Origin of the sequence: Falsiroseomonas stagni DSM 19981, assembly GCF_900114315.1 — a bacterium.
Classification (GTDB): Bacteria; Pseudomonadota; Alphaproteobacteria; order Acetobacterales; family Acetobacteraceae; genus Falsiroseomonas; species Falsiroseomonas stagni.
On record NZ_FOSQ01000008.1, the window covers coordinates 1 to 55,097 of the forward strand.

The 55,097-nt window shown below is 71.7% G+C and carries 53 protein-coding genes (1 of these 53 running past the window's edge); 31 read left to right on the plus strand and 22 right to left on the minus strand.

What is annotated here, in order from left to right; genetic code table 11:
* Positions 1-127: 127 nt before the first annotated feature.
* The 3 genes from BM041_RS18935 to BM041_RS18945 all read left to right on the plus strand — a co-directional run bounded on the left by BM041_RS18935 (position 128) and on the right by BM041_RS18945 (position 1,778).
* On the plus strand, positions 128-349 hold the full coding sequence (locus tag BM041_RS18935; RefSeq protein WP_139226097.1) for a hypothetical protein: 222 nt from the start codon (positions 128-130) through the stop codon (positions 347-349).
* A gap of 72 nt (positions 350-421) precedes the next feature.
* Positions 422-1,315, plus strand: a complete 894-nt coding sequence (locus tag BM041_RS18940; RefSeq protein ID WP_175534020.1) for a DMT family transporter — start codon at positions 422-424, stop codon at positions 1,313-1,315.
* A gap of 61 nt (positions 1,316-1,376) precedes the next feature.
* On the plus strand, positions 1,377-1,778 hold the full coding sequence (locus BM041_RS18945) for a VOC family protein (RefSeq protein ID WP_092961469.1): 402 nt from the start codon (positions 1,377-1,379) through the stop codon (positions 1,776-1,778).
* A gap of 7 nt (positions 1,779-1,785) precedes the next feature.
* Here BM041_RS18945 and BM041_RS31880 read toward each other — a convergent pair whose 3' ends face one another.
* Entirely contained in the window at positions 1,786-2,571 is a 786-nt protein-coding gene (locus BM041_RS31880; protein WP_281244639.1) for an SDR family NAD(P)-dependent oxidoreductase, read from the minus strand.
* A 35-nt stretch (positions 2,572-2,606) separates the two neighbouring features.
* Here BM041_RS31880 and BM041_RS18955 point away from each other — a divergent pair, with 35 nt between their 5' ends.
* The 5 genes from BM041_RS18955 (at position 2,607) to BM041_RS18975 (ending at position 7,636) form a co-directional block, all read left to right on the plus strand.
* Positions 2,607-3,512 (plus strand): YicC/YloC family endoribonuclease, encoded by a 906-nt coding sequence (locus BM041_RS18955; RefSeq protein ID WP_245762159.1) that lies wholly within the window; start codon positions 2,607-2,609, stop codon positions 3,510-3,512.
* A 137-nt stretch (positions 3,513-3,649) separates the two neighbouring features.
* Complete coding sequence (gmk, locus tag BM041_RS18960) at positions 3,650-4,279, plus strand: guanylate kinase (protein WP_092961471.1); 630 nt, start codon at positions 3,650-3,652, stop codon at positions 4,277-4,279.
* 6 nt (positions 4,280-4,285) lie between these two features.
* Positions 4,286-5,218: an AEC family transporter gene (locus BM041_RS18965; protein WP_092961472.1), complete on the plus strand. Its 933-nt coding sequence runs from the start codon at positions 4,286-4,288 to the stop codon at positions 5,216-5,218.
* Positions 5,215-6,606: an amidohydrolase family protein gene (locus BM041_RS18970; RefSeq protein ID WP_092961473.1), complete on the plus strand. Its 1,392-nt coding sequence runs from the start codon at positions 5,215-5,217 to the stop codon at positions 6,604-6,606. The genes BM041_RS18965 and BM041_RS18970 overlap by 4 nt, the downstream gene beginning before the upstream one ends.
* Positions 6,607-6,649: 43 nt before the next feature.
* The gene (locus tag BM041_RS18975) at positions 6,650-7,636 is read left to right on the plus strand and encodes a Bug family tripartite tricarboxylate transporter substrate binding protein (RefSeq protein ID WP_092961474.1); all 987 of its coding nucleotides are present in this window, start codon (positions 6,650-6,652) and stop codon (positions 7,634-7,636) included.
* 60 nt (positions 7,637-7,696) lie between these two features.
* Here BM041_RS18975 and BM041_RS18980 read toward each other — a convergent pair whose 3' ends face one another.
* Entirely contained in the window at positions 7,697-8,680 is a 984-nt protein-coding gene (locus BM041_RS18980; protein ID WP_092961475.1) for a Bug family tripartite tricarboxylate transporter substrate binding protein, read from the minus strand.
* A gap of 154 nt (positions 8,681-8,834) precedes the next feature.
* On the opposite strand from BM041_RS18980, the gene BM041_RS18985 reads away from it, so the two are divergent.
* Together BM041_RS18985 and BM041_RS18990 are read left to right on the plus strand one after the other, a co-directional pair.
* The gene (locus BM041_RS18985; protein ID WP_092961476.1) at positions 8,835-9,581 is read left to right on the plus strand and encodes a maleate cis-trans isomerase family protein; all 747 of its coding nucleotides are present in this window, start codon (positions 8,835-8,837) and stop codon (positions 9,579-9,581) included.
* Between the two features lie 55 nt (positions 9,582-9,636).
* Positions 9,637-9,909, plus strand: coding sequence for a hypothetical protein (locus tag BM041_RS18990; RefSeq protein ID WP_092961477.1), 273 nt, complete (start codon positions 9,637-9,639; stop codon positions 9,907-9,909).
* Positions 9,910-9,912: 3 nt separating this feature from the next.
* Here the strand turns inward: BM041_RS18990 and BM041_RS18995 are convergent, their stop codons facing one another.
* The 5 genes from BM041_RS18995 to BM041_RS19015 all read right to left on the minus strand — a co-directional run bounded on the left by BM041_RS18995 (position 9,913) and on the right by BM041_RS19015 (position 15,890).
* Complete coding sequence (locus tag BM041_RS18995) at positions 9,913-10,692, minus strand: SDR family NAD(P)-dependent oxidoreductase (protein ID WP_092961478.1); 780 nt, start codon at positions 10,690-10,692, stop codon at positions 9,913-9,915.
* A gap of 60 nt (positions 10,693-10,752) precedes the next feature.
* Entirely contained in the window at positions 10,753-12,582 is a 1,830-nt protein-coding gene (htpG, locus tag BM041_RS19000) for a molecular chaperone HtpG (RefSeq protein ID WP_092961479.1), read from the minus strand.
* 202 nt (positions 12,583-12,784) lie between these two features.
* Positions 12,785-14,071, minus strand: a complete 1,287-nt coding sequence (locus BM041_RS19005; protein ID WP_092961480.1) for a bifunctional enoyl-CoA hydratase/phosphate acetyltransferase — start codon at positions 14,069-14,071, stop codon at positions 12,785-12,787.
* Positions 14,068-15,054, minus strand: coding sequence for an NAD(P)H-dependent glycerol-3-phosphate dehydrogenase (locus tag BM041_RS19010; protein WP_092961481.1), 987 nt, complete (start codon positions 15,052-15,054; stop codon positions 14,068-14,070). The genes BM041_RS19005 and BM041_RS19010 overlap by 4 nt, the downstream gene beginning before the upstream one ends.
* 8 nt (positions 15,055-15,062) lie before the next feature.
* Positions 15,063-15,890 (minus strand): 23S rRNA (adenine(2030)-N(6))-methyltransferase RlmJ, encoded by an 828-nt coding sequence (locus BM041_RS19015; protein ID WP_092961482.1) that lies wholly within the window; start codon positions 15,888-15,890, stop codon positions 15,063-15,065.
* A gap of 118 nt (positions 15,891-16,008) precedes the next feature.
* Here BM041_RS19015 and BM041_RS19020 point away from each other — a divergent pair, with 118 nt between their 5' ends.
* Positions 16,009-16,281, plus strand: a complete 273-nt coding sequence (locus BM041_RS19020) for a hypothetical protein (protein WP_092961483.1) — start codon at positions 16,009-16,011, stop codon at positions 16,279-16,281.
* A 5-nt stretch (positions 16,282-16,286) separates the two neighbouring features.
* Complete coding sequence (locus BM041_RS19025) at positions 16,287-16,697, plus strand: type II toxin-antitoxin system VapC family toxin (RefSeq protein ID WP_281244643.1); 411 nt, start codon at positions 16,287-16,289, stop codon at positions 16,695-16,697.
* Between the two features lie 161 nt (positions 16,698-16,858).
* On the opposite strand, the gene BM041_RS19030 is transcribed toward BM041_RS19025, so the two are convergent.
* Together BM041_RS19030 and tsaD are read right to left on the minus strand one after the other, a co-directional pair.
* Positions 16,859-17,068: a YMGG-like glycine zipper-containing protein gene (locus BM041_RS19030; protein WP_175534021.1), complete on the minus strand. Its 210-nt coding sequence runs from the start codon at positions 17,066-17,068 to the stop codon at positions 16,859-16,861.
* Between the two features lie 62 nt (positions 17,069-17,130).
* Positions 17,131-18,195, minus strand: a complete 1,065-nt coding sequence (tsaD, locus tag BM041_RS19035; RefSeq protein WP_092961685.1) for a tRNA (adenosine(37)-N6)-threonylcarbamoyltransferase complex transferase subunit TsaD — start codon at positions 18,193-18,195, stop codon at positions 17,131-17,133.
* A gap of 58 nt (positions 18,196-18,253) precedes the next feature.
* On the opposite strand from tsaD, the gene hemC reads away from it, so the two are divergent.
* The 7 genes from hemC (at position 18,254) to BM041_RS19070 (ending at position 26,816) form a co-directional block, all read left to right on the plus strand.
* Entirely contained in the window at positions 18,254-19,276 is a 1,023-nt protein-coding gene (gene hemC / locus BM041_RS19040; protein ID WP_092961485.1) for a hydroxymethylbilane synthase, read from the plus strand.
* A 5-nt stretch (positions 19,277-19,281) separates the two neighbouring features.
* Positions 19,282-20,019, plus strand: a complete 738-nt coding sequence (locus BM041_RS19045; RefSeq protein ID WP_245762160.1) for a uroporphyrinogen-III synthase — start codon at positions 19,282-19,284, stop codon at positions 20,017-20,019.
* On the plus strand, positions 20,016-21,347 hold the full coding sequence (locus BM041_RS19050; RefSeq protein ID WP_092961487.1) for a hypothetical protein: 1,332 nt from the start codon (positions 20,016-20,018) through the stop codon (positions 21,345-21,347). Before BM041_RS19045 ends, BM041_RS19050 begins: the two co-directional genes overlap by 4 nt.
* Positions 21,348-21,357: 10 nt before the next feature.
* Positions 21,358-22,620, plus strand: coding sequence for a heme biosynthesis HemY N-terminal domain-containing protein (locus tag BM041_RS19055; RefSeq protein WP_092961488.1), 1,263 nt, complete (start codon positions 21,358-21,360; stop codon positions 22,618-22,620).
* Between the two features lie 162 nt (positions 22,621-22,782).
* Positions 22,783-23,745 carry an agmatinase gene (gene speB, locus BM041_RS19060; RefSeq protein ID WP_092961489.1) on the plus strand — a complete coding sequence of 321 codons (963 nt, stop codon included), beginning with the start codon at positions 22,783-22,785 and terminating at the stop codon, positions 23,743-23,745.
* A gap of 54 nt (positions 23,746-23,799) precedes the next feature.
* Positions 23,800-24,735, plus strand: coding sequence for a Bug family tripartite tricarboxylate transporter substrate binding protein (locus tag BM041_RS19065; RefSeq protein WP_092961490.1), 936 nt, complete (start codon positions 23,800-23,802; stop codon positions 24,733-24,735).
* 92 nt (positions 24,736-24,827) lie between these two features.
* Positions 24,828-26,816 (plus strand): methyl-accepting chemotaxis protein, encoded by a 1,989-nt coding sequence (locus BM041_RS19070; protein WP_092961491.1) that lies wholly within the window; start codon positions 24,828-24,830, stop codon positions 26,814-26,816.
* A gap of 40 nt (positions 26,817-26,856) precedes the next feature.
* Here the strand turns inward: BM041_RS19070 and BM041_RS19075 are convergent, their stop codons facing one another.
* On the minus strand, positions 26,857-27,612 hold the full coding sequence (locus BM041_RS19075; protein WP_092961492.1) for an HpcH/HpaI aldolase family protein: 756 nt from the start codon (positions 27,610-27,612) through the stop codon (positions 26,857-26,859).
* A 168-nt stretch (positions 27,613-27,780) separates the two neighbouring features.
* On the opposite strand from BM041_RS19075, the gene BM041_RS19080 reads away from it, so the two are divergent.
* The 4 genes from BM041_RS19080 to BM041_RS19090 all read left to right on the plus strand — a co-directional run bounded on the left by BM041_RS19080 (position 27,781) and on the right by BM041_RS19090 (position 31,562).
* On the plus strand, positions 27,781-29,175 hold the full coding sequence (locus tag BM041_RS19080; RefSeq protein ID WP_092961493.1) for an FAD-binding oxidoreductase: 1,395 nt from the start codon (positions 27,781-27,783) through the stop codon (positions 29,173-29,175).
* 60 nt (positions 29,176-29,235) lie between these two features.
* Positions 29,236-30,441 (plus strand): MFS transporter, encoded by a 1,206-nt coding sequence (locus tag BM041_RS19085; protein WP_092961494.1) that lies wholly within the window; start codon positions 29,236-29,238, stop codon positions 30,439-30,441.
* Between the two features lie 70 nt (positions 30,442-30,511).
* Positions 30,512-30,667, plus strand: coding sequence for a hypothetical protein (locus BM041_RS30685; protein ID WP_175534022.1), 156 nt, complete (start codon positions 30,512-30,514; stop codon positions 30,665-30,667).
* Positions 30,668-30,725: 58 nt separating this feature from the next.
* Entirely contained in the window at positions 30,726-31,562 is an 837-nt protein-coding gene (locus tag BM041_RS19090) for a universal stress protein (protein ID WP_092961495.1), read from the plus strand.
* Positions 31,563-31,647: 85 nt separating this feature from the next.
* Here the strand turns inward: BM041_RS19090 and BM041_RS19095 are convergent, their stop codons facing one another.
* The gene (locus BM041_RS19095) at positions 31,648-32,913 is read right to left on the minus strand and encodes a DUF4274 domain-containing protein (protein WP_092961496.1); all 1,266 of its coding nucleotides are present in this window, start codon (positions 32,911-32,913) and stop codon (positions 31,648-31,650) included.
* 207 nt (positions 32,914-33,120) lie between these two features.
* A complete protein-coding gene (gene pdxR / locus BM041_RS19100) occupies positions 33,121-34,548 on the minus strand; it encodes a MocR-like pyridoxine biosynthesis transcription factor PdxR (RefSeq protein WP_092961497.1) in 1,428 nt (475 codons plus the stop codon).
* Positions 34,549-34,632: 84 nt separating this feature from the next.
* Here pdxR and BM041_RS19105 point away from each other — a divergent pair, with 84 nt between their 5' ends.
* Both BM041_RS19105 and BM041_RS19110 read left to right on the plus strand, forming a co-directional pair.
* A complete protein-coding gene (locus BM041_RS19105) occupies positions 34,633-35,268 on the plus strand; it encodes an FMN-binding negative transcriptional regulator (protein WP_092961498.1) in 636 nt (211 codons plus the stop codon).
* A complete protein-coding gene (locus BM041_RS19110) occupies positions 35,265-35,888 on the plus strand; it encodes a LysE family translocator (RefSeq protein WP_092961499.1) in 624 nt (207 codons plus the stop codon). Before BM041_RS19105 ends, BM041_RS19110 begins: the two co-directional genes overlap by 4 nt.
* Before the next feature lie 148 nt (positions 35,889-36,036).
* Here the strand turns inward: BM041_RS19110 and BM041_RS19115 are convergent, their stop codons facing one another.
* Positions 36,037-37,227 (minus strand): CaiB/BaiF CoA transferase family protein, encoded by a 1,191-nt coding sequence (locus tag BM041_RS19115; protein ID WP_092961500.1) that lies wholly within the window; start codon positions 37,225-37,227, stop codon positions 36,037-36,039.
* Positions 37,228-37,409: 182 nt separating this feature from the next.
* Here BM041_RS19115 and BM041_RS19120 point away from each other — a divergent pair, with 182 nt between their 5' ends.
* A complete protein-coding gene (locus tag BM041_RS19120; protein WP_175534023.1) occupies positions 37,410-38,273 on the plus strand; it encodes a Bug family tripartite tricarboxylate transporter substrate binding protein in 864 nt (287 codons plus the stop codon).
* A gap of 37 nt (positions 38,274-38,310) precedes the next feature.
* Here the strand turns inward: BM041_RS19120 and BM041_RS19125 are convergent, their stop codons facing one another.
* The gene (locus BM041_RS19125) at positions 38,311-39,204 is read right to left on the minus strand and encodes an SMP-30/gluconolactonase/LRE family protein (RefSeq protein ID WP_092961502.1); all 894 of its coding nucleotides are present in this window, start codon (positions 39,202-39,204) and stop codon (positions 38,311-38,313) included.
* Positions 39,205-39,265: 61 nt separating this feature from the next.
* Here BM041_RS19125 and leuC point away from each other — a divergent pair, with 61 nt between their 5' ends.
* The 4 genes from leuC (at position 39,266) to BM041_RS19145 (ending at position 45,634) form a co-directional block, all read left to right on the plus strand.
* Positions 39,266-40,639: a 3-isopropylmalate dehydratase large subunit gene (gene leuC, locus BM041_RS19130; RefSeq protein ID WP_092961503.1), complete on the plus strand. Its 1,374-nt coding sequence runs from the start codon at positions 39,266-39,268 to the stop codon at positions 40,637-40,639.
* Between the two features lie 3 nt (positions 40,640-40,642).
* Entirely contained in the window at positions 40,643-41,248 is a 606-nt protein-coding gene (leuD, locus tag BM041_RS19135) for a 3-isopropylmalate dehydratase small subunit (RefSeq protein WP_092961504.1), read from the plus strand.
* Between the two features lie 69 nt (positions 41,249-41,317).
* Positions 41,318-42,490 carry an efflux RND transporter periplasmic adaptor subunit gene (locus BM041_RS19140; protein ID WP_175534024.1) on the plus strand — a complete coding sequence of 391 codons (1,173 nt, stop codon included), beginning with the start codon at positions 41,318-41,320 and terminating at the stop codon, positions 42,488-42,490.
* 6 nt (positions 42,491-42,496) lie between these two features.
* On the plus strand, positions 42,497-45,634 hold the full coding sequence (locus tag BM041_RS19145; RefSeq protein WP_092961506.1) for an efflux RND transporter permease subunit: 3,138 nt from the start codon (positions 42,497-42,499) through the stop codon (positions 45,632-45,634).
* Between the two features lie 24 nt (positions 45,635-45,658).
* Here the strand turns inward: BM041_RS19145 and BM041_RS19150 are convergent, their stop codons facing one another.
* The 3 genes from BM041_RS19150 to BM041_RS19160 are packed head-to-tail and all read right to left on the minus strand — an operon-like array spanning position 45,659 to position 47,675.
* Positions 45,659-46,432: a class I SAM-dependent methyltransferase gene (locus BM041_RS19150; RefSeq protein WP_092961507.1), complete on the minus strand. Its 774-nt coding sequence runs from the start codon at positions 46,430-46,432 to the stop codon at positions 45,659-45,661.
* The gene (locus tag BM041_RS19155) at positions 46,429-47,007 is read right to left on the minus strand and encodes a TIGR04282 family arsenosugar biosynthesis glycosyltransferase (RefSeq protein WP_092961508.1); all 579 of its coding nucleotides are present in this window, start codon (positions 47,005-47,007) and stop codon (positions 46,429-46,431) included. The genes BM041_RS19150 and BM041_RS19155 overlap by 4 nt, the downstream gene beginning before the upstream one ends.
* The gene (locus tag BM041_RS19160; protein ID WP_092961509.1) at positions 47,004-47,675 is read right to left on the minus strand and encodes a TIGR04283 family arsenosugar biosynthesis glycosyltransferase; all 672 of its coding nucleotides are present in this window, start codon (positions 47,673-47,675) and stop codon (positions 47,004-47,006) included. Before BM041_RS19160 ends, BM041_RS19155 begins: the two co-directional genes overlap by 4 nt.
* Before the next feature lie 97 nt (positions 47,676-47,772).
* Here BM041_RS19160 and BM041_RS19165 point away from each other — a divergent pair, with 97 nt between their 5' ends.
* Positions 47,773-48,885, plus strand: a complete 1,113-nt coding sequence (locus tag BM041_RS19165) for a PA0069 family radical SAM protein (protein ID WP_245762161.1) — start codon at positions 47,773-47,775, stop codon at positions 48,883-48,885.
* 3 nt (positions 48,886-48,888) lie between these two features.
* Here the strand turns inward: BM041_RS19165 and BM041_RS19170 are convergent, their stop codons facing one another.
* The 5 genes in view from BM041_RS19170 to BM041_RS19190 are tightly spaced (each overlapping or abutting the next) and all read right to left on the minus strand, a layout consistent with a single transcriptional unit that may run on beyond the window.
* The gene (locus BM041_RS19170; protein WP_092961511.1) at positions 48,889-50,550 is read right to left on the minus strand and encodes a thiamine pyrophosphate-dependent enzyme; all 1,662 of its coding nucleotides are present in this window, start codon (positions 50,548-50,550) and stop codon (positions 48,889-48,891) included.
* The gene (locus BM041_RS19175; protein ID WP_092961512.1) at positions 50,550-51,506 is read right to left on the minus strand and encodes a branched-chain amino acid transaminase; all 957 of its coding nucleotides are present in this window, start codon (positions 51,504-51,506) and stop codon (positions 50,550-50,552) included. The genes BM041_RS19170 and BM041_RS19175 overlap by 1 nt, the downstream gene beginning before the upstream one ends.
* The gene (locus BM041_RS19180) at positions 51,503-53,578 is read right to left on the minus strand and encodes a hydantoinase/oxoprolinase family protein (RefSeq protein WP_092961513.1); all 2,076 of its coding nucleotides are present in this window, start codon (positions 53,576-53,578) and stop codon (positions 51,503-51,505) included. Before BM041_RS19180 ends, BM041_RS19175 begins: the two co-directional genes overlap by 4 nt.
* Positions 53,575-54,543, minus strand: a complete 969-nt coding sequence (locus BM041_RS19185; protein WP_092961514.1) for a Bug family tripartite tricarboxylate transporter substrate binding protein — start codon at positions 54,541-54,543, stop codon at positions 53,575-53,577. Before BM041_RS19185 ends, BM041_RS19180 begins: the two co-directional genes overlap by 4 nt.
* Positions 54,540-55,097 carry the 3' portion of a hydantoinase B/oxoprolinase family protein gene (locus BM041_RS19190; RefSeq protein ID WP_092961515.1) on the minus strand. 1,095 nt of this gene lie beyond the right edge of the window, so the window shows 558 of its 1,653 coding nt (coding positions 1,096-1,653); its start codon lies off the right edge, out of view — the gene reads right to left on this strand; its stop codon occupies positions 54,540-54,542. Before BM041_RS19190 ends, BM041_RS19185 begins: the two co-directional genes overlap by 4 nt.

Below are 55,097 nucleotides of genomic sequence, written 5' to 3' on the forward strand. Positions count from 1 at the left end.
CTCGCCTTCAAGCGATTGAAATCCCTGCTGCACATCGACCGATTGCCCACCCGCACCGAGCGTGGATCGCAGAGTTGGCTCTACGCCCACCTCGTCCTGGCCCTGCTCTGCGACGACCTCAGCCAGGATGTCCTGGAATCTTCCCCCTGAGGCGTTGCTCGACGACGCCTACACGCCCTCGCTCTGGGCCGTGCAGAAGATCGCGCTGATCGTCCTGCTCGGCACCGTCATCGGCACCGTCACCATCGCCGACATCCTGCATGCCAGCCCCAAGGCCCATCGCAGCCTCGCCAATGCGCCACGACGCCGAAAACCACACGTCAGCTACCCAGTCAGAAACCTATTTTAGCGCGTATGGGGGTCTCCCCCCCAGATCTTCCAGAGGGGGCGGATGGGGTATGGGGAAGGCAGCGCCTTCCCCATGACACCCCTCACCGGCCCCGCCCTGTGGTGGCGCCTCCTCGTCATCGGCGGCCTCTGGGGTTCCTCCTTCCCCCTGCTCCGCCTCGTAGCCATGGAGATGTCGCCCTTCGCCCTCGCCGCCTGCCGCGGCGGTTTCGCCGCACTCGGCGTGCTCGCCTTCCTGGCCGTGACGGGGCAGTTGCGCGGCGGCGGCTGGGGCGTCTGGCGCGCGGCGCTCGTCCTCGGCACCTGCAATGGCTGGGTGCCCAATCTGCTGACGGCGCTGGCGCTGGACAGCATCGAGGCCGCGCCCGCCGCCCTCATCCATGCCGCGACGCCCTTGCAGGTGGCGCTGATGGCGGCCGTGCTGCTGCCGGGGGACCGGCCGGGCTGGCGCGGCCTCGCGGGGCTGCTGGTCGGCTTCGTCGGCATCGCCGTCCTCCTCGGCCCGGCGGCGATCAACGGCAATGCCTCCTTCACCGGGGGGCTGCTGATCCTGCTCTCCGGCGCCTCCTATGCTGCCGGCACGCTCTATGCCCGCATGGCCCGGCCCGGCGCCTCCGGCCAGTTGGTCCTGGGGCAGCAGGTGGTGTCGGGGCTGGTGGCGGCGCTGCTCTCCATCCCCTTCAGCGGCACCGGCGCCTATGACCAGCCGGCCTGGGTCTTCGGCGTGCTGGCCGTGCTCGGCATCCTCGCCTCCGCCATCCCGCTGACCATGTTCCTCCGGTTGCTGACGAAGGCCCGCGTCACGGATGCCGCCATGGTCGGCTACATCCAGCCGCCCTTCGCGGCCGGGGTCGGCGCCCTGCTGCTCGGCGAATGGCCGGCGCTGGGCGTGGTGGCGGGCGGCCTCATCGTCCTGGCCGGCGTCTGGCTCGCCACCTCCCGCCCCGCCGCCAGGGCCCCCGCCTGACGCTTTACGCGCCCACCCTCGCCATGCGCTGATGCCTCCAACCAACCAGGGGAGGCGCGGCATGCCCATCGGCGGGATCGAGCACATCAACATCTGGGCCGTCGACCTCGACGCCACCATCGCCTTCTACCGGAACGTGCTGGGGCTGGAGCAGGGCGACCGCCCGCCCTTCGATTTCCCAGGCGCCTGGCTCTATGCCGGCGGCGTGCCAGTCATCCACCTTGTCGGCCCCCGCGCCGCCGACGCCAACCGCCCGCCCCGCCGCGCCCAGCCCACCGGCCAGATCGACCACGTGGCCTTGGCCGCCACCGGCCTGCCCGACATGCGCGCGCGCCTGAAGGCCCATGGCCTGGCCTTCCGCGAACAGGTGGTGCCGCGCGATGGCGTAACGCAGCTGTTCGTCACGGACCCCAACGGCGTGGTGCTGGAACTGAATTTTCCGGCCAGCGAGACGGGGGGCTGAGCGTCCCCTACCCCTCCCGCGGCTTCGCCGGCACCACCGACATCATCGCGTTCCGCCACGAAGGCGGCAGCGCCCCCACCACCCGCGCCACCGCATACAAGCGCCGCGGATAGGCCACCCGCACCCGCCCCGCCGCGATCCCCGCCAGCGTCCGCGCCGCCGCCCGTTCGGGCGTCATCAGCAGCGGCATCGGGAAGGGGTTCCGCGCCGTCATCGCCGTGCGGATATAGCCCGGGCAGACCGCATGCAGCCGGATCCCCCGCGCCTTCTCGCTGGCATCCAGCGCCTCCGCCCATCGCTGCACCGCCGATTTGCTGGCGCAATAGGCCGGCGCCCCCGGCGCCGCGACGAAGGCGGCGATGGAGGCGATGACGGCGATCCGCCCCCGCACGCCGCCCTCTCCCGGCGCCTGGGCGGCCATCAGCTCCATCGCCGGCAGCGCCGTATTCAGCACGCCGCCGAGGTTGGTGGCGAAGATCCGCTGCACCTGGTCCGCCGGCTCCGTCTGCCCGCCCGTGCCGCCCGAAACCCCCGCATTGGCGACCACCAGATCGAGCCTACCCGCCCCCGCCACCCAATCCGCCATGCCCGCCTGGTCCGTCACATCCAGCACCGCCGGGCTGACGGCGGCGCCCCGCGCCACGCAGGCCGCCGCCACCTGGTCCAGCCGCGCCGCGTCCCGCCCGGACAGATGCAGGGTCACCCCCGGCGCCGCGCAGGCCTCCGCCAGCGCCCTGCCGAGGCCGCCGGTCGCGCCGGTGATCATCACGTCACGCCACGGATATGCCGCCACCTTGCCCTCCTCCGCCGCACGGGGGAAAAACCCCCATGAGCAAGCTCGCTTCGATGACCGGCTTCGCCCGAGAGGGCGGCACCCTGCCGGACGGCACCTCCTTCGTCTGGGAACTCCGCAGCGTCAACGGCCGGGGGCTGGACCTTCGGCTGCGCCTGCCGAACGGCCTGGATGCGCTGGAACCCGCGCTGCGGGAGGCGCTTTCCAAGCGCCTGAAGCGCGGCAATGTCTCCGCGACGCTCACCGTGAAGCGGGAGGAACGCGCCCCCCGCCTGACCCCCGACCCCGCCGCCCTCGAGCAGGCCATCGCCCTGGTGCTGTCCGTCGCCGCCCGCATCCCCGGCGCCGCGGCGCCGAGCCCCGAAGCCGTGCTCACCCTGCCCGGCGTGCTGCGCGCCGAGATCGTGGAGCCCGACGAGGCCGCCGAGGAAACCCGCCGCGCCGCGCTGGCCACCGCCTTCGCGACGACGCTCGATGGCCTCGTCGCCTCCCGCGCCCGCGAAGGCGCGCAACTCGCCACCATCCTGGCGACGCTGCTCGATGAGATCGCGTCGCTGCGCGAAGCCGCCGCCATCGAGGCCGCCGGCCAGCCCGCCGCCCAGCGCGCCCGCCTGATGGAGAATCTCGCCAACCTCCTCGGGGATGGCGACCTCCGCGCGCGCGTGCCGGAGGAACGGCTCGCCCAGGAAGTGGCGATGCTGGCGCAGCGATCCGATGTGCGGGAGGAGCTTGATCGCCTCTCCGCCCATATCAACGAGGCGCGGAGCCTGCTGAAATCCGGCGACGCCGTCGGCCGCAAGCTGGAATTCCTGACGCAGGAATTCGTGCGGGAGGCCAATACGCTGTGCAGCAAATCCGCCAGCACCGGCCTGACGCGCATCGGCCTCGACCTCAAGGCCGCGATCGAGCGGCTGCGCGAACAGGCGGCCAACGTCGAATGAACCCTGGTCCTTGCGGATCGAAGCCGATCCGCCCTCAGACGCCGGCGCTTCGCTTGGCTTCGCCGGACTGCCGGCGGCGGCCATTCGGCCGCTCGCCCGCCTGCGGCGGGCGCAGGTCGCCCTGAATGGAATCGGTCATGACCCTCCCCGCCCGCCGCGGCATCTGCCTGGTCCTCGCCGCCGCCCCGGGAGGCGGCAAGACCAGCGTGTCGCGAAAAATCCTGGAGACGGAGCCCGACCTCTCCCTCTCCGTCAGCGCCACCACCCGCGCCCCCCGCCCGGCCGAGACCGACGGCGTCCACTACTTCTTCAAGACGCCCGAGGCATTTGAAGAAATGGTCCAGCGCGATGAGCTGCTGGAACATGCCGGCTTCCTCGGCCGCCGCTACGGCACGCCGCGCGGCCCGGTGGAGGCCGCGCTGGCGCAGGGCCGCGACGTGCTCTTCGACATCGAATGGCAGGGCCACCGCCAGCTGAAATCGAAGCTGCCGGAGGACGTGGTGGGCATCTTCCTGCTGCCTCCCTCCATGGAGGAACTGGAACGCCGCCTCCGCGGCCGGCAGCAGGAGAACGAGGCCGAGATCGTCAAGCGCCTGGCCATCGCGCGGGAGGAGATGACCCACTGGTCCGATTTCGACCATGTGCTGGTCAATCGCGATTTCGATGCCTGCGTCGCGGAAGTCCGCGCCATCCTCCATGCCGCGCGCACCACCCGCGTCCGCCAGCCCTGGCTTCCCGGCTTCGTCGACACGCTGCTGGGCCGGTAGCGCCGCATGGGAGGCGTTGTCGAAGTCGTCCTCCCGGTCTTCGCCCTCATCGGCCTCGGCTTCATCGCCGGCCGCCGCGCCCTGCTGCCGCGCGCGGCCTTCGATGGCATGTCCGCCTTCGTCTTCGGCCTGGCCGCGCCCTCGCTCATCTTCCTCGGCGGCACCAGGCCGCATGACAGCGCCGGCGGCGCCGCGGCCGCGCTGCTGGCGGGCGGCGTGCTGGTCTTCTTCGCCGCCACCTGGGCGGGGCGGCGATTCTTCCGCATGGGGCTGTCGGAAGCCGCCCTCTTCGCGCTGGCCTGCGTCTTCGGCAATTCGCTGATGATGGGCGTGCCGATCATCGTCGCCGCCTATGGCCAGGCGGGCGTGCCGCCCATGCTCGGCATCCTCGCCTTCCAGACCATGGTGCTGCTCGGCCTTGCCACCATCGTCACGGAGATGGGGCTGAACGAACAAGCCCCCTGGCGCCGCGTGCTGGTCACGACGGCACGCGGCGTGGCGCGCAACCCCGTGGTGATGGCGGTGGTCGCCGCGCTGGCCTGGACCATGCTCGGGCTCACCATGCCGGGGCCGATGCAGCGCACGCTGGAATTGCTGGGCGCGTCCACCCCCGCCGTCGCGCTGTTCTGCCTGGGCGGCGGGCTTTCCGCCATCAGCGGCCGCGCCATGTGGCAGGAAACGCTGACCATCATCACGGTGAAGCTCGTGGCGCTGCCGGGCCTGGTCTGGCTGATCGCCATCGCCATGGGCATCACGCCGATCGAGACCGCGGTCGCGGTCACCATGTCCGCGCTGCCCACCGGCGCCAACGCCTTCATCTTCGCCCGCCGCTACACGATCGGCATGGACCGCTCCGGCGCCGCCGTCGTCATCACCACCGCGCTGTCGGTGCTGACGCTGTCCGCCCTCATCGGCCATTTCAGGGGAGTGCTCCCGTGACCCTCATCATCGAGCCCGGCTGGGTCTGGGATGCCGACAATGGCCTGCGCACCGGCCATCACGTTGTCGTGCAGGGCGGCGCCATCGCCGATGTCACGCCGCACGCGCCGACCATGGACGCCGAACGCATCACCGCCCCCGATTCCCTGCTGATGCCGGGCCTCATCAACCTGCACAACCACGCCATGTCAGGCCCACTCTTCCGCGGCCTGGCCGATGAACTCGCCCCGGGCGACCTGCCCGGCCACATCGTCTTCTCCCTGCTCATGCCGCTCGGTGATGTCGCGGCCGCGCTGATGACGGAGGAGGATATCGGCGATGCGGTGGAGATGGCGCTGCTGGAGGGGCTGCGCAGCGGCACCACCGGGCTGCTCGATGTCTATCGCGTGCAGCAATGGCCCTTCATCGAACGCGCGAAGCGGATCGGGCTGCGAAGCTGGTCCTGCCCCTATCTGTTCAGCGAGACGGTCGGCATGGGCGCGGATGGCAGGCCCATCTACACGCCGACCGACAATACGGGGTTCGAGGCCACGCTGAAGCTCTTCGAACGCTTCGACGAGGGCAGGCATGGCGTGACGCGCGTGGGCTTCGGCCCGCATGGCCCGGACAGCAACACGCCCGATCTGCTGAAGCGCGTCGATGCCAAGGCGCGGGAGCTCGACACCATCGTCTCCATCCACGCCGCGCAGAACCTGATCGAGATCGAACGCGTGAAGGCGGCCCATGGCGTGGGCTCCATCGAACACCTCAAGCGCCTCAACCTGCTCCGCCCCGGCGTGGTGCTCGCGCATGGCATGTTCGCGACCGATGAGGAGATGGCGATGATCGCGCGCGAAGGCGCGGCGCTGGCCTCCTGCCCCCTCGCCTTCGCGCGCTCCGGCCGGTTCGTGCCGCTGGCGCGGATGGAGGCTTCGGGCCTTCGCCTCGGCATCGGCACGGATGGCGTGACGCTCGACATGCTGCACGAACTCCGCAGCGCCGCCGTCTTCGCCAAGGTGCAGTCCGGCACGCCGCACGCCCTCTCCGCGCCCCGCATCCTGCGTGCCGCAACGCGCGATGCGGCGCTGGCGCTGGGGCGGGACGATCTCGGCCTGGTGGCGAAGGGGGCGCGGGCGGACCTCGTGATGTTCGACCTCGGCTCATCCCGCTACCAGCCGGTCTGGGACCCGCTGAAATCGCTCCTCACCAATGGCAGCGCGTCCGACCTGACGCTGGCGATGGTGGAGGGCCGCGTCCTGCTGCGCGACGGCCGCCCCACCACGGTGGACGCCGCATCCGTCACGAAGCGCGGCCGCGCCGCGATCGAGCGCGTGTGGCGGGAGGCCGCGCGACGCGGTGCGATTCCGGCATCGATCGCCGCGCGGGCCGCGATACCGTTGCAGGGGTAGCGCCGATATCCCTACCCTCCCCGCCACAACGGGAGACACCGCGATGACGCCTCGCCTGACGCGCCGGCTGCTGCTGGCCGCCACCACGCTGGCCGTGCCGGCCATCGCACACGCCCAGGCGCGCCGCCCGCTGCGCATCGTCATCCCCTTCCCGCCCGGCGGCGCGGTGGATGGGCTGGGCCGCGTGCTGGCGGACCGGCTGGCGCCGGTGCTGGAGCAATCGGTGGTGGTGGACAACCGCAGCGGCGGCGGCGGGCTGATCGGCGCGGACGCCGTCGCCAAGGCGCCGCCGGACGGCACCACCATCGGCGTGATCGGCGCCGCCACGCTCTGCGCCGCACCCTTCCTGCAGCAGACCATGCCCTTCGACGTGGCGCGCGACTTCCGCGCCATCAGCCAGATCAGCGACAGCGCCGTGCTGCTGGCCGTGAACAGCGAGGCCGCCACGCGGCGCGGCTGGACGGATTTGGGCAGCCTGCTGGCCTGGTGCCGCGCCAATCCCGGGCTCTTCAAGGTGGCCCATGCCGGCGCCGCCACCGTCAGCCACCTGACGCTGGCCGCGCTCTCCGCCCAATCCCGCGCGGAGTTCAACCAGATCCCCTATCGCGGCGGCGCGCAGATGACGGCCGATCTGCTGAACGGCACCATCGAGGGCAGCGCGGACCTGCCGACCGCCCTGGTGCCCCAGTTGGAATCGGGACGCATCCGCATCCTCGGCACATCCTCGGGCCAGCGCCTCGGCATGCTGCCGGCCATCCCCGCCTTCAGCGAGACGCCGGGCCTCCAGGGCTTCGACATCCGATCCTGGAACATGATCGTCACGGCGAGCGCGACGCCCGCGGCGGAAGTCGAGCGCATCGCCGCCGCCATCCGCCAGGTCGGCACGACGCAGTCCTTCAAGGACGCGCTGCGCCCGCTGGGCTACGACGCGGTGGTGAGCGAGAGCACCGCCGCCGCGGCCGCGCTGATCGCGTCGGAGACGCCGAAATGGCAGCGGCTGGTGGAGGTTTCGGGCGCACGGGTGAACTGAAGGGCTTCTCCCCTCACCCAACCCTCTCCCCGCTGGGGAGAGGGCTTTTCGAGTCCAAGATCAATCCGCTGTCGCCCCCACCGCCTGGATCACCGTCCGCCACCTCGCGCTCTCGGCGGCCATGAACTCGGCAAACTCCACCCGCCCCATACGCCGCGGCACCGATCCGCCCGCCATGATCCGGTCCCGCAGGCCCTGGTCCTCCATCGCCGCCAGCAATTCCGTCTCCAGCCTGGCCAGGATCGGCTCCGGCACACCCGTCGGCGTGCACAGCCCGAACCAGCCGGTGGAGACGATGTCCACGCCCTGCTGCTGCATCGTCGGCAGGTCCGGGAAGGCCGCGACGCGGTCCGCGCCACTCACGGCAATGGCCCGCATCCGGCCCGTCTGCGCCATCTGCGTCACGGCGGAGATGGACTGGAACAGCATGTCGATCCGGCCCTCGATCAGGTCCGTGTTCATCTGCCCGCTGTTCGTATAGGGCAGGTGCTGCATCGCCAGGCCCGTGATCACCTGGAACTGGCTGCCCGCCAGGTGCTGCGACGACCCCGCGCCCACCGATCCGAAATTGATCGGCCGGTTCTGCGCCCGCGCCCAGGCGATGAATTGCTGGAGGTTCTGCGCCGGCACCGAAGGCGGGATCACCACGATGTTCGGCACCAGCGCGATCATGCCGACCGCGGCGAAATCCTTCTCCGGGTCGAACTGCATGTTGCGATAGAGCCACTTGTTCGCGGCATTCGCGGCGATGGAGGCCAGCCCCACCGTGTAGCCATCCGGCGCGGCACGGGCGACCGCCGTCATGCCGATATTGGTCCCCGCGCCCGGCCGGTTGTCCACGACCACCGGCTGCCCGAGTCTCGCCTGCATGCGGTCCCCGACGAGCCTGGACAGCACATCCCCCGCGCCGCCCGCCGGGCCGGGGTTGATCCAGCGGATGGGGCGGTTCGGCCAATCGGCCTGCGCGCGCGCCACCCCCGGCAGCAGGGCCGCGCTACCGGCGGCCAACAGGGCGCCACGCCGCGTCAGCATGGGCTGGGACATCGTCTCTGTGCTCCTGGAACCTTGCCGCGGAGGGTGGGGTTGTATCCCACCCCTGTGCAAGACCGCCAGGACGGTAAATCATCACGCCGCCGGCCGGCCCCTGCCACGCACCGTGGCAGGCTGCCCGCCGGGTTAGCGGAATGGAGAGCCTCCGATGGGTGACGTGCTGGGCTGGCGCTGCAAGTTCGGGGTGATGGGCCCCTCCACCAATACGGTGGTGCAGCCGGATTACGACATGATGCGCCCCGCGGGCGTCACCAACCACTACAGCCGCATCTACACCCCCAATGCCGATGCCATCTCCAACGAGACCTTCCTCGCCGGCGCGCGCCTGATCGGCAACAACACGCTGGATGCCGTGAAATCCGTCATGACCTGCAAGCCGGACCATCTGGTCATGGGCATGTCGGCGGTCACCTTCTTCGACGGCGCCAAGGGCGCGGATGCCTTCGTGAAGCAGGTGGAGGATGTCTCCGGCCTGAAGATCAGCGTCGGCAGCCATTCCTGCACCGCCGCGATGAACGCCTATGGCGGCGTGAAGAACATCTCCATCATGTCTCCCTACTGGCCGGCCATGAACGAACAGGTGGCGCGCTACTTCACCGACATGGGCTTCACGGTGAAGAAGGACATCGCGATGCACTGCCCGTCCTGGACCGGCATCGCGGAAGTCACGCCGAAGCAGTGCGTGGACGCCATCAAGGCCATCGATGGCGATGATGTGGACGCCATCGTCCAGGTCGGCACCAACCTGTCGATGGTGAAGCTGGCCGTGATGGCGGAGATGTGGCTCGGCAAGCCCGTCATCGCCATCAACACCGCCACCTACTGGCACGCGCTCCGCACCATGGGCATCCAGGACAAGGTCGCGGGCTGCGGCCCGCTGCTCGAACGCTTCTGAAACCACCCGCCGCGCGCGGCGTTTCGTCCATGCATCCTTCCAGGAAGCGTGAGAGGTGGAACGCCGCCGCTTTCTCCTCGCCGGCCTCGCCGGCACCCTGGCTCGCCCCGCCGATGCCGCGCGCAGCACGCCCCCGCCGGAGATGACCCGGCCGGAGGAACTCCTGCTGGGCGATGTCGAGGCGACGGTGGAGGATATCCAGTACGGCCCGCCCGGCCGCGGGCGGGGTCGCCGCCACCGCTGCCGGATCGAGACCCGCCGCGTGCCCTTCCGGGACCGCCGGGGCCGCCTGCGCTACCGCATCCTGGAACGCGAGGTCTGCCGGTAGGCCCTACAGGTTCCGCCGCGCCGCCCGCAGCGTCGGCAGCCCGATGCCGGTGGATTGGAACCCGCCATCCACCGCCAGCACCTGGCCGGTGATATAGGACGCCTTGTCGCTCGCCAGGAAGAAGATGGCCTCCGCCAATTCCTCCTCCAGCCCGTAGCGGTTCAGCGGGATCGCATCATGGTAGTCGCGCCGGATTTCCGGCGTGTGCACCGCCTTGGCCATGGCGGTATCCACCGGCCCCGGCGCCACCGCATTCACCCGGATGCCGAGGCTGGCCAGTTCCGCCGCCTGCTGCTTCGTCAGATGCGCCAGCGCCGCCTTGCTGGTCCCATAGGCGACCCGCAGCGTGGAGGCCCGCAGGCCGGAGATGGAGGTGATGTTCACCACCGCGCCGCCGCCCCCTTCCGCCATGATCGGCGCCGCCGCCTGCACCATCAGGAACGGCCCCGTCAGGTTCACCGCGAGCACGCGGTTCCATTCCTCCAGCGTGGTGTCGAGGATCGGCTTGAACACCGCCGTGCCGGCATTGTTCACCAGCGCGTCGATGCGCCCGAAATGCCGCGCCGCGCCCTGCACGGAAGCCGTGACCGCCACGGGATCCGCGACATCACAGACCAGCGCCAGCGTGTCGTCCGGCGCGGCCAGCGCCGCCATGGCGGTATCCAGCAGCGCGGCATCGACATCGAGCAGCGCGACGCGCCAGCCCTCCGCCAGGAAGCGCTTCGCGGTGGCAAGGCCGATGCCCCGCCCCGCGCCCGTCACCAGCGCGACCGGTGATGCCATGGCGATGTTTCCTCCGTGTCCCCGCGCCATCGAACCATGGCGCGGGGGCGGCCGGAAGCCTTACAGGGCCAGCGCCGCCGCCACCCGCTTCGCGAAGCCCACGGGGTCCCGCGGCACGTCGCCATCCTGCAGCCGCGCCAGATCCAGCAGCAGCCCGGCTTCCTCCTTGAGGTCCGCCTCCCCCGCCGCCTTCTCCGCCAGCTTGCGGATCAGGGGATGGCGCGGGTTGATCTCCAGGATCGGCGCCCCCGCCCCCGCCGCGCGGCCCGCGCGCTTCAGCAGGCGCTGCATCTGCAGATCGGGCCCGTATTCCGGCGCGGCCAGCACCACGGCGCTGTCCACCAGGCGGTCGGTCGCGCGCACCTCGCTCACATCCTCGCCCAGTGCGTCCTTCACCAGCGGCAGCAGGCGGGACATATCCGCGGCCTCCGCCAGCTCCGCCGCATCCCCCGCCACCTTGGACAGGTCGATACTGCCCTGGGTGATGCTGCGCAGCTTCTTGTCCTCGAAGCTGTCGAGGCGTTCCGGCCAGAAGGCGTCGATATTCTCCGCCATCAGCAGCACCTCCACGCCCTTGGCGCGGAAGCCTTCCAACTGCGGGGAATTGGCGAGAGCGGCGGCGTCGTCACCCGCGAGGTAGTAGATCGCCTCCTGCCCCTCCTTCATCCGCGCGACGTAATCCGCCAGCGTGGTCCAGCCTTCCACGGCGGATGACTTGAAGCGCAGCAGCCCCGCGAGGTCCTTGCGGTGCTCCGCATCCTCCCAGACGCCTTCCTTCAGGACCGGGCCGAAATTCTCGTAGAACTTCGTGTATTCCCCGGCATCCTTGGCCCGCGTCTTGAGTTCCGAGATCACGCGGTTCGTCACCGCGCGGCGGATGCGCGCCAGGACCGGCGTCGCCTGCAGCATCTCCCGCGACACGTTCAGCGGCAGGTCTTCCGTGTCCACCACGCCATGCACGAAGCGCAGCCAGGGCGGCAGCAGCTCGGCCTCGTCCGTGATGAACATGCGGCGGACATGCAGCCGAACCTTGCTGTCGCGTTCCCCCTCCACGGCCTGGAAGGGCTTCATCCCGGGGATGAAGAGCAGCGCGGTGAAGTCGATCTGCCCTTCCGCCCGCCAATGCAGCGTCGCCCAGGGTTCGTCGAAGACATGGCCGAGGTGGCGGTAGAATTCCGTGTAGCGTTCCGGCGTGATTTCCGACTTCGGCTTGCGCCACAGCGCCGTGCCCTCGTTGGCCGGCTCATCCGTGCCGTCGCGGGCGACGGTGATGGGGATGGTGATGTGGTCGGCCCATTTGCGGATGATCGACTGCAGCCGGAAGGGCTCCAGGAACTCCGTCGCGTCTTCCTTCATGTGCAGCACGATGTCGGTGCCGGCTTCCGCGCGCTCCGCCGGCGCCAGCGTGTATTCGCCGCGGCCATCGGAAGCCCAGAGCCAGGCTTCCTCGCTGCCCGCGCGGCGCGACGTCACCTCCACCCGGTCCGCCACCATGAAGGCGGAATAGAAGCCGACGCCGAACTGGCCGATCAGGCTCGGCTTGTCCGCTGCCTGGCTTTCCGACAGCGACTTCGCGAAGGCCAGCGTGCCGGACCTGGCGATGGTACCGAGGTGCTGGGCCAGGTCCGCCTTGGACATGCCGATGCCGGTGTCGCTGATGGTCAGCCGCCGGCCTTCCTTGTCCGGCACCACGCGCAGGCTGGCATCGCCCGGCAGCATGAGGCTGGCATCCGACAGCGCCTCGAACCGCCGGCGGTCCACCGCATCGGCGGCATTGGCAACGAGTTCGCGGAGGAAGATCTCGCGCTCGGAATAGAGGGCATGGACGACGAGATCGAGAAGGCGCCCGACCTCGGCGCCGAATTCATGCCGTTCCACGGTCTCGCTCATGGTGATGTCCCCTGTGGTGAGAATTCTGGGCGGGCGGCGATATGCGGGGCCGCGGGCCTGGTTTCAACCGTGGGGGAACGCCGTTCCCCCACACCCCCATGCCAAGGGGCAGCGGCCCCTTGGAACCCTCCAATTGACGATGGTCCAGGAGGCTCTGCCTCCTGGCGGATGGGGTCCGGGGAAGGCAGCGCCTTCCCCGGAATCACCCCGCCACCAGCCTCAGCAACGCCGCCGATGCCAACCGGCTGTTCGCATCATCGCTCCGGCTCGTCAGCGCCATCGGCACCCGCAGCCCCAGCACGATCCCCGCACTCGCCGCGCCGCCGAGCAGGGCCAGCTGCTTCGCCAGCATGTTCCCCGATTCGATATCCGGGCAGACCAGCACATCCGCCCGCCCCGCCACCGCGCTGACGATCCCCTTCGCCTTCGCCGCGGCGACGGACACCGCATTGTCGAAGGCCAGCGGCCCATCCAGCAACGCGCCCGTGATCTGACCGCGATCCGCCATCTTGCAGAGCGCGGCGGCATGCAGCGTGGAGACCATCTTCGCCGTCACCGTCTCCACCGCCGAAAGAAGTGCCACGCGCGGCAACTCCACCCCCATCGCGGCGGCCAGCGCGATCGCGTTGCGGATGATGTCCGCCTTGGCGTCCAGGTCGGGATCGATGTTGATCGCGGCATCGGTGATGATCAGCGGCCGCGGATAGAGCGGCGCATCCATGACGAAGCAGTGGGAAACGCGGCGTTCGGTCCGCAGCCCGGCCTCCCGCGCCAGCGCCGCGCCCATCAATTCGTCGGTGTGCAGGCTGCCCTTCATCAGCGCGGCCGCCCGCCCCTCGCTCACCAGGCGCACCGCGACCTCCGCGCTCGCATGGCTGTGGGGCGTGGCGACGATCTCGAAGGCCGAGAGGTCCATCCCCTCCGCCGCCGCCCGGATGCGCGCCTCCGGCCCCACCAGGATCGGCGTGATCAGCCCGTGGCTCGCCGCCAGCAGCGCGCCACGCAGGCTTTCGGCGTCGCAGGGATGCGCGACCGCGGTCGGCACCGGCGGCCGCCCCGCGCAACGCGCCAGCAGCGCCGCCAGCATCCGGCGGGGCTGCGTGCCGAAGGGGCCAGTAAGGTCGCCGCGCCGCTCCGTGGGTTCCGACAGTTCCGCGAAGCCCGTCAGGATGGGCGATCCATCGGCATGGCGCACGGCGCAGTACAGATGGACGACGCCCGGATTGGACGGCGCCTCCACCTCCGCGGTGATCACCACCTCATCCCCTTCGGCCAGGGTGCCGGTGAAGGAAAAATCCTCTCGCAGCAGGCGGCAGCCCGGCCCTGGCAGGCGGGTCAGCAGCAGGCGCGTCATCAGCGTGGCGGCGGCGCGCACCGCCAGCGCCGGGTCGTCGGACCCGATCAGCGCCGCGACGGGCGCGAGTTCGGACGCCAGCACAAGGTGGGTGACGCTGTCGCGCGTGCCGGCGGGGAACAGGGTGGCGGTCATTCGTCTCTCCGGGGCCGGGCCAGCAGCCGCCCCATCGCTTCCGCCACCGTCAGCTTCCCCGCGAGAAGGTCCGCCACCGCCGCGCCGATCGGCAGTTCCACCCCCGCCGCCGCGGCGCGCGCGACCAGGGCTGGCGCCGTCGCCACCCCCTCCGCCACGCCCACCCGCGTCGCCAGCGCTGCCTCCAGCCCCACGCCGCGCCCGAGTTCCATGCCGAGGGAGGTGTTCCGGCTGCCCGGCCCCGTCGTCGTCAGCAGCAGATCGCCGAGGCCCGACAGCCCCGCCGCCGTCTCCGCCCGCCCGCCCAGTGCCACCGCCAGGCGCGACAATTCCGCGAGGCCCCGCGTGACCAGCGCCGCCCGCGCATTCTCCCCGAGCCCCGCGCCGATCACCGCGCCGGCGGCGATGGCGATCACGTTCTTGGCCGCGCCGCCGACCTGCACGCCCATCGGGTCATCCCCACCATACAGGCGGAAACCGGCGGTGCCGAGCCGCTCCGCCGCCAACGCCCGCAGCCCCACATCCCGGCTGGCGATGACGGCGGCGGCGGGCAGGCCCTTGGCGACCTCATGCGCGAAATTCGGCCCCGACAGCACGGCGGTGGTGGCGGCTGGGCGGAGCTTTTCCAGGATCTCCAGCGGCAGCAGCAGCGTCCCCCGCTCCACCCCCTTGGCGCAGACGACCAGCTTGGCGCCGGTATCCGGCAGGGCTTCAAGCGTCGCGCGCAGATGCTGCGCCGGCACCACGAGCAGCCACAGATCGGCCCCCGCCAGCGCCGCGGGATCGGCCGTCACCTGGATGGCGGGGTGCAGCGCCAGCCCCGGCAGGTAGCGCGCATTCTCCCGCCCCGCCTGGATCGCCGCCGCCCGCGCCGCATCCCGCGCCCAGAGCGTGACGTCATTCCCCGCCCGCGCCGCCTGCTGCGCCAGCGCCGTCCCCCAGGCGCCCGCGCCGAGCACCGCGATCCGGCCTGAGCCCTGCATGAAATCCCCTATTCCGGCGTCACGCGGGTGATCCCCGCACCGGCCCCATCCTCGCCGCGGGAAAGCCGGGGCAGCAAGCCGCGCAATATGACAGCGGCCTGCTCCTCGAAGCCGAAGGGTGCGTTGGCCACCAGAAGCCCGCAGCCATTGAGGCGCGTGGGGTCCAGCGGCTCCCGGATCACGATCTCGGCCGCGATGCAATCCGGCACGGCGGCGTCCTGAAGGGCGTGGTGGAAGGCGCGCACCGGCGCGCGGTGCTTCACCGGATACCAGGCGGCGATGATGCCCGCGCGGAAGCGGTGGCGCAGCCGGGCGATGGCGGCGGCCAGGCGGTCGAACTCGCCCTCCTGCTCGAAGGGCGGGTCGATCAGCACCAGGCCGCGGCGTTCCGGGAAGGGCGTCAGCGCCTCGATCGCCTCCCAGGCGTCGCGCCGGTGCACCGCCACCTGGGCGTCGCCCCGGTAGCGGGCGCGCAGCGTCGCGTGGTCCTCCGGGTGCAGTTCACACAGCACCAGCCGGTCCTCCGGCCGCAGCAGCGCCCGCGTGATGGCCGGCGATCCGGGATATCCGCCCGGATAGCCCAGCGCCTCGATCAACTGGAGATAATCGGCCAGCGCCGGGTCATCCGCCCCGGAGACCCGCCCGATCCCCTCCCGCCATTCCCCCGTGCGCTGCGGCTCCGGCGCGGAGAGGTCGTAGCTGCCGATCCCCGCATGGGTATCCAGCACGCGGAAGGGCTTGGGCTTGGCCAGCAGCCCGCGCAGCAGCGCCACCAGCAGCGCGTGCTTGGCGACGTCGCAGAAATTCCCGGCGTGGAAGGCGTGGCGGTAATTCACGCCGCGGGGCTAGCGCCGGGCCCAAGGGGGCGCAAGGCAGGGCGGCGCAACCCGCTGGACCCTTGCCGGCCGGCACCGTATCCGGATATGTTTCCGGAAATAAAGGAGGCCCTGTTCCATGGCGCCTGGCGCTCACCTGGCCGCCCACCGTCGCCGCCAGCGCAGCCGCGGCCTGCAGCGGCTGGAAGTGCAGGTCCGCGTCGAGGATGCCGCCCTGGTCCGGGCCATCGTCGCGGCGCTGGCCGATCCCGCCCAGGCCGAGGCGGTACGCGCCTCCCTGCACGATCGCTTCGCGCCCCGCCCCGGCCTCAAGGCGCTGCTCGAGGCCGCGCCGCTTGACGGCATCGACCTCGACCGCCCGCGCGACACGGGGCGGGAGACGGTGTTCTGACCTGGCTGGTCGACACCAACGTCATTTCCGAGATCCGCAAGGGCGCGCGCGGCCATCCCGGCGTCGCCGCCTGGTGGCAGGGCGTGCGGGAGGAAGACCTCTTCCTGAGCGTGCTGACACTCGGGGAAATCCGGCGCGGCATCGAGGGCGTGCGCCCGCGGGATCCCGCCAAGGCGGAGGCGCTGCAGCGCTGGCTGGCCGCCGTCACGGGCGGTTTCGCGGCGCGCATTCTGCCGGTGGATGCGCGCGTGGCGGATGAATGGGGCCGGATCAACGCCGGCCGCAGCGTGCCTGTCATCGACGGGTGGATCGCCGCCACGGCGATCGTCCACGGCCTGGTGCTGGTGACGCGAAATGTGGGGGATGTGGAGGGGCTGGGCGTCAGGACGCTCAACCCCTTCACCGCCGGGCGCTGAGACCAACGGCCCGATGGACTGACATGCGGCCGGCGCAGCCGGCCAAAGCCGCGAATGCGGCCCGCCGCCAGTGCGGCGAGCCAAGGCCGCGGAGCGGCCGCCCGGCGCTTGAGGGCACTAAAAAGATACCAACGAGTCGCTGCAAGCGGCCGTTGGTATGACTACCGCGCCGTCACGGCCCCGCCCACCGCGCCGAGCCCGCCGCCCACCAGGGCGCCCGTGCCCGCATTGCCGGACAGCGACCCCACCGCCGCGCCCGCGCCGGCGCCCAGCAGGCCGCCGCTCACCGCCCGGCTCCCGGGCGAGGATCCGCAGGCCGCGACGGCAAGCACCAGCGCGACAGCCATCATGAACCGGGGTGCGAAACGCATCGGCGTATCCTCCATACCTGTGCGGTGGTGGAACGCACGGCGCGCGATAAGGCTCCCTGGGCTCACACGGCGGTGACGGAAAGCTCCGCAAGCGGCCAGCGCGGCCGCGGCGCCTGGTCCAGTTCGTCGGTCAGGCCGAGGCGCAGCCGCTCGATCCCCGCCCAGGCGATCATCACGGCGTTGTCGGTGCAAAGCCGGATCGGCGGCGCCACCAGCGGCAGGCCGGCCTTCGCCGCCACCGCCGCCAGCGCGCTCCGGATGCCCTTGTTGGCCGCGACACCCCCCGCCACCACCAGCGCCGTCGCATCCGGCGCCATGGCCAGCGCATGCGCCGCCCGGTCCGCCAGCGTGGCGGCGACGGCGGCCTGGAACCCCGCCGCCACATCCGCCCGCCCCCGCTCGTCCAGCCCTTTCGCGACGATATTCGCCACCGCCGTCTTCAGCCCGCTGAAGGAGAAGTCGCAGCCCGGCCGTCCCATCAGCGGCCGCGGCAGCGCGAAGCGCGCGGGGTCACCCGAGGCCGCCAGCCGTTCCAGATGCGGCCCGCCCGGCCAGGGCAGCCCCAGCAGCTTGGCGGATTTGTCGAAGGCCTCGCCCACCGCGTCATCCAGCGTGGTGCCGAGCCTCACATGCCGGCCCACCCCCTCCACCCTGACGCATTGGCAATGCCCGCCCGACAGCAGCATCAGCAGGTAGGGGAATTCCAGCCCACCCGCATGCACCCCCGCCTTGAAGACACCGGGAAGGCGCGGCGTCAGCGCATGCCCCTCCAGGTGGTTGATGCCGAGGAAGGGCACCCCCGCCGCCAGCGCCATCCCCTTGCCGAGCGTGGCGCCCACGATCAGCCCGCCGATCAGCCCCGGCCCGGCCGTCGCCGCCACCGCCGCCAACCCGTCCGGCCCAATGCCCGCCTCCGCCATCACCCGCCGCACCAGCCCCGGCAGATGCGCCAGATGGGCGCGCGCCGCGATCTCCGGCACCACCCCGCCATAGGGGGTGTGGTCCTCCAGCTGGGAGAGCACGGCCTCCGCCAGGATCGTCCCATCCGCCCGCAGCAGCGCCGCCGCCGTCTCGTCGCAGGAGGATTCGAGGCCCAGCACCACGTCACTGTCCCGCAACGTCCGCATGGGTTTCGTCGCCTGCACCACTTCCGCCTTCCCCATACCGGGCCTATGTCCCGCCGCCATGTCGGTAGCCCATCCCTCGGCCGCATCCCAGCCCGGCCCGCCCCACCATGCCGCGGTCAAGCCGCATATGCGCTCGCTCCCGCTGCGCGTCGGCACGCGGGGCTCCCCGCTCGCGCTTTGGCAGACCCGCCACTTCCTCGACCTCATCACCCGCTTCTGCCCGGTGCTGCGGGATGCCAAGGCGTTCGAGGAACACGCCATCACCACCTCCGGCGACCGGATCCAGGACAAGCGCCTGGCCGATATCGGCGGCAAGGGCCTCTTCGCCAAGGAAATCCATGAGGCCCTGTCCGACGGAAGGATCGACTTCGCCGTCCACAGCCTGAAGGATCTGGAGACGGAGATGCCGCCCGGCATCGTCCTCGCCTGCACCCTGAAGCGGGAGGATGCGCGCGATGCCCTGATCCTCGGCCCGTCCTGCAATCCGCCCGATCCCTCCGACCCCTTCGCCTGCCTGCCCGCCGGCGCCGTCATCGGCACCGCCTCCGTCCGCCGCCAGTCCCAGATCCTGCATGCCCGCCCGGATTTGCGGGTGGAGATGATCCGCGGCAACGTCCAGACGCGCCTCGCCAAGGTCCGCGACCCCGGTGGCCCCACCGCCTCCCTCCTGGCGCTGGCCGGCCTCCGCCGCCTCGGCCTGGAAGTCGAGGCCGGCGTGGTGATCGACCCGGACGCCATGGTCCCCGCCGCCGGCCAGGGCATCGTCGGCGTCACCGTCCGTGCCGATGACGTCGAACTGCACGAACTCCTATCCGGCATCGAGGACCGGGAAGCGAAGGCCGTCTCCTCCGCCGAACGCGCCCTGCTCGCGGCGCTCGACGGGTCCTGCCGCACCCCCATCGGCGGCCATGCCCGCCTGCTGCCGGATGGCCGCCTGCACCTGACGGGCCTGGTCGCCCGCGCCGATGGGTCCTTCCTGCTGAAGCGCAGCCTGCACGGCGCGGCGGCCGATGCGGCGCGGATCGGGCGCGAACTGGGCGACAGCCTCCGCCGCGACAGCCCGGCCGACATCTTCGGGTGAACCCCGTGGCGCCGCGCCAGGTGCTGGTGACGCGGCCGGAGCCGGGGGGCGAGGAGACCGCCGCCCGCCTCCGCGCCCTCGGCCTCACGCCGGTGCTGGCCCCGGCGCTGGTGCTGCAGCCCCGCCCCTTCGCGGCCCCGCGCGCCCAGGCCATCCTCATCACCAGCCGCGCCGCCGCCCGGGCCCTGCGGCCCATGCCGCTTCCCCTTCTCGCCGTCGGCGAAGCCTCCGCCGCCGCCGCGCGGGATGCCGGTTTCGCGGATGTGACCGCCGCCGCCGGCACGGCCGCCGATCTCGCCCGGCTCGCGGCCGAACGCCTGCGCCCGCAGGCCGGCCCCCTGCTGCTCGCGGTCGGCGAAGGCTACGCCCTTGATCTGGCGGCGGACCTCCGCGCGCGCGGCTTCCGCATCCTCCGCCGCATCGCCTATCGCGCCGTGCCGGCCCTGACACTGCCGGAAGCCTGTCACGAAACCCTGTCCCGCGGAAAACCGGGGAAAATCCTGTTCCACTCGCCTCGCTCCGCCGCCTGTGCCATCACCCTGCTCCAAGCCGCCGGCCATGCGGCAACCCTGGCGGGGATGGAGGCGTTCGCGATCAGCCAGCGGGTGGCGGATGCCGCCGCGGCCGCGATCGCCCCCCTCACCTTCCGGGCGGTCCATGTCGCCGGCCGGCCCAGTGAAGACGCCTTGCTGGCGCTGCTGTCAGGCGGCGCCGCGGAACCAGCCCCGCCAGGAGCATCATGAGCGCCCCTCCCCCGCCCGCCTCCCTCCAGGACCGTCTTCGCCGCCTTCGGCTGGACCCCGCCGCCCTGCCCATCGCCGTGGCTGGCGTGGTGCTGGTCGGCGCCGTGGCCTGGCTGATCGCCCGCCCGCTGCCGGCCCCCACGCCCCCCGCCAACCCCCTGGCGGCGGAGGTCGCGGAACTCCGCGCCCAGTTGCAGCAGGTCGCCGGCCTCGACCGGCGCCTGGCGGCGCTGGAAGGCACCACCGCCCGCATCGCCGGCCTCGAGGCCCTGCCGCCGCGCATCGCCGCCCTGGAAGGCCTGACCCAGCGCGTCACGGGCCTCGAAGCCCGCCCGCCCGTCGATCTCGCGCCGCTGCGCGACCAGGCCGCGGAAGCCGAACGCCGCGCCGCCGCGCTGGAGGAGAAGCTGGCCGGCGTGGAACGCATCGCCCGCGACACCGCCGCCCGCCCCGCCATCGATCCCACCCAGCTCGCCGCCCGCGGCGCGGTGGAAGCGCTGAGCCAGCGCCTCGATCGCCTCTCCGACCGCACCGAAACCTCCATCCGCCAGGATGAGGCCCGCGCCGCCGCCGCCGCCACGCGGATCGAGGCGCTGGCGCGCGAAGCCGCAGCCCGCGACACCGCGCTGGAACAGGCCCAGGCCCAGGCCAGCCAGCGCATCGGCGCGACGGAAGCCGCGCTCGCCGGCCGCATCGCCGCGCTGGACCCGCGCCTCGCTGCCCTCGAACAGACCATCGCGACCCGCACCGCCACGCTGGAACAGGCGATCGCCGCCCGTGCCGCCGCCGCGGAAGCCCAGGCCGCCCGGCTCGTCGCTTTGGAAGGCGCGGCGCAGCGCCTTGCCGCCCTGGAAGGCCGGGCCGGCCGGATGGCCACCATCGATGCGCTGCGCGCCACGCTCGAAGCCGGCCGCCCCCTCGGCGGGGCGCTCGCCGGCCTGCGCGACGCGCCGGAGGCCCTGACCCGCTTCGCCACCGCGGCGCCACCCACCGAATCCGCGCTCCGCCTGGCCTTCGAGGACGCCGCCCGCGCCGGCCGCGCCGCCAGCGAACCGGCCCGCGAAGGGGCCGGCGTGCTGGACAGCGCCGTCAGCCGCCTCTCCGGCCTCGTCACCGTCCGCCGGGGGGAGGACGTCCTCTGGGGCGATGCCGCCGCGGCGGAGATCGAGCGCGCCCGCCGCGCGCTGGAGGCCGGCGACCTCGAAGGCACCATCCAGCGCCTCGCCCGCCTCTCCGCCCCGGCGAAGGAGGCGATGCGCGGCTGGATCAGCCAGGCCGAGGCGCTGGTCGCGGCGCGCGCCGCGCTCCGCACCCTGGCCGCCGGCTGAGGACGCCGCGATGCGCAGCGCCCTCCTCTACCTGGTCCTGCTCGCCGGCGGCACGGCCGGCATCCTCTGGCTCGCCCGTCTGGGTGGTGCGGTCGAAATCCGCGTGGCGGATGCGGAAATCCTGGTCAGCCTGCCGGTGGCGCTTCTGCTGCTGGCGGTGCTGTTCGCGGTCCTGCATTTGCTGCTGTCCCTCATCTCCTGGCTCCGCCGCCTGCCCGGCCGCCTCCGCGCCAACCGCGCGGCCAAGCACCGGGTGGATGGCGATGCCGCCCTGACCCGCGCCCTGATCGCACTCGCCGCCGGCACGCCCGACGTCGCGCGCATCGAGGTGAAGCGCGCCCGCAAGGGCCTGGGCGACACGCCCCAGACCCTGCTGCTGGCCGCCGAGGCCGAGCGCCTGGCAGGGCGGGAGGATGCGGCCGCCGAGGTCTTCCAGGCCCTCGCCGCCCGCCCCGATGCCCGCTTCCTGGGGCTTCGCGGCCTGCTCCGCCAGGCCATCCAGCGGGAGGATTGGCCGACCGCCCAGCGCCTGGCGCGCGAAGCGGAAGCCGCCCAGCCCGGCGCCGCCTGGCTGCGCCAGGAACGGGAGACGCTGGCGCTGCGCACCCGGGACTGGCGTGAAGCCCTGTCCCTGGCCGCGCCGGGGCCGACCCAGGCCGGGCTCGCGCTGGCCGCCGCCCAGCAGGAACCCGACCCCGCCCGCGCGATCGAGCTGGAACGCCAGGCCTTCCAGGCGGACCCCGCCTTCGCCCCGGCCGCGCTGGCCTTCGCCGCCCGGCTGCGCGCCGCCGGCAGCCCGCGCCGCGCGCGCGCCACGCTGGAACAGGCATGGGCCGCCCGGCCGCACCCCGACCTGGCGCGCGACTACCTGCTGGAGGAGACGGACCCGCTGCACCACGTTAAGGCGGTGGAGGTGCTGATCCACAACAACACCAAGCACCCCGAAAGCCACCTGCTGATGGGCCGCGCCGCGCTGGCCGCCGGGCTGACCGGCCGCGCGCGGACGGAACTCGACGCCCTCGTCGCCTCCGGCCGGGCCGACCGGCGCGCCTACCTGGCGCTGTGCGACCTGGAGGAGGTGGAGAAGGGCGAGCTGCCGGAAGGCCGCGCCGCCCAGGCGCGCTGGCTGCGGGCGGCCGCGACGGCGGCGCCGGAGCCGCGCTGGCGGTGCTCCTCCTGCGGGACGGACCATGCGGATTGGGCGCCGGCCTGCCCGGCGTGCAATTCGGTGGGCACGATCGGGTGGACGAGCCCGCAGCAGTTGCCGGTCTGAGTGGCCCGCAGGGGGGCGCCGCCCCCCTGCACCCCCCGCCAGGGTCCAGCCGGACCCTGGACGGGGGGCAATTGATGATGGTCCAGGGGGGTCTCCCCCCTGGCGGATGGGGTATGGGGAAGGCAGCGCCTTCCCCATCAAGCCCCCAGGACCATCCCATCCATGGATTTCCCCCAGCCCCTCGACGGCGCCATCACCCCGCGCTTCGCCGGCCCCGTCACCTTCATGCGCCTGCCGCAGATCGAGGACGCCACCCAGGTCGATATCGGCCTTCTCGGCGTGCCCTTCGACCTCGGCACCACCAACCGTTCGGGCCCCCGCCATGGCCCGCGGGAAATCCGCAACGTCTCCTCCATCATCCGCCGCGCCCATCCCGTGACGCGGGTGGAGCCCTGCCGCCTGGCCCGCGTGGCCGATGTCGGCGACACGCCGACCAACCCGGCGGACCTGATGCAGTCCCTGCGGATGATCGAGGATCGCGTGGCGGAAATCCGCGCGACCGGCGCCTGGACCCTGGCGCTGGGCGGCGACCACCTGATCTCCCTGCCCATCCTGCGCGGCATCCATCGCGCCAGGCCCGATCTCGGCCCCATCGGCATGGTGCATTTCGATGCCCATTCCGACACCAACGACACCTATTTCGGCGGCGCCCGCTTCACCCATGGCACGCCCTTCCGCCGCGCGATCGAGGAAGGGCTGCTCGACCCCGCCCGCATCGTGCAGATCGGCATCCGCGGTTCGCTGTTCGATGCGACGGACATGCACTGGGCGCGCGACCAGGGCGTGCGCATCATCACCATCGAGGAATTCCAGGACCTCGGCATCGATGCGACGATGGCGGAGGCGCGGCGCGTGGTCGGCGACCGGCCCTGCTACCTGACCTTCGACGTCGATTGCCTGGACCCCGCCTTCGCGCCGGGCACCGGCACGCCGGAGATCGGCGGGCTGATGCCGCGGGAGGCGCAGCGCATGATCCGTGCCCTGCGCGGCCTGCCCATCATCGGCGCCGATGTGGTGGAAGTGGCCCCCCCCTTCGATGTCGGCAACGCCACCGCGCTGATCGCGGCGACGATGATGTTCGAGATCCTGTGCCTGATGGCGGAAGCACGGGTCACGGAACCGTAGCACCGGCGCGCAAATTGCTAGGCTAGACGGGCAATCCCCTGAGGATATCCCCGCGTGCGATCCCTGCTTGCCGGCCTGCTGCTGTCCGTGTTCGCCATCGGAAGCGCGCAGGCGCAATCCCCCATCACCATCGTGGTGAATTTCGGCGCCGGCGGCAGCGCGGACCGCATGGCGCGCCTGGTCGCGCCGGGCATGGCGGATATCCTCGGCGCGCAGGTGGTGGTGAAGAACAGCGCCGGCGCGGCGGGCGCCATCGGCGCGCAGGAAGTGGCGCGCGCCAGGCCCGATGGCACGACGCTGCTGCTGAGCACGAGCGGCCCCATGGTCATCCAGCCGCATTTCCGGGCAGACCTGCCCTATCGCCTCGCGGATTTCGCGCCGATCTGCCTGCTGGGCGACGCGCCGGTGATGATGATGGCCGCCCCCGTCAGCGGCCTGCGCAGCGCGGCCGATGTGGTGGCCCGCGCCCGGGCTGCGAATGGCGGCTTCAACTACGGCTCCGCCGGCCCCGGTTCCATCCCGCACATCGTCATGGCCGCGATGGCGCAGCGCGCCGGCGTGCCGATGACGCACATCCCCTTCCGCGGCAGCGCGGAGGCGATCATCGCCCTGCTGCGCGACGATGTCTCCATCTACGCCGACCTGCCGGGCGGGCTTCGCGCCAACAACCTGGTCGGCATCGGCGTGATGGCGGAACAGCGGACGGCCGAATTCCCGGACCTGCCGACGCTCCGCGAACAGGGCTTCGACCTGGTCTATTCGATCTGGGCCGGGCTCTACGCCCCCGCCGCGACGCCGCCGGCCTTCCTGGCCCGCGCGGAGGCCGCCTGCCAGCAGGCGCTCCGCAGCCCCGCCGCCATCGAGGGCTTCGCCCGCCTCTCCACCCCCATCACCTTCCGCGGCCAGCGCGATTTCGCCGCCTTCCAGCAGGCGGAATCCGAGAAGTTCCGTGCCGTGGTGCAGGCCGCGGGCATCCGCCCGGGCGATTGATGCGTCGCGGCAAAACGTAACAGGCATGGTTCGCACGCAGTTAATGGTTCCCAGTGAGGTTCCGGATACCGCCCATCATTCCGGAAACCCCGATGCGCCTGCGTCTCGCAGCCCTGCTTCCCACCCTGGTCGGCCTCGTGGCCCTGCTCGCCCTCGGCTCCACCGGCTTCGGTGCGCTGTCGCTGCGCCAGGCCTCCGAGTCGCTGGACCGCGTCTCGCATGAGGCGCTGGAGCCGATGGTGCATCTGAAGGCGCTGTCGGACGCCTATGCCGTCAGCGTCGTCGATGCCTCCCACAAGGTGCGCAATGGCGGCTTCACCTGGGAGGAAGGCGCGCAGGCGCTGGCGGATGCGACCGGCATCATCGACCGCGCCTGGCGCGCCGTCTCCACCATGGAACTCTCCCCGGCCAGCGCGGGGCCGATGGCCGATGCCCGCACGCGAATCGCCGCCGCGCAGCGCCTGCTGGCGGATGTCACGATCATCGTGCGGGACCGGGACGCGGCGCGGCTCGATTCGCTGGTGCGCGAACGCCTCTACCCCGCCATCGACCCGCTGACCGAATCGATCGGCCTGCTGCTGGATGCGCAGATCGCCAGCAGCGGCACGCTGGTCACCGCCGCGCTGGCGGAAGCGCGGGATGATGTGTGGGTCGCGGTCGCGCTGCTGGCGGCGATGCTGGCGCTGCTGGTCGGCGTGGCCACCATCATCGTGCTGCGCGTGACGCGCCCCATCACCCAGGTCACCAACGCCACCCGCATGCTGGCCGCCGGCCGCCTGGACGCCACCATCCCGCATGGCGCGCGGGCGGACGAGGTCGGCGAACTCGCCCGCGCCGTCATCGTCTTCCAGGGCGGGCTGCAGGAAGCCGAGGCCGCCCGCACCGCGCAGGCCGAAGCCCGCACCCGCGCGGAAGCGGACCGCGCCGCGGCGCTGCAGGACATGGCGGAGAAGGTGGAGGCCGAGACCGGCCAGGCCGTCGACCTCGTCGCCACCCAGATGGCCGCCATCGCCCGCGACACCCTGGCCATGGCGGATACCGCCAACCTCGTCTCCACCGAAAGCGGCGCCGTCCGCCAGGCGGCCGGGGAGGCGCAGGCGAATGTCCAGACCGTCGCCGCCGCCACCGAGGAACTCGGCGCCTCCATCCGGGAGATCGTCGTCCAGGTCACCAACACCGCCAACGCCACCCGCAAGGCCGCCACCCGCGGCCAGGAAGGCCGCGCGAGCATCGAGGCCCTGTCGCGGGAGGTGGAGCGAATCGGCGGCGTCGCGCGCCTGATCGCCGACATCGCCGGCCAGACCAACCTCCTCGCCCTGAATGCCACCATCGAGGCCGCGCGCGCCGGCGATGCCGGCAAGGGCTTCGCGGTGGTGGCCAATGAGGTGAAGACGCTCGCCGCCCAGACCGCCAAGGCGACGGAGGACATCGCCCGCCAGGTGGAGGAAGTGACCCGCGCCACGGAGAGCACCGTCAGCGTCGTGACGGAGATGGCCGATGCGGTGGCGGAGGTGAACGGCGCCGCCGGCGCCATCGCCGCGGCGATGGAGGAACAGGGCGCCGCGACGCAGGAAATCGCCCGCGCCATCGGCCTCGCCTCCCAGGCCGCGGGCAGCGTCAATGACGGCATCGCCCGCGTCGCCGGCCAGGTGGCGGATACGGGCATCCGCGCCGTGCAGCTGCGCGAAGGCGCCGCCGCCGCCAGCGATGCGGTGGGCGGGCTGCGCGGCAAGCTGGTGAAGGTGGTGCGCCAATCGGCGCCGGAGGTCGACCGGCGTTCCGCGCCGCGCTTCCCCGCCGACATGCCCGCGCAGCTGCGCCTGCCGAACGGCGCCATCCGCACCGTGACGGTGATCGACCTGTCCCTGACCGGCTGCGCGCTGGATGCCGGCGCGACCCTGCCGCCCGTCGGCTCCACCGTCGCCCTGCAGCTGGCTCAGCCCGGAACAGGCTTCAGCGGGCAGGCCCTCGTCGTCGGCGCCGAGGGAAGGCTGCGGCTCTGCTTCATGTCGCTGGATGAGGCGCAGCGCGCGGCGCTGGCCCGCATCATCGCCATCGTCGCCGCGAAGCAGGCGGCGTGAGGCGAAGGCGGCGGGCTGTCCGGCCCGCCGCCTTCCGCCATCAACCCTTCGCGACCGCGACCTGCGCCTTCGCCGCCGTCAGCATCAGGCCGCTGTCGTTCATGATGGTCGCCAGGTTGAACCCGCGCTCGAACATCTCCTTCGAGTACTGGCCCGTCATGGTGTGGATGCCGACCTTCACGCCCGCCGCCTGCGCGGTGGTGCGGATCCTGTCCAGCACCGCCAGGAATTCGGGCTCCCGCCGGTCCTGCAGCGGCGCCATGCCGAGCGAGAGGCTGAGGTCGGACGGGCCGATATAGATCGCATCCACGCCGGGCACCCGCACGATGGCTTCGAGGTTATCGAGCGCCGTCTTCGTCTCGATCATCGGGATCACCAGCACGTCGTCATTCGCCGCGTCGGTGTCGGCCGCGGCGCCGTAGATGCCGGACCGGATCGGGCCGAAGCTGCGCGTGCCCTTCGGCGGATAGCGGCAGAAGGACACCAGGTCCCGCGCCTCCTTCTCCGTGTTCACCATCGGGCAGATTACGCCCTTGGCGCCGCCATCCAGCACCTTGCCGATGATCCCCGGCTCGTTCCACGGCACCCGCACCATCGGCGTCACGCCGTGCGGCTGCATGCCCTGGAAGCAGGCGACCATGGACATGTAGTCCTGCACGCCGTGCTGGATATCGACCGTCAGGCTGTCCCAGCCCGCCTGAGCCATCACCTCGGCCGTGAAGCCGCTCGGGATGGCGAGCCACCCGTTGACCACCGGCTTCCCCGCCGCCCAGGCCGCCTTGACGCCATTTGCCATTGGATTTCCGTCCCCCCTTTGGGTTGTATGATGACAGGACAAGTGGGGACGCTAGGCCCGTGCCGGGGGCAGCGTCAACGCAGCCTCCACGCCTTTGCCGAGCCGCCTTGCGCATGGCAGGGTGGCACCCTGGGCAGGCCGGGTTGGCCCGTCCCCCCGGAGCTTCCGATGAACACCATCTCCCCCCGCCCCGTGGATGCCGTCATCGCCGCCGCCAGCGCCTTCCTCGGCGACCGCATGACCACCAATGGCGCCATCCGCGAACAGCACAGCCATGGGGAGGACAGTTCAACGCCGACGCTGCCGGACGCCGTCGCCTTCGTCGAGACCACGGAGGAAGTCAGCCGCCTCCTCGCCCTCTGCCACCAGCACGGCGTGCCCGTGGTGCCCTTCGGCGCCGGCACCAGCCTGGAAGGGCATGTGAACCCCGTCCGCGCCGGCATCTCGCTCGACCTCTCCCGCATGACCGCGGTGCTGGAGGTGAACGACCAGGACATGGATTGCCTGATCGAGCCGGGCGTCACCCGCCAGCAGCTCAATGAATTCCTGCGCGACAAGGGCCTGTTCTTCCCCGTCGATCCCGGCAGCCACTGCACCATCGGCGGCATGGTCGCGACGCGCGCTTCCGGCACCAATGCCGTGCGCTACGGCACGATGCGGGAGAATGTGCTGGGGCTGGAGGTCGTCCTCGCCGATGGCCGCGTGATCCAGACCGGCGGCCGCACCCGCAAGGCCGCCAACGGCTACGACCTCACGCGCCTTTTCATCGGCAGCGAGGGCACGCTCGGCGTCGTCACCAAGGTGCGGCTGCGCCTGCATGGCATCCCGGAGGCGATGAGCAGCGCCGTCGTCCAGTTCCCGACTCTGGCCGGCGCCGTGGAGAGCACGATCCAGGTCATGCAGATGGGCATCCCCGTCGCGCGGATCGAACTGCTCGACGACGACATGATGGCCGCCGCCATCGCCTTCTCGAAGCTGGAAGGTTTTCTGCCGTCCACCACTCTCTTCCTCGAATTCCACGGCACGGAAGCCGGCGTGAAGGAACAGGCGGAACTGGTGGAGGCGATCACCACCGAACACGGCGGCAGCGACTTCCGCTGGGCGACGGATCCCGCCGAGCGCGCCAAGCTGTGGAAGGCCCGCCACGACAGCTACTGGGCCGGCGTCGCCTGGATTCCCGGCCGCCGCGCGCTGACCACCGATGTCTGCGTCCCCATCTCCCGCCTCACCGAAGCGCTCGTCGGCGCGAAGGAGGAAGCGAAGGCGCTCGGCCACACCACCTGCATCGTCGGCCATGTCGGCGACGGCAATTTCCACCAGATGGTGCTCTACGATCCGAATGATCCAAAGGGCCTCGAAGGCGCCTGGGACATGGACCGGCGCATCGTCGCGCGCGGCATGGCGCTGGGCGGCACCTGCTCCGGCGAACACGGTATCGGCCTCGGCAAGCGCGAATTCCTCGAAGCCGAGCATGGGATCGAGGCGCTGGCGGTGATGCGCAGCCTGAAGGCGACGCTCGACCCCAAGGGCATCATGAATCCCGGGAAGATGTTCCGGAACTGAACGGCATTTCCGCCTCCCCCCGCGGGGGAGGCGGCACGAACGAAGAAACCAGGAAACGCCATGCCCGCCACGCCCGTCGCGCTGGCCATCCTGCTGCTCTGCACCGGCCACATCTTCTCCAACGCCGCGCGCACGCTGCCGGCCGTCGCGGTGGATGTGCTGACGCGCGACCTCGGCATCACCGCCACCGAACTCGCCCAGATCACCGGCATCTTCCCCGCCGCCTTCGCCGCCGTGATGATCCCGGTCGGCATCGCGCTGGATCGCTACGGCGTGAAACGCACCAACCTCTTTCTCCTCACCGTCGCGGGCTGCGGCGCCGTCATGGCGGCGCTGGCCACCGGCCCCTGGTCCATGGCCCTCGCCCAGGCCGTGCTCGGCGCCGGCTGCTCCGGCATGCTGATGTGCCCCATCACCTTCGCCGCCCGCGCCCTCACCGCCCCGCGCTTCGCCGTCTGGTCCGGCATCATCCAGGCCACCGGCAATACCGGCATGCTGCTTTCCGCCAGCCCGCTCGCTTTGCTGATCGAGGCCGTGGACTGGCGCGCCGGCTTCTGGGCCTGCGGGGCCATCGCCGCCCTCGCCATCGCCCTCGTCGCCCTCCTCGTCCCCTCCGACCGTCCTGCCCCCACGCCGCGCCGCGGCCTGGCGCATGATCTGCGGGAGGTCGGGCGCGTGGCCCTCACCCCCGGGCTGCGCGGCGTCATGGTCTTCACCTTCGCCAGCTTCGCCGCCGTGCTCGGCGTGCGCGGCCTCTGGGGCGGGCCCTGGCTGATGGAGGTGAAGGGCCTGGACCGCATCACCGCCGGCAATGTCCTGCTGGCCTGCACGGTCGCGCTGACCATCGGCCCGGCCCTCGCCGGCCTCCTCCTCAAGCGCATCGGCCATGCGCCGGCGCTGATGACCATCAGCCACCTGACCTGCGCCGGCCTCATCGCGCTGATCGTGGCCGGCGGCCCCATCGCGGGCTTCCTCGGCCTGCCCGCCATGCCGGTCGCCTGGGACCTGGTGCTGCTGGTGCTGTTCGGCGCCATCATCTCCTTCCAGGTCCTCGCCTTCTCCCTCGTGCGCGGCGCGGTGCCGCCGGAACAGACCGGGCGCGCGCTGTCCTGCGCCAACCTCAGCTTCTTCTTCGGCGCTGCGGTGCTGCAGGGCCTCTCCGGCCTGGTCGCGGGCTGGGGCGGCAATGGCGCGGCACTGCTGACCTTCGCGGTGGCGCTGGTGATCTGTTCGCTGGGCTTCTGGGTGCTGCGCCCGGGCCGCTGATCCCATTGTGGCAAGTGGCGCGGCCGCCCTGCGCCCCGCTAGCCTGCGGCCGCAAGGGACGGAGGCGGCGATGGGAAAACTCGCAAAAACCCTTATCCTGGCGGCCATCCTGGCGGTGGCGATCATCGGAGGCCACCAGGGCCTAGTCGTCGCCGCGCGGGGCACGGCCGGCGACAGCCTCGCCACCCCTGCCCGCGCCACCTGCGGCGCCTGCCACGCGCGCTGAGCCCCCCCGTGTCGCCGCGCCCCGTTCCGCGTTACGCTGGGCTGGAGGGAGACACACCATGCTGCGCAGCATCCTGGTCGCGCTGGACGATACGCCCGGCGCCCAATCCGCCCGCGACGCCGCCTTCGCGCTGGCCCGCCGCACCGGCGCCGCGCTGACGGCCGCCGTGGTGCTGGACAATCCGCACACCCGCAGCGACCACGAATTCGTCCCCCTGGGCGGCGCCGCCTTCAAGGCACGCCGGGACGAGGCGCTCGCCGCCCGCGCGGAAGCCGATGCCGCCGCCGCCCTCGCCGCCTGCGCCGCCGCCGCCGGCGAGACGCCCTACACCGAACTCCGCCTGACGGACGCCCCCGAACCCGCGCTGCTGCGCGCCGGCGCCACGCATGACCTGGTGGTGATCGGCCGGGACAGCACGCTCGGCCGCGAACAGGTGGAGGACAACGTCGCCCCCGTCATCGAGCACCTGCTGATGGACGGCGCCCGCCCCCTGCTGGTGGTGCCGCCCGGCGCCACGTTCGGCACGGAAGGCCCCGTGCTGGTCGGCTATGACGCCTCCCTGCCCGCCATGGCCGCCTTGCAGCTCTTCGCCCTGCTCGGCCTGGCGGAGGGCTCGCTTGTCCGTGTGGCTTCCGCCGCCGCGGACCGGGACAGCGCCGTCGCCATGGCCGAGGAAGCCTGCACCTTCCTGCGCCGCCACGGGATCGATGCCACGCCCCTGCCGCTGGTCGGCGGCCGCCCGGCGGACCTGCTGCTGGCGGAGGCCGAGGGGCTGGGCGCGCGGCTGATGGTGCTGGGCGCCTTCGAGGAAAGCGGGCTGCGGCGGCTGGTGACCGGCAGCGCGACGCATGTGCTGCTGCGCGACGCGCGCTGCCCGGTGTTCATCCACCATTGAGGGGGTGGCGATGGCGGGAGGCGGCCACCGAATCACCCTCCCGGGATGAGCCCGGACGCCGAGCGCCAACCGGCGGCGCCGAAAGCTACCGCCAGAAGCGCTGGGGGATGCCCTCGGGCGCGGACTCGCCCCAGGGCAGAGGGTCGGCACCGACGATGGACGCGCGCATGGAGGGCGGCAGGCGCGCGTCGAAGTCCACATAGCGTTCCGCGTACCGAAGCAGGTCGAAGTCCCACGTGACGGAGGGCTGGTCGCCTGGCCCGGGCAAGGCGCCGAGCTGGAAGCGGAACTCCGACCGGCGATAGAACCCCGCGGCCCACCGCTCTCGAATGTCAGCCAGCAGGTCGTAGTCCTCAGCGTCGATCTCGCACGACCAGACGGCCCTGCGGTCGGCGCCGTAGGGCAGCCATGTGCAGGGCCCGCCGCGCCAGAAGATGTACAGGGCAGTGGCACGGTCGCAATCCGGCTGCTGGATGATCCAGCGGAGCATCGGCTGCGCGACGTCCCAATTGGCGTCGAGGGCGAAGCGGTGCCAATCCGCCGGCCCGGACGCGCCCGACAGCAGCCAGGCGGCGAACCGGGCCTCGGCGGAGTCCGACCGTTCACGATCATGGGCAAAGGCACGCAGTTCGGCCGCGGCGTCCCGCGGCCAGGGCGCCATCGGCCGATCGGCGAGCCACGCCTGTTCCTGGCGAAGGTCCAGATCGCGGCCGGGCCACGCCTGCGTCTCGCGCCACAGCGTTTCGGGGATCCCCCAGTCGGTCGGCCCGACCTCGGCGGCGCGGCCGGGCACGGCGATGCGGAACTCGGGCGGGATCGCCTGCTCGACCGCCCCGCGGCCATGGGTTCGCTCCAGGCCGCGAAAGTCCGTCCTGTTCACCCAGAACGAGGGATTTTCGGCCAGCCCGTGCCGCGCGAAGCCGCGGCCCCGAAAGCGTTCGAGGATATCCGCGCGCACCTCGCGCCGGTACCGCACCACGGGATGGTCGTGCGGCCAGCCGCTGGGATGGCGGTCGCCCGGCGCCGGGGTCTTCGCCTGCGCCCTCCAGAACTGCCACCACGGACGCCCCGGTGGCATGTCGGCAAGGCCCATCTCGGGGGATGCGTGCCAGAACAGCGCGACCGCCGTCGCCCAATCGCATGCGGGGTGCCGGGCGATCCAGCGCGCCACCGGCCAGAGCATGCGCGGAGCGACGCCGTGGGCGAGCACGTGCAGATCGTCCGCACTCGCCTTGCCGGAAAGGAGCCAGGCGGCAACGGCGCGCCGGATGCGCTCGGCGCCGTACTTTCCCGGCAGGTCCAGCCAGGGGGAGATCAGCGCGTCGGGATCGGACGGGTGCGGGGCTGCCATGCAGGCGGATCTAGCAATCCCGCCGCCTCCCGTCAGTAAAGGCCGCGGAACCCACCATCAACGCGCACCACCGCACGAGGCACGGCGCTGTCGGTGACGCAGTGGAGCGCGTGTCCGAAGGCTGCGACAGCGTGGCGCGAATGCCTTGATTCGGTCGGCACCAGCCACCCGCCTCCCCTCATACCCAAGCCCTGCGCGCCCCGCCCCTCATCGCAGTCCCCGCAGCACCCCCGCCAGCACCGCCACACCCCGCTCGATCGCCGCCACCTCCACCCCCGCATACCCCATCACCAGCCCGACGCGCCCCGGCACCCCTTCGGCGTGCAGCGGCGTCACCGGATGCACCCCCACCCCCGCCGCCCGCGCCGCCTTCACCAGCACCGCCTCCTGTTCCGGCCGCACATCCAGCAGCCACACCACCACATGCAGCCCGGCCGCCGCGCCCTCCACCACCGCCGCATCGCCGAGATGCGTCGCCAGCGCCGCCAGCAGTGCCGAGCGCCTCTCCCCGTTCAGGCGCCGCGCCCGGCGGATATGGCGCTCATGGGCCCCGCTCTCGATCAGCGTCGCCAGCGCCTCCTGCTCCAGCCCCGGCGCATGCCGGTCTGCCAGTTGCTTCGCCCGCACGAAGGTCTCCGCCAGCGCCGGCGGCACCACCAGCCACCCCAGGCGCAGCGTCGGCGACAGGGTCTTGGACACGGTGCCGAGGTAGAGCACACGCCCCTCTTCATCCATCACCTGCAAGGGCGGCACCGGGGCGATGTCGTAGCGGTATTCGCTGTCGTAATCGTCCTCGATCACATGCGCGCCGCACCGTCCCGCCCAGGCCAGCAACTCCCGCCGCCGCGCGGCGGACAGCACGCCGCCCAGCGGGTATTGGTGCGATGGCGTGGCATAGGCCAGCCGCGCTTGCGGCAGGTCAGTGGTCCGCAGCCCCTCCGCATCCACCGGCACCGGGATCACGCGGGCGCCCAGCGCCTCGAACACCTGGCGCGCCAGGGCATAGCCGGGTTCCTCCATCGCGACCCCGTCGGCGGGGTCCGCCAGCAGCCGCGCGCAGAGGTCGATCCCCTGCTGCGACCCGTTCACGATGATGATCTGCGATGGCGTGCAGCGCAGCCCGCGGGCGCGCCACAGATAGCCCTGCAAGGCCTGGCGCAGCCGGGGCGAACCCGCGGGGTCGCCATAGCGCAGGATGGCGGGCGGCCGCAGCAGCGCCGCCGTCACCGCCTTGCGCCAGGCCCGAAGGGGAAAATCCCGCGCCGAGAGTTCGCCGTAGCGGAAATCCGCCACCAGCCCGTCCATCCCCGGCGCGGGCGCCGGCGGCAGCGCGGCCAGGCGCCGGCCGAAGGCGGAAAGCCGTCCCTTCGCATCCCGCGTCGCCTCCGGCACCGCGCCCGCCGTGCCACGCCCCAGCCCCGCCGCGACCCGCGCCCGCGTCCCCTGCCGGACCTCCAGGTAGCCTTCCGCGATCAATTGCTCATAGGCGGCGGTGACGGTGGTGCGGGACACCCCCCATTCCGCCGCCAGCGCGCGGGTGGAAGGCAGCCGCGCCCCCGGCCCGTCCAGCCCGGACTCGATCCGCTGCCGGATGGAGGCCACGATCCGCTGCCCGATACCCGCCGCCTCGCCCATCCAACTGGCCCACCCGAATCGTCGAAAACTGGCCATTCCTTCTGGACCATTCGCGCCGCATAGACCACGGCGAAGGAGCATTCGATGTACACGCCCCCCGCCTTCCGGATGGACGACCTGCCCGGCCTGCACGGCACCATGCGCGATGCCGGCCTGGCGAACCTGCTCACCGCCACGCCAGCGGGCCTGGTCGCCACCCCCCTGCCCCTGTTCCTGGACCCCGATGACGGCCCCTTCGGCACGCTGCACGGCCATCTGGCCCGCGCCAACCCGCAATGGCGGACGCCGGCCCAGGGCGATGCGATGGCCCTGTTCATGGGGCCGGACGCCTATGTCAGCCCCTCCTGGTACCCGTCCAAGCAGGAACACCACCGCGTCGTCCCCACCTGGAACTACGTCGCCGTCCACGCCTATGGCCCGGTCGAGTTCTACGAGGATCCGGACCGCCTGCTGGCGCTGGTGACGACGCTGACGCGGCGGCATGAGGAGCCCCGCGCCACGCGCGGCGCCGTCCCCTGGGCGGTGTCGGACGCGCCGGCCGATTTCATCCAGGGCCAGTTGAAGGGCATCGTCGGGCTGCGCCTGCCGATCACGCGGCTGGAGGGCAAGCGCAAGCTCAGCCAGAACCGCAACGCCGCGGACCGCGCGGGGGTGCGGGACGCGCTGGCCGCCAGCGACCGCCCGGCGGATCGCGCCGTGGCCGCGGTGATGCCGGAATGATGGAAGCGCTGCCCCTCTTCCTCGCCGCCGCGCTGCTGCTGGCGGTCACGCCCGGGCCGGGGCTGTTCTACGTCGCGGCGCGGACGCTGGCGGGCGGGCGGGCGGAGGGCATCGCCAGCAGCCTCGGCACCGGCATCGGCGGCATGGCGCATGTCCTGGCCGGCAGCCTCGGCGTCTCCGCCCTGGTCCTGGCGAGTGCGGAGCTGTTCACGGCGCTGAAGCTTGTGGGTGCGCTGTACCTCGTCTGGCTGGGCTGGCGCGCCATCCGCACCGCCCGCGCCGAGGCCCTGCCCGGCACGCCCCCCATCGGCCCCCGCCGCGCCTTGCGGGAGGGGGTGGTGGTGGAGGCGCTGAACCCCAAGACGGCGGCCTTCTTCCTCGCCTTCATCCCGCAATTCGTGGACCCCGCGGCGGGCCATGCCGGCGTCCAGTTCGTGGTGCTGGGCACGGTGTCGGTGCTGCTGAACACGCTGGCGGATGTCGCGGTGGCGCTGGCAGCCGGAAGGCTGCGGGACGGCGCGGCGGCCAGGCCCACCCTGGTGCGTCGGCTGCGGGAGGCCTCGGGCGCGGCGATGATCGCGCTCGGCCTGGGGCTGGCGGTGGCGAAGCGGCCAGGCTGAGAAAAGGGTGGCGCCAGGGTTTTGTTCCCTTTATGTTCGATCACGGCACCGCCACGGATGCGTCCGCTGTCCCGCCCCCCCCCCGCGAAAACGGTGCTAAACGCGCATAAGCGGCATAATCGGCTTAAACGGGTTAGCGACTAAAAAGTCACACCCCGCCCGTGATCACACCCGCCGCCCGCAGCGCGGCGATCTCCGCCTCCGAATACCCCAGCTCCGCCGCGATCGCCGCGCCATCCGCCCCCGGCGGCCGCAGATCCCCCGCGCCGCCGGGGCGGGCGCCATCGATGGACACCGGCAGCGCCGGCAGCTTGATGGGCCTGCCATCCGGCAAGGTCATCGGCACCAGCCCGCCCGATCCGTTGAGGTGCGGGTCGTCGAACAGTTCCGCCGGCCGCCCGATCGGCGCGAAGGGCAGGCCGAGCGCCTCGCACTTCGCCATCAACTCGGCCTTGGTGTAGGCGGCCAGTGCCGCGGCGATGCGGGGAATGGTCCGCGCCCGCGCCTCCACCCGCTGGTTCTTGGTGGCGAGCGTGGGGTCGGTGGCCATGTCCTCCAGCCCGAAGGCGTTGCAGAAGATGGGCCAGGAGGTGTCGGTGACGACGCCCACGAAGACCTGGCCGCCATCGGCCGTGTCGAAGATGTCGTAGACCGGCCAGGCCGGCAGGCGGGTCGACATGGGCGGCGGCTCGACGCCCGTCATATGCGCCTGCGCCATGTGCTGGGACATCAGCAGCGCCACCGATTCGAACAGCCCCGCCTGTACATGCCCGCCGCGGCCGGTGCTCTCCCGCTCCCGCAGCGCGGACAGGATCGCGACGGTCACGGACAGCCCGCCCATGATGTCGATCACGCTGCTGCCCGCGCGCAGCGGCCGCCCGGTGGGCCCGGTCATGTAGGCCAGGCCGCCCATCATCTGCACCACCTCGTCGAGTGCCGTCCGGTGCTCATAGGGGCCGGGCAGGAACCCCTTGCAGGAGGCATAGACAAGCCCCGGATTGACCTTGGCCAGGTCCTCATACCCCAGGCCGAGCTTCGCCATGGCGCCGGGCCGGAAATTCTCCACCAGCACATCCGCCCGCGCCGCCAGCCGCTGGACCAGCGCCAGCCCCTCCGGCGCCTTCATGTCGACGCAGAGGCTGCGCCGCCCGCGCCCGAAGGCCGCGTAGAAGCCGGTGCCGGACCCCGTCAGGCGGCGCGTCGAATCGCCCGCCGGCGCGGGCTCCACCTTGATGACCTCCGCCCCCAGATCGGCCAGCGCCATGCCGGCGGAGGGGCCCATGATCATGTGGGTGAATTCCAGCACGCGCAGGCCGGCCAGCGGGGTGGGGGAGGTCATCGGTCGTTCCTTCTCGTCCCGATTATCGGCCCTCAGGCGATCCGGTCATAGACCAGGTGCAGTGCGTCTGCGGGGCGCCACGACGCGCCAGTGGAAGAAGGCGGGCATGGGATGACCCCGCATCGGGCATGACAGGCCGACAGGCGCCGCTCTACGCTCCCGCCAAAATCGGAGGAACCGCCATGGCCACGCGCCGCAGCCTGCTCGCCCTTCTGTTACTGCCGGCGCCGGCCCTGGCGCAGCGGCCTGCGGGCTACCCGAACCGGCCCATCCGCCTGGTGGTGCCCTTCGCCCCCGGCGGCGCGATCGGCGCGGCACAGGTGGTGCAGGCCCCGGCGGATGGCCACACGCTGCTGTTCGACAGCGCCAGCTTCGTCGTCGCGCAATTCATTCACCGCAACCTGTCCTTCGACTACGAACGAGACTTCGCCCCGGTCGGCACCGTGGCCGACGTGCCCTACCTGCTCGGCGTCGCGCGGGGGCGGGGGATCACCGACATCGCCTCCTTCCTCGCCGCGGCGCGGGCGGCGCCGGGCGGGCTGTCCTACGGCTCCCCGGGCGTCGGCAGCGTCGGGCACCTCGCCGGCGTCATGCTGGCGCACCGGTCGGGCGTGCGGCTGGAACACGTGCCCTATCGCGGCGGCGCGGAGGCCGCGCGGGACCTCGCGGCGGGGACGCTCGATGCCGCCATCATCTCCGGCAATTCGCTCAACCCGCTGGCGGAGGGCGGCCGCGCCGTCATCATCGGCACCACGAATGCGGCGGGGATCGGCACCCACCCCTCCATCGCCGCCCAGGGCTTTCCCGGCTTCGATCTCACCAGTTGGAACGCCCTGTTCTGCCGTGCCGGCACGCCGGAACCCATCCGCCGCGCGCTGGAGGAGGCGGTGAACCACGCGACCTCCGACGCCGAGTTGCGCGCCCGCTACGCCGCCGCGGGGGCCGATGCGACAGCGGCCGAGGCCGATGCGCTCGGCGCCCGCCTGGTCCGCGAACGCGCCCTGATCCGCGACCTGATCCGGGAGACCGGGATCAGCCTGGGCTAGGCGTCTGATCCGCGGAGGCGTCAGCCGCAGCGGTGAATCAGCCGCCCGGCACCGGGATCTCCGCCGCCAGCAGGCTGCCCGACTGGCTTTCCGTGATCACCAGCGTCCGCCCATCCGGCGCGAAGGTGCAGTTCGTCGGCATGCGCCCGAAGCCCGTGCAGTCGATCCGATGGGTGCAGAGGCCATGCGCATCCACCACCCAGACCTGGCCATGGCCGGGATTGGCGACGAACAGCCGGTCATGCGCATCGACGGCCAGGCCATCGGGGCCCGAGGTGCCGGCCGGGATGCGGAAGAACAGGTTCGCCTTCGCCACCACCGCATCCGGCCGCAGCACGAAGCGCCAGATCTCGCAGGACCGCGTCATCGCCACCATCAGATGCGTGCCGGCGCGGTTCATCACCAGGCCATTCGGGCTCGGCCCATTGGTGATGAGCTTGTCCATCCGCCCATCGGGATGCAGTCGCCAGACGCGCCCTGACGGGTCCTGCAGCCCGGTCTGCCCCTGGTCCGTGAACACCACGCCGCCATCCGGCAGCAGGACCAGGTCGTTGATCCCGCGGAACCCCTCGCTGAGGATCGTCTCCAGCAGCGGCGCCATGGCCCCCGCCACGGGATCGAGCGTCAGAAGCCCGTGGCGGTAATCCGCCACCAGCAGGTCATCGCCGCGCGCCGCCAGCCCGTTCGGCCAGCCCTCGTATTCCGCCACCACCTCCCAGTGCGAACCGGAGACCCGGAAGACCCGGCCATGCGGGATGTCGGTGCAATAGAGGTTCCCCGCCGCATCGAAGCATGGCCCTTCGAGGAAACTGTCCACCGCCTGCCCGGCGCGGTTGGCATCCGCCCAGGCGGTCGGCCGCAGCCGGCGCAGCGCGTCCGGCAGGCGGGAGAGGAGGGAGGGCTGGATCAGCTTGGGCGGGTCGGTCCACATGCGCGGCACCCTGCCCCGCCCCCCTCTTGCCGTCCAGCGGGGCCGGGGCCAAGGTCCGCCCATGGGAAGAACGCTGTTTCAGAAGATCTGGGATGCCCATGTCGTGCATGCGCGCGATGACGGGCTCGTGCTGCTCTACATCGACCGGCACTATTTCCACGAAGGCAGCTTCCACGCCTTCAACATGCTGCGCGCCCGCGGCATCCCGGTGCGGCGACCGGACCTCAGCTTCGGCTTCGGGGACCACTATGTCCCCACCAATGCCCGCCGCACGGATGCGGTGCAGGACCCCGAGATCCGCGGCATCATCGAGACCTTCGAGCAGAATGCCCGCGCGCATCGCATCCGCGCCTTCGACCTGGCCGATCCCGACCAGGGCATCGTCCATGTCGCCGGCCCCGAGCAGGGCCTGACCCTGCCGGGCATGACGGTGGTGTGCGGCGACAGCCACACCTCGACGCATGGCGCCCTCGGCGCGCTGGCCTTCGGCATCGGCGCGAGCGAGGTCGCGCATGTGCTGGCGACACAGACCATCTGGCAGACCCAGCCCCGCCAGATCCGCGCGAACTTCGAGGGTCGGCTGCCCGCGGGCAGCACCGCGAAGGACATGGCCCTCGCGCTGATCGCCAGGATCGGCACCGGCGGCGGCCTCGGCGGCGCCATCGAATTCGCGGGCAGCGCCGTTCGGGCCTTGTCCGTGGAGGGCCGCCTGACGCTCTGCAACATGGCGATCGAGGCCGGCGCCCGAACCGGCATGGTGGCCCCCGATGCCATCACCGCCGCCTGGCTGAAGGGCCGCCCCCATGCGCCGGCGGCGCCCGATCCCGCCTGGGCCGCGCTGGCCACCGATGCCGATGCCGCCTTCGACCGGGAGGTGACGCTCGACGCCGCCACCATCACGCCCATGGCCACCTGGGGCACCAGCCCGGAGGAAGCCGTGGCACTCTCCGCCCGCGTGCCCCGGCTGGAGGAGGCGCCGGACGAGGCGCGCGCGCGGGCCTGGAAGCGGAGCCTCGACTACATGGGCCTCCAGGGCGGGGAGGCGATGGCCGATGTGCGCGTCGATCGCGTCTTCCTGGGATCCTGCACCAATTCGCGGCTGGAGGACCTTCGCGCCGCCGCCGATGTCCTGAAGGGGCGGAAGATCGCCGTGCCGATGCTGGTCTCCCCGGGTTCCTCGGCGACCAAGCGGCAGGCGGAGGCCGAGGGGCTGGACCGCATCTTCCTCGAGGCCGGCGCGCGGTGGGAGGAGAGCGGCTGCTCGCTCTGCGTCTCCATGAACGGGGAGAGCGTGGGGGAAGGCGAACGCTGCGCCTCCACCTCCAACCGCAACTTCGCCGGGCGCCAGGGCCGGGGCGCCCGGACGCATCTGGTGTCGCCCGCTTCCGCCGCGGCTTCCGCCCTGGCCGGTCGCCTGATGCAGGCAGGGAACTGAGCAATGCCCGAGCCTTTCACGACGCTGACCGCCATCGCCGCGCCGCTCGACATGCCGAATGTCGATACGGACCAGATCATGCCCGCCCGCTTCATGCGCCGGCCGCGGGATGAACGCTACGTCGCCTACGGCTTCCACGACCTCCGCTTCACGCCGGAGGGCGCGACACGGCCCGACTTCATTCTCAACCAGCCGCCCTTCCACCAGGCCGGCATCCTCGTGGCCAGCCGTAATTTCGGCGTAGGGTCATCGCGGGAAGCGGCGGTCTATGCGCTGCTGGCGATGGGCTACCGCGCCGTGGTGGCGGAGAGCTTCGGTGACATCTTCTTCAGCAACGCGCTGAAGAACGGCCTGCTGCCGGTGAAGCTGCCGGAGTCGACAGTTAACGCGCTGCGCGATGCCGTCGCGGCTGCGCCCGGTGCAACGATCCGTGTCGATCTGCAACGCCAAATCCTGACAGGCCCCGACGGCACGGAGCACGGCTTCACCGTGCCGCCCTTCGCGCGGGACTGCCTGCTGCGCGGCCTGGACGAGATCGGGCTGACGCTGACGCTGGCCGACCGGATCACGGCCTTCGAGACTTCAAGGGCGCCACTCGCCGCTGGGTAGTAACATTCACGAAACTTGACGCGCGGACGGCGAGGCGCCCAGAACCGATCCAATTGTCGGATGGTGCCCATGCGTCTTGCCCGCCTCGCCGCGCCCAGCGCGGCCCTCCTCCTCCTCCTGTCGGGCGCGCCATCGCTCGCGCAGCCCGGGCCCGGCGGGCCGCCCGCCGTGGGCGTGGTCACCGTCGAACGGCGACCGGTGACGGAAAGCACCGAATTCGTCGGCCGGGTGGAGGCGCCGGAGCGCGTGGAACTCCGCGCCCGCGTCACCGGCTTCCTGCAGGAACGCCTGTTCCGGGAAGGGCAGGAGGTGAAGGCGGGGGACGTGCTGTTCCGCCTGGAACGCGCGCCCTTCGAGGCCGAGGTCGCCCGCGCCCAGGCGACCGTCGCCTCCGCCGAGGCCGAGTTGCAGAACGCCAACATCTCCCTCGCCCGCGCGCGCGAACTGGTCCGCACCTCCGCCGGCACGCAGGTGCGGGTCGATGACGCGACGGCGGCGCAGCGTTCGGCCCAGGCCTCGCTGCTCGGCGCGCAGGCGCAGCTGCGGGTGGCGCAGATCAACCTGGGCTACACGGAGATCTCGGCACCGGTAGACGGCAAGATCGGGCGCTCGACCTTCTCCGTCGGCTCCGTCGTCGGGCCGAGCAGCGACCCGCTGGCCACCATCGTGAGCCAGGACCCGATGCGCATCGCCTTCCCGGTCAACCTGCGCACCGGCACCGAATTGCGCGACCGCTACGCCAGCCGCGGCGGCGCCGACGCCACGCGGGTGCGCATCCGCCTGGTGACGGGCGCCATCTACGGCCAGGTCGGCCGGATCGACTTCATCGACACGCAGGTGGACCGCAACACCGACACGATCCTGGTGCGGGCGCTGATCCCGAACCCGCCGAGGCCCGGCCCCGGCACCGGCACGGAAGGTGGCGTCGACCGCGAATTGATCGACGGCATGTTCGTGAACGTCTTCGTGGAGGGTGCCGAGCCCGTCTCCACCGTCGTCATCCCGCGCAGCGCCGTGCTGCAGGACCAGCAGGGCAACTACGTCTTCGCCCTGGACGCGGAGAACAAGGCCGCCCGCCGGCCCGTGACCCTCGGCCGCAGCATCGCCGACCAGGTGGTGATCGAGCGTGGGCTGGAGGGCGGGGAACGCGTGGTGGTGGAAGGCGTGCAGCGCGTGCGCCCGGGCCAGCCCGTGCAGCCCGGACCGGCCACCGCGCCGCTGCGCGCCCCCGGCCGGGGCTGATCCACCATGATCTCCTCCGTCTTCGTCGACCGGCCGCGGCTGGCCATCGTCATCTCCATCGTGATGACGCTGGCCGGCGCGCTGGCCATGCTGCGCATTCCCGTCGCGCAGTTCCCGGACATCGTGCCGCCGCAGGTGCAGGTCAGCACCTCATACCCCGGCGCCTCCGCCTCCGTCGTCGAATCGACGGTCGCGCAGGTGATCGAAAGCGCCGTGAATGGCGTGGAGGGCATGATCTACATGTCCTCCAACAGCGCCAATGACGGCACCTATGCGCTCAACGTCTCCTTCGCGCTCGGCACCAATGCCGACATCGCGACGGTGAACGTGAACAACCGCGTGCAATCCGCGCTGGCGCGATTGCCTCAGGAAGTGCAGCGCCAGGGCGTCACGGTGCGCAAGCAGTCATCGGCCGTGTTGCAGTTCCTGACGGTGACGTCGTCCAACCCGGCGCATGATCCGCTGTATCTGTCCAACTACGTCACCATCAACATGCTGGACCGGCTGGCGCGCGTGCCGGGCATCGGCTCCGTCTCCATGTTCGGGGCCATGGATTATTCCATGCGCATCTGGTTCGAGGTGGACAAGTTGATCAGCCTGAACCTGACGCCGTCCGACGTGGTGGCGGCGGTGCAGGCGCAGAATGTGCAGGCGGCCGTGGGCCGCATCGGCGCCAGGCCGATCAGCGACGACCAGCAGTTCCAGTTCAACCTGCAGACCCAGGGAAGGCTTTCGACGCCGGAGGAATTCGGCAACATCGTCATCCGCGCCAACGCGCAGGGCAGCCTGCTGCGGCTGCGGGACGTGGCGCGCGTCGAACTCGGCGCGGCGCGGATGGACACGGAAAGCCGGCTGAACGGCCAGCCCGCCATCACGCTCGGCGCCTACCTCGCCCCCGGCGCCAATGCCGTGGCCGCCGCCAGCGCGCTGACCCGCACCTTGCAGGAGATGAATGCGCGCTTCCCCGAGGGGATGCGCACGGAAGTGTTCTACGACACCTCCACCTTCGTCACCGACACGATCCATGAGGTCATCAAGACCCTGTTGGAGGCCTTCGTGCTGGTGGTGCTGGTGGTGCTGCTGTTCCTCGGCAGCTTCCGCGCCACCATCATCCCCGTCATCGCCGTGCCGGTCAGCCTGATCGCGACCTTCGCGGTGCTGCTGGTGGTGGGCTTCTCCGCCAACACCGTGTCGCTGCTCGCCATGGTTCTCGCCATCGGCATCGTCGTCGATGACGCCATCGTGGTGGTGGAGAATGTCGAGCGCGTGATGGAGGAGGAGCCGGAGCTTTCGCCGGCCGAGGCCACCAAGAAGGCGATGGCGCAGATCACCGCGCCGATCATCGCCATCACGCTCGTGCTGCTCTCCGTATTCGTGCCCGTGGGCTTCATCCCCGGGCTGTCGGGCGCGCTGTTCGCCCAGTTCGCCGTCACCGTATCCGTCGCCATGGTGATTTCCGCCATCAATGCGCTGACCCTGTCGCCCGCGCTCTGCGCCGTCTTCCTGCGGCCGCATCACGGCCCGCGGAAGGGCGTGCTGGCGGCGGTGATGCGGGGCATCGACTGGGTGCGGGACGGCTACGGCAACATCGTCGCCAGGCTGGTGCGGCTGTCGATCCTGTCCCTGGTGCTGACGGCGGTGTTCATGGGCGGCGTCGCCTACCTCGCGGGCAAGACACCCGCGGGCTTCCTGCCGGAGGAAGACCAGGGCGCCTTCTTCGTGCAGATGCAGCTGCCCCAGGGCGCATCGCTGTCGCGCACCCGCGCGGCGGTGGAGCAGGTGGAGGCGATCATCAAGCCCGTGCCGGGGGTGGAGCGCGTGCTGGCGATCGTCGGCTTCAGCCTGATCGATGGCGGCGCGCAGTCCAACGCCGCCTTCATCGTCGTCCGCATGAAGCCCTTCGCGGACCGCACCACGGCGCAGGAAAGCGTGTTCAGCGCCATCCGCACCGTCTTCGGCGCGACGCAGCAGGTGCGGGCGGCGAATACCTTCGCCTTCAACATCCCGCCCATCATCGGATTGGGCACCGGTGCCGGCTTCCAGTACCAGTTGCAGAACCTGGAAGGCCGCCCGCCGGAGGAGATGGCCAGCGCCATGCTCGGCGTCGTCGTCGCCGCCAACCAGGACCCACGCCTCCAGGCCGTCTTCTCCACCTTCGCCGCCAACAACCCGTCCCTGTTCCTGGATGTGGACCGGGACAAGGCGCAGGCGCTGGGCGTGCGGATCAGCGACATCTTCGCCGCGCTGCAGACCACGCTCGGCGGCTTCTACGTCAACGACTTCAACTATTTCGGCCGGTCCTGGCAGGTGAACATCCAGGCCGAGGCGACGGACCGGGACGACATTCCCGACATCTGGCGCATCCATGTCCGCAACGCGGCCGGGGAGATGGTGCCGCTGCGTTCCGTCGCCGATATCCGCGTGGTGCTCGGCCCGCAGACCATCAGCCGCTACAACAACGTCCGCAGCGTCTCCATCAACGGCGCGCCGCGGCCGGGCATCTCCTCCGGCGATGCGCTGACGGCGATGGAGCAGTTGTCGGACCGCGTGCTGCCGCAGGGCTATGGCTATGAATGGACCGGCACGGCGTTCCAGGAGAGGCTGGCGAGCGGCCAGACGGGGACGATCCTCGCCCTCGCGCTGCTCTTCGCCTACCTGTTCCTGGTGGCGCTGTATGAGAGCTGGGTGATCCCGATCCCGGTGCTGACCTCCATCGCGGTCGGCGTTCTGGGGTCCTTCGCGGCCATCGGGATCGCGGGCCTGTCGCTCGATGTCTATGCGCAGATCGGGCTGGTGGTGCTGATCGCGCTGGCCGCCAAGAACGGCATCCTCATCATCGAATTCGCGAAGGAGAAGCGCGAGGCCGGGATGTCGATCCAGGAGGCCGCGGTGATGGGCGCCAGGCTCCGCTTCCGCGCGGTGATGATGACCTCGATCGCCTTCGTGCTCGGCCTGGTGCCGCTGGTGATCGCGACGGGGGCAGCGAGTGCATCCCGCCGCGCGGTGGGCATGCCAGTCTTCGGCGGGATGCTCGCGGCTTCCATCATCGGCATCTTCATGATCCCGATGCTCTACGTGGTGTTCCAGACGATGCGGGAATGGGTGAAGGCGCGCTTCGCGGGCACGCCGAAGACGCATGCCTGAACACGGCTGGATCGTGCCCTGGGGCTACCGCCGGTAGCCCCAGATCGCGAAGATGCGGTGCGGCACCACCAGCGGGTCGGGCCCGAAGCGCTGGTCGAGCAGCGTGGCGAGTTCGGCATCGAAGCGCGCCACCGCATCGCCCCCCAGCGCACCACCCACCCCGGCGGAGGCGCGGACCCGACCGCGCCAATCCTCCCGGCTGTACAGCGCTTCATGGTCGAAGCCGGCAAAGCCGATGTCGCGGAACCCAGCGAGCGACAGGTCGCCCGCCCAGGCGGGGTAGAAGCCCGTGCCGTTTCCCATCCGCCAGCGCGGGTTGTGGGCCTCGATCAGCCATTCGGTCGCATGCGCGACGCTGCCGGGCAGCGGCAGCCAGTCATAGTGGCAGATCACCACCGCGCCGCCGGGCTTCAGCACACGGCCCGCTTCCGCCGCCGCCAGGCCGCGGTCGAACCAGTGCCAGCACTGGCCGGCGATCACGAGGTCGAAGCCCTCGCCGGGCTGGCCCGTGCGTTCCGCCAGGCCTTCCACGAAGCGGGCGCGATCGGCCAGGCCCTCCTCCGCCGCCAGGCGCCGCGCGGCGGCGATCTGGCCGGGGGCGGGATCGAGACCCAGCACCGCCGCGCCCCGCGCCGCCAGGCCGCGCGCCAGCGTGCCGGTGCCGGTGCCGAGGTCCAGCACCGTCGCCCCATCGCGGAGCAGCCCCTCGCGCGCCAGCAGGTCGAAGAAGCGCGGCGGGAAGCCCTGGCGGTGGCGGGCGTAATCGGCGCTGGTCAGGCTCCAATCGGGATTCGTCATCGGCGGGCTTTCGTCAGGGCGGCCAGGTCGGCGGCGGTATCGACATCCCGCAGGGTGCGGAGCGTCGCAACCCGGCGGCCTTTGCAATTGGCGATGGTGTCGGCCAGCGCGTGGCGGGTGGACCAGCGCACGGCGACGAAGGGGGTGGCGGGACGGCGGGGGCCGAGGCCGACCAGCCAGTAGCCGCCATCCCGCGCCGGGCCGAAGACGGCATCCGCCCGGCCGAGCGCCCGGAACCCCGCCGCGATGTCGCTGGCCGCGATGCCCGGGATGTCGCTGCCCACCAGCACGCAGCGGCGATACGGGCGCATGGCGCGCGCCATCCGCTGGCCGAGGTCGCCCCGCCCCTGCCTCACGCGGGGCACCGGCACCGGCCAGCGGGCGGGCGCATGGTCCGGCGTGGCGGCGATCACCGTCCGCCAGCGCCGGTCCCGCGCCGTGGCGCGCAGCACGGCGGTGAGCTGGCCGACATAGAAGCGCAGCGCCGCCCGGTCGCCGATGCCGCGCGCCAGGCGCCGCTTCACCGCACCGAGTCGCGGCGCGCGCGCGAAGATCACCAGCGTGTCGCCCCTCATCCCCGTCCCCGATAGATGCGCTGGATGGTGGCGGGGCTGACGCCGACGAACCAGAGGGCGAGGCAGGTCAGGTTGCGGGCGGAGCGGCGCAGATAGCCATCCCGGCGGAATCGCGCGGCACTCGTCATCGCCGCCACGTCCATCGCGCCGATCCGCGCGCGGCCGAGGCGGCGCACCAGGTCCACATCCTCCATCAGCGGCAGCGGGCGCATGCCGCCGGCGGCGCGCAGCAGGTCCCGGTGGATCAGCAGCCCCTGGTCGCCATAGGGCAGGCCGAGCACCCGGCAGCGCCAGGCAACGGCGCGTTCCAGGCGGCGGGCGGCGGGCGACTCGTCATCGAGGGCAAAGCGGAAGTGCCAGGCGCGAACGGGGTCGCGCATTGCGATCCGGACAGCGTCCTGCCAGCCGGGCGCGAGCCGCGTATCGGCATGCAGCAGCAGCAGCCAGGGGCCCGTCGCGGCCTCGATTCCCGCGGCAATCTGGCTGCCGCGGCCGCGCGGCGCCTGGACCACGCGGGCGCCGGCGGCTGCCGCCACCGCCGCCGTCCCGTCGGTGCTGCCGGCATCGGCGACGGTGATGTCCTGCCCGGCCAGCACCGCCAGCGTGCCGGGCAGCGTGGCGGCGGCATGCAGCGCGGGGATGACAATGGACAGCCCCTCAATTCGCATTTTGTTCTTGACGCACTGCCCGGGGATACCCCACCTTCCGCGAGAACAAACCAGGAAATCGAAGGATCCGACGATGCCTGATGGGGGAGCCTCCGCAATGCCCTCCCTGGCCCGCAAGGGCCGGGGCGCCGTCACCAATCCCGGCGTGCGCTATGAAAGCACGCGGACGGAGGCCTGGGATGATGGCTGGGGCACGCTGGCCGCGGAATTCGCGGACATGCCGCCGTTGCCGACCACGCTGACGAAGGACCACGCGAAATCCGCGCTGTCCTGGAACGACAGCCCGGATATCGGCTTCGACCGCTCGCTGAACCCCTATCGCGGCTGCGAGCATGGCTGCGTCTACTGCTATGCGCGCCCCGCCCATGCCTATGTCGGCATGTCCCCCGGCCTCGATTTCGAGACCCGGCTGATGTTCAAGCCGGAGTTGCCGGCGCTGCTGGAGAAGGAGCTTTCCAAGCCGGGCTACGAGGCAAAGCCGGTGGCGCTGGGGGCGAACACCGACCCCTACCAGCCCGTTGAGCGGACATTGGGGATCACGCGCCGCACGCTGGAGATCCTGGAAAAATTCGGCCACCCCGTGACCATCGTGACCAAGGGCGCGGGGGTTGTGCGGGACATCGACATCCTCCAGCGGCTCGCGGCGCGGAACCTGGTGCATGTCTGCCTCTCCGTCACCACGCTGGACATGAAGCTGGCGCGGGTGATGGAGCCGCGGGCGGCATCGCCGCTGAAGCGCCTTGGCGCCATCACCGAACTGGCCAAGGCCGGCATCCCCGTGGGCGTGCTGGCGGCGCCGATGATCCCGGGGCTGAACGACGCGGAGATGGAGCGCATCCTGGAAGCCAGCGCGCGCGCCGGCGCAACCCGGGCCGGCTATGTGCTGCTGCGCCTGCCGCTCGAGATCAAGGCGATGTTCGAGGCTTGGCTGGCCGAGCACCACCCCGAACGCGCCGCCCGCGTGCTGGCTTTGGTGCGGGAGACGCGGGGCGGGCGGCTCTATGATGCCCGCTTCGGCGCGCGGCAGACCGGCACCGGCCCCTATGCCGATCTGCTGGCGCAGCGCTTCAAGCTGGCGTTGCGCCGCTTCGGCCTGGATGGCCGCGGCTATACCGGCCGGGCCGTCCAGAACAGCTTCAGCGCGTCGCTGGACTGCACGCAGTTCAAGGTGCCGGGCGCCATGGCGGCGAGGCAGCTGGAGCTGCTGTAGCGTCTACCCCTTCCGGCGCCGGAAGGCCGTGACCTGTAGGGCGGAGGCATGGACATGCACCACCGCCGGCACGGTCCGCGGCGCCAGCGCGGCGTCGAGAACCGGGCCGATATCGTCTTCGGTGCGGATGGTGAACCCCTCCGCCCCGAAGGCGCGGCCCCAGGCGGCGAAATCGGGATTCACGAGGTCCGCGGCATTGGCGAAGGGCCGGCCAGGGTAGCGGTTCTCGTGATGCATGCCGATGGAGCCATAGGTCCGGTTGTCCGGGATCAGCAGCACCGGCGAGGCGCCGTGGCGCATGGCGGTGGCGATCTCATTCCCCGTCATCAGCGCGCCGCCATCGCCCGCCACGGCGATCACCTGGCGGCCGGGGTGGCGGATGCTGGCGGCGACGGCCATCGGCATCCCCGCCCCCATGCCGCCGACGGCGGAACCGAGGAAGATCTGCCCCGGCCGGAAGGGGATGTGCCGGTGGACGAAGCTCGTGAAATTGCCGGCATCCGTGGTCAGCACGGCATCGGCCGCCATGCGTTCGGCGACGCCGACGCAGACGGCGGCAAAGTTCACCCCATCCGGCGCGGCTTCCCAGCTCGGCACCGTCAGCTCCCGGTGGATGGCGTGCAGCCGGGCGATCCAGGCGCAGCGGCCCGAGGGATACGCCGGCTTGCGTTCCAGCAGCGCCGCCACCACCGCGGCCGGATCGGCGCAGATGGCGAGGTCCGCGCGCCAGACGCGGTTCAGCTCTGAGGGGTCCGGCCAGACATGCACGAAGGGCATCTGCGGGTCGGGCGCCGTCGGCCAGGTCCAGGACTGGCTGACCACATCGGTCATGCGTTCGCCGAGTGCGACCAGCAGATCGGCCTCCCGCATCTCCGCCATCAGCCGCGGCTGCACGCGGTTGCCGACATAGCCGGCGTAGTTCGCGTGGTGGCTGTCGAACAGATGCGGCCGGCGATGGGTCGGGGAGACGGGGAGGCTCCAGGCCTCCGCGAAGCGCCGGAGCGAATCCAGCGTCTCCGGCGGCCCATCCATCGCGCCGCCCACCAGCACCAGCGGGCGCTGCGCCGCGGCCAGGCGCTGCGCCAGATCGTCCATCTGCGCGGGTGAAGGCCCGGGCGTGGCGCGGGGGCGCGGCCTGGCCAGGGGCAGGTCGTCCGCGGCCTCGTCCAGCACATCCTCGGGGAAGACCACGGCGACGGGGCCAGGGGTGCCGGATTCGGCCAAATGGAAGGCGCGGGCCATCGCCTCGCTGGCCTGGCTCGGCAGATCGACGTTGATCACCGCCTTGGTGATGTCGGCCAGCAGCTTGCCGTAGTCATGTTCCTGGAGCGCGTTGCGCCCGCGTTCACGGCGCTCCACCTGGCCGATCAGCAGCACCATAGGCACCGCATCGTGATGCGCCGTGTGCAGCCCGATCATGGCGTTGGAGACGCCGGGCCCGCGGGAGACGAGGCAGACCCCCGCCTTGCCCGCGCGCATCCGCCCATCCGCCACCGCCATATAGGCGGCGCCACCCTCATGCCGGCAGACCACCAGCTTCAGCTGCGGCACATCGACCAGCGCATCCGTCAGGCCGAGGAAACTCTCCCCCGGAACGCAATACATCAGGTCCACGCCCTGTGCGGCGAGGCTTTCCGCGACCAGGCGACCGACGCTGCGCCCCATCACTCCGCCGCCTGCCGCGCGGTTTCGGCGCCATAAATCGGCGTGAGCCAATGCCGGTACTTCTCGACCTTGCCGCGCACCACGTCGAAGTAGATCTGCTGAAGCTGCCGCGTGATGGCGCCGGGCTTGCCGCCACCGATGTCGTAATGGTCGATGGAGGCGATGGGCAGGACCTCCGCCCCGCTGCCGCAGAAGAAGGCTTCCTCGCAGACGTACAATTCCGACCGATCGATGTCGCGCTCCACCACCGTCAGGCCGAGTTCGCGCTCCGCCAGTTCCATCACCGTCTCCCGCGTGATGCTCTCCAGGATGTCGGCGGTGACGGGCGGCGTGATGAGCTTGCCGCGGCGGACGATCATGATGCAGGCGCCAGGGCCTTCCGCGACCTTGCCGGCGGCGTTGAGCATGACCGGCGGGCCGAAGCCGTTCAGCCGTGCCTCGACATAGGCGAGCCGCGAATTGTGGTAGTTGCTGCCGGCCTTGATGCGGGAAGGCGAGGCCATGTCGCTGTTGCGCCGCCAGGTGCTGACGCAGGATTTCACGCCGGTCTCGATGGTGGGCTTGGAGGGCATCGGGAAGGCGAGGATGAAGAAGCCCGTGCGGATCTCGCTCGGCAGGTAATGCGTGAGTTCGCCCTCGGCGAAGTAGACGACGGGGCGGTAGTGGATGTTCTCCCGGTAGCCGCAGGCGCGGATGAGGTCGAGGGACGCGGCCTCAATCTGCTCATCGCTGTAGGGCACGGCCATCCGCATGATGTGTGCGCCCTGGCGGAGCCGCGCGATGTGGTCGGCGTGGCGGAAGGCGTAGAGCTGGCCTTCATCGGGGTTCCAATAGGCGCGGATGCCCTCGAACACATTCTCACCGCGCAGTACGGCTTCGGTGGAGATGTGGATCGTCGCGTCGCTCCACGGCACCAGCTTGCCATCGAGCCATGCATGGCTGGCGGATTTGGTCATGGGGCGTTTCCCTGGATGTCGATGAGGATGTTGCCGTGGCTGTCGGCCATGAAGGTCGCGTCGGGGCCGATGACGATGGTGGATTCGCGTTCCTCCACCACCGCGGGGCCCGCATGGCGTTCGCCGGGGCGCAGGCGGTAGCGGTCATGCACCCGGCAGGGCGCCATGCCGGTCTCGGGAAACCAGACCGGGCGCTCGCCCTTCAGCGAAGCGCCGTCACCGCTGGCGCTGGCCTCCGGCACGGAGGGGCGGGAGGCGGTGGCGTTGAGGCGCCAGGACAGCACCTCCATCGGCACCCCCGTGATGCGCCGGTCGAAGAGGCGCTGGTAGGTGTCGAGGAAGGCGGCCTCGACGCTGGCGGCATCGATGGCATCGGGCAGCGGCACGGCGATGTCGAAGCCCTGGCCGGCGTAGCGCATGTCCACGCTGCGGCGGAAGGTGACGTCACCGGGCGCGGCGCCCGCATCCTCCAGCATGGCGCGGGCCTCGGCCTCCATCGCCGCGAAGCGCTCCGCGATGGCGGTCCAGTCCACGGCGTTGAGGCGCTGCACGCCGGATCGCACGAGATCGATGGCCGGCGCGGCGACGAGGAAGCCGAGCGCGGAGGCGACGCCAGCGCCCTGCGGCACGATCACCCGTGACAGCTTCAGCAGTTTTGCCAATCCATAGGCGTGCACCGGGCCCGCACCGCCGAAGGCGAGCATGGCGTAGCGGCGGGGGTCCCTGCCCTTCTCCGCCACATACATGCGCGTCGCCGCCGCCATGTTCTCGTTCACGATGGCATGGATGCCGGCCGCGGCTTCGAGCACGGAGATGCCGAGCGGGCGCGCCAGGTGCTCCTCCATCGCGCGTTCCACCGCGCCGCGATCCAGCGCCATCTCCCCGCCGAGGAAGTATTCGGGGGAGAGGTAGCCCAGCAGCAGGTCGGCATCCGTGACCGTGGGATGCGTGCCGCCGCGGGCGTAGCAGACGGGGCCGGGGACAGAGCCCGCGCTTTCAGGACCGACCGTCAGCAGCCCCATGGCGCTGACCTGCGCGATGGAGCCGCCGCCGGCGCCGATCTCGATCAGGTCGATCACCGGCACCTTCAGCGGCAGGCCCGATCCCTTGCGGAAGCGGCGGACGCGCGCGGCCTCGAAGGTCGAGGAATGCTCGGCCTCCCCCTTCTCCACCAGGCACATCTTGGCCGTGGTGCCGCCCATGTCGAAGGAGATCATGTCGGCGACGCCGGCGATGCGACCGTGATGCATCGCCGCCGTGGCACCGGCCGCGGGGCCGCTTTCGATCAGCTGCACCGGGTTGGCGCGGGCATAGCCGACGGTCGCGATCCCGCCGGCCGACAGCATGAGATGCAGCGGCCCGCCGAGGCCCTTCGCCTTCAGCGCGGCTTCCAGCACCGCGAGGTAGCGGTCCATCAGCGGCGTGACATAGGCGTTCACGCAGGCGGTGTTCGCCCGCTCATATTCGCGGATCTCCGGCGCCACGTCGGAGGAGAGCGTGACGGGCACGCCGTGCAGTTCTTCCGCCAGGATCGCGCCGGCGCGGCGTTCATGGCTGGCATCAAGGTAGCTGTGCAGGAAGCAGACCGCGACGGCCTCCACGCCCTGCGCCTTCAGCGCGCGGGCGGCATCGCGCACCTCATCCTCCGCCAGCGCCAGGCGTTCGGTGCCATGCGCGTCATGGCGCTGCGTCACCGCGATCCGGCGCGGGCGCGGGACCAAGGGCTCCGGCTTGTCGAGGAAGAGGTCGTAGAGGTCGTAGCGCATCTCCCGCCCCATCTCGAGGCTGTCGCGGAAGCCGCGCGTGGTGACCAGGCCGATGCGCGCGCCCTTGCGCTCGATCACGATGTTGGTGACCAGCGTGGTGCCGTGGACGATCTGGCGCACATCGCCGAAGCCGACGCCCGCTTCCGCCAGCAGCCGGTCCAGCCCTTCCAGAATGGCGCGGCCGGGATCGTCCGGGGTGGTCAGGCGCTTGCCGGTCAGGACGCGTGCACGCGCCTCATCGACCAGCACGAAATCGGTGAAGGTGCCGCCGACATCGACACCGACGCGGATAGGAGGAACGGTCATTCAGGCTTGATCCCCGCAGCCTGCACGACTTCGCCCCAGCGGCGCGTCTCCGAAGCCAGCAGCGCGCGGAACTCGGCGGGGCCGAGCGCCAGGCGATTGAGGCCGAGCGCGGGCAGGCGCGCTGTCATGGCCTCGCTGGCCATGGAGGCCTCGATGGCCGTGACCAGCTGCGCCAGCACGGGATCGGGGATGCCGAGCGGGCCGAGCACGCCCCACCAGAAGCCGGAGACGAGATCGACGCCCTGCTCCTTCAGCGTCGGCACGTCGGGCATGGCGGCGATGCGCTGTTCGGACGCCACCCCGATGACACGGATCTGGCCGGACTGGACGAGGGGCGCGGCCGTGGCGAGCGCCATGATCGTCGCCTGCACCGTCCCCGCCAGCACGTCCTGCACCGCCGGCGCCGCGCCGCGATAGGGCACATGCGTGACGCGCACGCCGGCCCTCATCTGCAGCAGTTCCAGGATCAGGTGCGTGGAGCTGGCGACGCCCGCGGAGGCGAAGTCGATCGCCGCCGGATTGGCGCGCGCGGCGGCGAGCAATTCGCCCAAGGTTCTGAAACGCGACTGCCCGCCAACCACCACCAGGGCGGGCGCAATGGCGAGGGCCGCGACTGGGGAAAAATCCCGCGCGGCATCGAAGGGCGCGGGGCGGCCACCGGCGACCTGCACGGCGGGGATGGTCGCCAAGGGTGTGTCGCCCAGCAGCAGCGTCGTGCCGTCCGGCGCGCTGCGCATCACCGCCTCCGCCCCGATCTGGCTGCCGGCGCCGGCGCGGTTCTCCACCACCACGGGCTGGCCGAGCCGTTCCGTTAGTGGCACGGAGAGCAGCCGCGCCAGCGTGTCGGAGCCCCCGCCAGCGGCGAAGGGCACGATCAACCGCACGGGCCGCGTGATCTGCGCCCGCGCCACGGCAGGCGCGAACAGCGCGCTGGCCACCAAGGCACGGCGCGTGATGGTCATCATGGCGTCACCCCGTAATCCCGTTGCGCCCCTTCGGGCGAGACATAGCCATCCGCCAGGTCGCGCTTCACCGCCGCCGGATCGCGCGCGCGCGGGTCGCCATAGCCGCCGCCACCGCCGAGATGCATCAGCAGCCGGTCGCCCGGTTGCAGCGTGCTGCGGGACTTCGGATGCGGCTTGCGGCCATCCTGCAATTGCACCAGCGCCGGCGCGCCGGCCTCCCCACCATCCAGCCCGCCCGCGGGGTGCTTCATGCGGTCGGCGATGAGGGAGAGGCGCACGCTCTCCTGCGTCATCACCTCCAGCTCGATCTCCTGGCCGAGGCCGCCGCGGAACTGGCCGGGGCCGCCGCTGTCGGGCATCAGATCCTTCTTCCACACCAGGATCGGCGCCGATGCCTCGAAGGCCTCGATGGAGCCGGAGCCGGAATTGGTGGGGAAGGCGGTGGTGTTGAGGCCATCGCGATGCGCCGCAGCCCCCATGCCGCCGCTGCCGAACAGCACCTGGCTGAAGCGGTCGCCGTTGTTGTCCCGCCCCGTATAGACCGGGCGCGGCGC

Bases quoted from the DNA above. Each gene is read 5' to 3' on its own strand.
- BM041_RS19020 (WP_092961483.1), top strand. From the start codon at position 16,009: ATGGCGCCTGGCGCTCACCTGGCCGCCCACCGTCGCCGCCAGCGCAGC.
- BM041_RS18965 (WP_092961472.1), top strand. From the start codon at position 4,286: ATGGGAGGCGTTGTCGAAGTCGTCCTCCCGGTCTTCGCCCTCATCGGC.
- gmk (WP_092961471.1), top strand. From the start codon at position 3,650: ATGACCCTCCCCGCCCGCCGCGGCATCTGCCTGGTCCTCGCCGCCGCC.
- BM041_RS18935 (WP_139226097.1), top strand. From the start codon at position 128: ATGTCCTGGAATCTTCCCCCTGAGGCGTTGCTCGACGACGCCTACACG.
- BM041_RS19005 (WP_092961480.1), bottom strand. From the start codon at position 14,071: ATGACCGCCACCCTGTTCCCCGCCGGCACGCGCGACAGCGTCACCCAC.
- BM041_RS19075 (WP_092961492.1), bottom strand. From the start codon at position 27,612: ATGGCAAATGGCGTCAAGGCGGCCTGGGCGGCGGGGAAGCCGGTGGTC.
- tsaD (WP_092961685.1), bottom strand. From the start codon at position 18,195: ATGCGGACGTTGCGGGACAGTGACGTGGTGCTGGGCCTCGAATCCTCC.
- BM041_RS19170 (WP_092961511.1), bottom strand. From the start codon at position 50,550: ATGGGGCGCAGCGTCGGTCGCCTGGTCGCGGAAAGCCTCGCCGCACAG.
- BM041_RS19185 (WP_092961514.1), bottom strand. From the start codon at position 54,543: ATGATGACCATCACGCGCCGTGCCTTGGTGGCCAGCGCGCTGTTCGCG.
- BM041_RS19165 (WP_245762161.1), top strand. From the start codon at position 47,773: ATGCCCTCCCTGGCCCGCAAGGGCCGGGGCGCCGTCACCAATCCCGGC.
- BM041_RS19050 (WP_092961487.1), top strand. From the start codon at position 20,016: ATGAGCGCCCCTCCCCCGCCCGCCTCCCTCCAGGACCGTCTTCGCCGC.
- BM041_RS19125 (WP_092961502.1), bottom strand. From the start codon at position 39,204: ATGTGGACCGACCCGCCCAAGCTGATCCAGCCCTCCCTCCTCTCCCGC.
- BM041_RS19095 (WP_092961496.1), bottom strand. From the start codon at position 32,913: ATGGCAGCCCCGCACCCGTCCGATCCCGACGCGCTGATCTCCCCCTGG.
- BM041_RS19085 (WP_092961494.1), top strand. From the start codon at position 29,236: ATGCCCGCCACGCCCGTCGCGCTGGCCATCCTGCTGCTCTGCACCGGC.
- BM041_RS19145 (WP_092961506.1), top strand. From the start codon at position 42,497: ATGATCTCCTCCGTCTTCGTCGACCGGCCGCGGCTGGCCATCGTCATC.
- leuC (WP_092961503.1), top strand. From the start codon at position 39,266: ATGGGAAGAACGCTGTTTCAGAAGATCTGGGATGCCCATGTCGTGCAT.
- hemC (WP_092961485.1), top strand. From the start codon at position 18,254: ATGTCGGTAGCCCATCCCTCGGCCGCATCCCAGCCCGGCCCGCCCCAC.
- BM041_RS19055 (WP_092961488.1), top strand. From the start codon at position 21,358: ATGCGCAGCGCCCTCCTCTACCTGGTCCTGCTCGCCGGCGGCACGGCC.
- BM041_RS19160 (WP_092961509.1), bottom strand. From the start codon at position 47,675: ATGCGAATTGAGGGGCTGTCCATTGTCATCCCCGCGCTGCATGCCGCC.
- BM041_RS19030 (WP_175534021.1), bottom strand. From the start codon at position 17,068: ATGCGTTTCGCACCCCGGTTCATGATGGCTGTCGCGCTGGTGCTTGCC.
- BM041_RS18975 (WP_092961474.1), top strand. From the start codon at position 6,650: ATGACGCCTCGCCTGACGCGCCGGCTGCTGCTGGCCGCCACCACGCTG.
- BM041_RS19175 (WP_092961512.1), bottom strand. From the start codon at position 51,506: ATGACCAAATCCGCCAGCCATGCATGGCTCGATGGCAAGCTGGTGCCG.
- BM041_RS19180 (WP_092961513.1), bottom strand. From the start codon at position 53,578: ATGACCGTTCCTCCTATCCGCGTCGGTGTCGATGTCGGCGGCACCTTC.
- BM041_RS30685 (WP_175534022.1), top strand. From the start codon at position 30,512: ATGGGAAAACTCGCAAAAACCCTTATCCTGGCGGCCATCCTGGCGGTG.
- BM041_RS19120 (WP_175534023.1), top strand. From the start codon at position 37,410: ATGGCCACGCGCCGCAGCCTGCTCGCCCTTCTGTTACTGCCGGCGCCG.
- BM041_RS19140 (WP_175534024.1), top strand. From the start codon at position 41,318: ATGCGTCTTGCCCGCCTCGCCGCGCCCAGCGCGGCCCTCCTCCTCCTC.
- BM041_RS19090 (WP_092961495.1), top strand. From the start codon at position 30,726: ATGCTGCGCAGCATCCTGGTCGCGCTGGACGATACGCCCGGCGCCCAA.
- BM041_RS19115 (WP_092961500.1), bottom strand. From the start codon at position 37,227: ATGACCTCCCCCACCCCGCTGGCCGGCCTGCGCGTGCTGGAATTCACC.
- speB (WP_092961489.1), top strand. From the start codon at position 22,783: ATGGATTTCCCCCAGCCCCTCGACGGCGCCATCACCCCGCGCTTCGCC.
- BM041_RS18955 (WP_245762159.1), top strand. From the start codon at position 2,607: ATGAGCAAGCTCGCTTCGATGACCGGCTTCGCCCGAGAGGGCGGCACC.
- BM041_RS19080 (WP_092961493.1), top strand. From the start codon at position 27,781: ATGAACACCATCTCCCCCCGCCCCGTGGATGCCGTCATCGCCGCCGCC.
- BM041_RS19110 (WP_092961499.1), top strand. From the start codon at position 35,265: ATGATGGAAGCGCTGCCCCTCTTCCTCGCCGCCGCGCTGCTGCTGGCG.
- BM041_RS18980 (WP_092961475.1), bottom strand. From the start codon at position 8,680: ATGTCCCAGCCCATGCTGACGCGGCGTGGCGCCCTGTTGGCCGCCGGT.
- pdxR (WP_092961497.1), bottom strand. From the start codon at position 34,548: ATGGGCGAGGCGGCGGGTATCGGGCAGCGGATCGTGGCCTCCATCCGG.
- BM041_RS18985 (WP_092961476.1), top strand. From the start codon at position 8,835: ATGGGTGACGTGCTGGGCTGGCGCTGCAAGTTCGGGGTGATGGGCCCC.
- BM041_RS19070 (WP_092961491.1), top strand. From the start codon at position 24,828: ATGCGCCTGCGTCTCGCAGCCCTGCTTCCCACCCTGGTCGGCCTCGTG.
- BM041_RS18940 (WP_175534020.1), top strand. From the start codon at position 422: ATGACACCCCTCACCGGCCCCGCCCTGTGGTGGCGCCTCCTCGTCATC.
- BM041_RS19155 (WP_092961508.1), bottom strand. From the start codon at position 47,007: ATGAGGGGCGACACGCTGGTGATCTTCGCGCGCGCGCCGCGACTCGGT.
- leuD (WP_092961504.1), top strand. From the start codon at position 40,643: ATGCCCGAGCCTTTCACGACGCTGACCGCCATCGCCGCGCCGCTCGAC.
- htpG (WP_092961479.1), bottom strand. From the start codon at position 12,582: ATGAGCGAGACCGTGGAACGGCATGAATTCGGCGCCGAGGTCGGGCGC.
- BM041_RS19105 (WP_092961498.1), top strand. From the start codon at position 34,633: ATGTACACGCCCCCCGCCTTCCGGATGGACGACCTGCCCGGCCTGCAC.
- BM041_RS19010 (WP_092961481.1), bottom strand. From the start codon at position 15,054: ATGCAGGGCTCAGGCCGGATCGCGGTGCTCGGCGCGGGCGCCTGGGGG.
- BM041_RS19150 (WP_092961507.1), bottom strand. From the start codon at position 46,432: ATGACGAATCCCGATTGGAGCCTGACCAGCGCCGATTACGCCCGCCAC.
- BM041_RS18995 (WP_092961478.1), bottom strand. From the start codon at position 10,692: ATGGCATCACCGGTCGCGCTGGTGACGGGCGCGGGGCGGGGCATCGGC.
- BM041_RS18945 (WP_092961469.1), top strand. From the start codon at position 1,377: ATGCCCATCGGCGGGATCGAGCACATCAACATCTGGGCCGTCGACCTC.